Raw genomic sequence first — 55,287 nt, forward strand, 5'->3', positions numbered from 1 at the left:
ACCTGCCCGGCCGAGCTCGGGCTGGATGCGGACGGCGCGCCCACCACCACGTGGCTGGGGCTGACGGTGAAGCAGCACCGCGTCACCGGGCCGGATACCGCCGAAGTGGAATTCATCGCCCGCTACCGGGTCGGTGGCGGCAGCGCGGTGCGCCTGCACGAACGCAGCCGCTTCGTCCGCCTCGACGGACGCTGGCTGTATGTGGATGGCGAGCATCGTTGATCATCACCCGGGCCGTAGCCCGGGTAAGCACAGCGCACCCGGGGGCAGTGGAGACGTCGGTGCCGTGTTACCCGGATGTGTCCGTTGGCGTCATCCGTCCGGCGCGGTTTTCAGCCCTTGGGCTTGTCCAGGTAATCCAGCGTCACCTGCAGCAGGGCGCGCAGGCCCACGTCGAGCGAGGCTTCGTCGAGCATGAACTCTGGCGAGTGGTTGCTGGGCGCGGTGACCGGGTCGATGCCCTTGGACGTGCTGCCGACGAAGAAGAACATCGATGGCACTTCGCGCGCGTAGAACGAAAAGTCCTCCGCGCCCATCTGCAGGCCCGGGGTGATGACGTTGTCCGCGCCCACCGCGGCCTGCAGGCTGGGCAGCATGCGGGCGGTGAGTTCCGGGTTGTTGACGGTGACGGGGTTGCCGTCGTTGTCGGGCACGCTGGCTTCGACCTTCGCGCCGTGCGCGGCGCTGACGTGGGTGGCGACGTTCTTCAGGTCGGCGAAGATCTTCTGCCGCATGCCTTCGTCGAAGGTGCGGATGGTGCCGACCACTTCCACGTCGTCGGGAATGATGTTGTAGCGGATGCCGCCCTTGATGGCACCGAAGCTGACCACCGCCGGCAGCTTCGAGATGTCCGTCCGGCGGCTGACGATGGTCTGGGTGGTGCCGATCACGTCGGCCATCGCGACGATCGGGTCCACGCCGCCCCACGGCCGCGAGCCGTGCGTCTGCCGGCCGATGACCTTCAGCGTGAAGCTGTCCGAGGCCGCCATCAGCGGCCCCTGGCGCACGCCGATCTGGCCGACCGGGATCGACGAGAACACGTGCAGGCCGAACACCGCCTCGGGCTTGAAGTCCTTGAACACGCCTTCGGCCAGCATCTGCGAGGCACCGCCCTCTTCACCGGCCGGTGCGCCTTCCTCGGCGGGCTGGAACACCAGCAGTACTTCGCCCGGCAAGGTGTCCTGCATGCCGACCAGGGCCTTCGCCACGCCCAGCAGGATGCCGGTGTGCGCGTCGTGGCCGCAGGCGTGCATCACGCCGACGGTCTCGCCGCGGTAGGTGGAGGTGGCTTTCGATGCGAACGGCAGACTGTTGCGCTCGGTCACCGGCAGCGCGTCCATGTCGGCGCGCAGCGCGATGCGCGGGCCGGGCCTGCCGCCCTTGATCACCGCGGTGACGCCGTGCCGTGCGATGCCGGTGCGCGGCTGCAGGCCCAGCTTGCGCAGTTCCTCGGCGACGCGCCTGGCGGTCTGTTCCTCGCGGTTGGAGAGTTCCGGGTACTGGTGGAAGTGCCGGCGCCAGTCGATCACCTGCTGCTGCATGGCCTTGCCGGCGGCGACGACTTCCGGCCGTTGCGTGGGCGCAGCTTCCTGCGCGGCGGCGGGCAGTGCGCACGCGAGAGCGAGCAGGGAAACGGCAAGGGGGCGTGCGGTGCGCATCGGGTCGGACTCCAGGCGGGATGCACCGATGCTAACCGCAATGGCATGCGCGCGAATGTGCTGCGCGAGCGACAGTCCCTCCTACGGGAGCGCCGTGGCTTCTAGAATGTGCAGGCGTCGCACGTGCTGGTCTCCAGGCGGAAACGCATCCTCGCCGCCTGGAGTCCTCATGCCCGACCTCGCCCTGCAGGTACTCCTGCTGCTGTTCCTCGCCGCGATGCTGGCGGGCTTCATCGATGCCATCGCCGGTGGCGGCGGCATGGTCACCATCCCGGCGATGCTGCTGGCCGGCATCCCGCCGCTGCACGTGCTGGGCACCAACAAGCTGCAGTCGCTGTTCGGGTCGGCCTCCGCCAGCTGGGCCTACGCGCGCCATGGCCACGTGGATCTGAAAGGCCAGCTGCCGATGGCACTGACCGCCGCGCTCGGCGCGGTGGGCGGGGCGCTGCTGGCGACGATCATCCCGGTGGAGTGGCTGAAGCTGGCGTTGCCGTTCCTGCTGGTGGGCATTGCCATCTACTTCGGGCTGAAGCCGGACATCGGCCACGTGGACCGGCACCAGCGCATGCGCCCGCTGGTGTTCGGGCTGACCTTCGTGCCGGTGATCGGTTTCTACGACGGCGTGTTCGGTCCGGGCACGGGGTCGTTCCTGATGCTCGGCTTCGTGGCGCTGGCGGGCTTCGGCATCCTGAAGGCCACCGCGCACACCAAGTTCCTCAACTTCGGTTCCAACCTGGGCGCGTTCGCGGTGTTCGTGGCGTTCGGCGCGGTGCTGTGGAAGGTGGGACTGGTGATGGGCGCGGGGCAGTTCCTCGGCGCGCAGCTGGGCTCGCGCTTCGCGATGAAGCAGGGCGCCCGCATCATCAAGCCGCTGCTGGTCACCGTGTCGATCGCGCTGGCGATCCGCCTGCTGGCGGACCCGCAGCATCCGTTGCGGATGTGGGTGGCGTCTGTCTGAGCCCTTTGTAGGAGCGACGTAAGTCGCGACCGCACGGCTGGCGTCTACGGGGACGTGATGACAAGCGCCTCCATCGTCCAGGCGAATCATGGATTCCTGGATCGCGCGGTATTCATGCGGTCGCGACTTACGTCGCTCCTACAACGGCCCCGTCTGCATCACGGTATCGAACGTGCAGGTGGGCCGGGGCCCACCTCAATGCTACGGCGTACGCAGGTAATCCAGCGCCACCTGCAGCATCGCCTGGCTGCCGGTCTGCAGCGCCTGTTCGTCCAGCAGGAACTGCGGCGAGTGGTTGATCGGCGCGGTGGCCGGGTCGATGCCCTTCGAGGTCGCGCCGACGAAGAAATAGAAGCCCGGCACCGTGTTGGCGAACTGCGAAAAGTCCTCGGCCACCGTCACCAGTGGCATCTCCACCACGTTCGCCACGCCGACCGCCTTTTCCAGCGAAGGCCGCACGCGCTGGGTGAGCGCGGGCTGGTTGATGGTGGCCGGCGCGTTGTTGGCCACCTTCAGCTCGGCGCTGCCGCCGCTGGCATGGCTGTAGTCGTCGGCGATACGGCGGAAGCGTGCGATCACGTCCTCGCGCACGGCCGGGTCGAAGGTGCGCAGCGTGCCCACGAGTTTCGCTTCGTCCGGGATGATGTTGAAGCGCACGCCGGCCTGGAACTGGCCCGCCGTCAGCACCACCGGGCTGGTGGCGATGTTCACCTGCCGCGCGATCATGCTCTGCGTGCCCAGCAGGATCTGCGCGCCCAGGGTGATCGGGTCCACGCCGTCCCACGGACGCGAACCGTGCGTCTGCTTGCCTTTCACCACCAGCGACCACTCGTCTGCCGCCGCGAGCAGCGGTCCGCTGCGGTAGCCCACGCTGCCCACCGGCAGGCCGGCCCAGACGTGCAGGCCGAACACGGCATCGGGCGTGAAGTCCTTGAACACGCCCTCCTGCAGCATCAGCGCCGCGCCGAACACCTCTCCGGCCACCGGTGGACCTTCCTCGGCCGGCTGGAAGACGAACATCACTTCGCCCGCCAGTTCGTCCTTCGCGGCGACCAGCGCCTGCGCCACGCCCATCAGGATGGCGACGTGCGCATCGTGCCCGCAGGCATGCATCACGCCGACCGGCTGGCCGCGGTAGTCGGCCTTGACCTTCGAGGCGAACGGCAGGCCGGTCTGTTCGGTGACCGGCAGCGCGTCCATGTCGGCACGCAGCGCGATGCGCGGGCCGGGCTTCGCGCCCTTCAGCACGGCGACCACGCCGGTCTTGCCGACGCCGGTGCGGACCGTCAGGCCCAGCGAGCGCAGGTGGTCGGCGACGCGCTTGGCGGTGCGCACTTCCTGTTCGCCCAGTTCCGGATGCTGGTGCAGGTCGCGGCGCCAGGCGACCAGCTGCGGCTGCGCCTTCTGCAGCGCGGCCTGCGCGGTGGCGTGCTGGGCCTGCGCGGGCGCGACCAGTGCAAGCCCCAGCAGGGCGGCGGGCAGCAGCGGGGGCAGGATCCTGGGCATGGCGTGTTCCGGCAGGGGGGACCGCGATGCTAGCGCCTGTGCCGGCGCTGTCCAATGGCGAATCGGCATGATGCGATGCGCGCGCCGCGCTCGCTTTCGCGCCGGACGCATGGCAGGCTCGCCAATCCCTACGTACTGCCCTGCCCATGAGCCACGATCCCGCACGCCCGACCGCCACTCCCGCCCTGCAGGGCGATGCCGCGCTGCTGCGCGCGGTCGGCAGCCTGGCGCTGACCGCCGCGGTCATCAACATCATCGTGGGCGGTGGCATCTTCAAGATGCCGGCGGCGCTGTCGTCGCAGGTGGGTGCCGCGGCGCCGCTGGCGCTGGTGGCCGGCGCGCTGGTGATGGTGCCCATCGCGTTGTGCTTTGCCGCCATCGGCAGCCGTGCTTCCGCCACGGGGGGCCCGTACACCTACGTCAGCACGGTGTTCGGCACGCTGCCGGGTTTCCTGGCGGGCGCGCTGATGTGGATCTGCAACGTGGCGTCCAGTGCCGGCGTGGCGGCGGCGTTGTCGTTGCAGGTGGCCAGCCTGCTGCCGGTGTTCGCCGAACCGATGCCGCGTGCCGCCCTGCTGGTGGGCGTGTATGCGCTGATGTACGCGCTGAATGCGTTCGGCGTGAAGCTGGGTGCGCGCGCGATCACCGTGCTGGCCGCGCTGAAGCTGACGCCGCTGTTCCTGCTGGTGGCGGTGGGCGTGTTCTTCGTGGACTGGGGGCAGGTGAGCTTCCGCATCGGCGACGTGCCGTCGTGGACGGCGCTGGGGTCGGCGATGGTGATGGTGGTGTTCGCGTATTCGGGCATCGAGACCGCGCTGATTCCCGGGGGCGAACTGCGCGACCCGTCACGCAGCGTGCCGCGCGCCGCCACCGTGGCCATCCTGCTGGTGGTGCTGCTGTACCTGGGCCTGCAGATCGTCACGCAGGGCCTGCTGGGGCCGGCGCTGGCCACCAGCAGCGTGCCCATCGCCGACACCGCCGCGCGCCTGTGGTCGCCGGCACACGTACTGCTGCTGGCGACGGCGTGCATCTCGATGGCCGGCTTCCTGCTGGGCAACCTGCTGGGCTCGTCGCGGTTGCTGTTCGCGCTGGGTCGCGACGGTTACCTGCCGTCGGCCTGGGCGCGTGTCAGCGCCCGCCACCATGTCCCGCTGCTGGCCCTGGCCACGCACGCGGCGGTGGCGTTGACGCTGGCCATCGTGGGCAGCTTCGAGACGCTGGTGCTGATTTCCGGCGGCGCGGTGTGCCTGGTCTACGTGATGGTGTGCGTGGCGGCATGGCGGGCGCAGAAGATCGACCTGCGCGAACGCGGCGCGCCGTTCGTGCTGAAAGGTGGCCCGCTGGTTCCGCTGGTGGCAGTCGTCGGCATGCTGGCGATCCTGGCCACGCTGACGCAGCGCGAGTGGCTGGCCATCGGCGTGGCGGTCGCGGTGCTGGCGGTGGTGTATGCCGTGCTGGTGGGGCTGCGGCGGCGCGTCGGCGCCTGACTGGGGGCGTGGGAACCGCCTCTGTGGGAGCGACGCAAGTCGCGAGCTCTTCCTTGCGCCGAACCAGAAACATCGCGACTTACGTCGCTCCCACGGGAACCTGCAGGGCCGTCAGCGGAACACCACCGTCCGGTGCCCGTTGAGCAGGATGCGGTGTTCGACGTGGCGACGCACCGCGCGCGCCAGCACCAGCGATTCGACATCGCTGCCCATGCGCACCAGTTCCTTCGGCGTCATCGCGTGGTCCACGCGCGCGACGTCCTGTTCGATGATCGGACCTTCGTCCAGGTCGCGGGTCACGTAGTGCGCGGTGGCGCCGATGATCTTGACGCCGCGCTGGTGCGCCTGGTGGTACGGCTTGGCACCCTTGAAGCTGGGCAGGAAGCTGTGGTGGATGTTGATGGCGCGGCCGGCCAGGGCATCGCACAGGTCCGGTGACAGGATCTGCATGTAGCGCGCCAGCACCACCAGGTCGATCTCCTCGCGGTCCACCAGGTCGATGATCCGGCGTTCCTGCGCGATGCGGTTGCCCGACGACACCGGCAGGTGGTGGAACGGCACGCCGTAGGACTGCGCCAGCGGGGCGAAGTCCTCGTGGTTGGAGACGATGCAGGCGATCTGCACCGGCAGCTGCCGGCTGTGCACGCGGAACAGCAGGTCGTTGAGGCAGTGGCCCTGCCTGCTCACCAGCACCATCAGGCGGGCACGGTGGCGACCGTCGTGCAGCTGCCAGTCCATGCCGAACACTTCGGCCAGCGATTCGAAGCCCTCGTGCAGCACGTCGATTTCCGCCGGCCCCGGCACGTCGAAATGCACGCGCAGGAAGAAGCGCCCGGATTCCTCGTCGCCGAACTGCTGCGCGTCCAGGATGTTGCAGCCGGTCTCGTACAGCAGTTCGGTGACGCGATAGACGATGCCCGTGCGGTCCGGGCAGGACAGGGTGAGGATGTGGTCGTGACGCATGGGGGTCCTGGTCGGGGCGTGATGGCGACGCGCGGCCGCGAGGCGATCATCCACACGGGGAGTGATCGGACAAACGGCGCATCCGGGTCGCGGCGGACATGGCAGCATCCGGCGGCAACCCGGTACGCTGTTTAGCACACCCGGTCCCGCCCTGCGCCACCGGGCGACGCCGCACCATGCCACCTGCCCCGGAGGTCTCCATGCATCGTCGTATCTTCCGCAACGTCGCCACACTGCTCGCGCTGTTGCCGTCGCTGCTTGCTGTGCCGGCCGATGCCTGCACGCGGCTGGTCTACCTGGGTGCCAATGACGACGTCATCACCGCCCGCTCGATGGACTGGAAGAACGATGTGGCGACGAACCTGTGGATCTTCCCGCGCGGCATGCAGCGCAACGGCCAGGCCGGGCCGAACTCGATCACGTGGACATCGAAGTACGGCAGCGTCATCGCCACCGGCTACGAGGTCTCCACCACCGACGGCATGAACGAGGCCGGCCTGATGGCCAACGTGCTGTGGCTGGTGGAATCCGAATACCCCGCCTACGACGGGCGCGGCCCGGGCCTGAGCATCGCCGCGTGGGCGCAGTACGCGCTGGACAACTACGGCAGCGTGAAGGAAGCCGTCGACGCGCTGCGCAGGGAACCCTTCACCCTGGTGACCGACAAGGTGCCCGGCGAGGACCGGCTGGCCACGCTGCACCTGTCCCTGTCGGATGCCAGCGGCGACAGCGCCATCATCGAGTACATCGGCGGCAGGCAGGTGATCCACCACGGGCGCCAGTACCAGGTGATGACCAATTCGCCGGTGTTCGACCAGCAACTGGCGCTCAACGCGTACTGGAAGCAGATCGGTGGCACGGTGATGCTGCCGGGCACGAACCGCGCCTCGGACCGCTTCGCGCGCGCGTCGTTCTACGTCAACGCGATTCCCAAGAGCGAAGATCCGGTGAAAGCGCTGGCCAGTGTCTTCAGCGTGATCCGCAACGCGTCGGTGCCGTTCGGCATCAACACGCCGGAGGAGCCCAACATTTCCTCCACCCGCTGGCGCACGGTGGCCGACCACAAGCGCAAGCTGTACTTCTTCGAATCCGCATTGACGCCCAACACCTTCTGGGTGGACCTGAAGGGCGTGGACTTCTCGAAGGAGACCGGCAAGGTGCTGCGCCTGGACCTGGGCCCCGACCAGCGCAACGTGTTCGCCGGCAACGCGGTGAAGGACTTCAAACCGGCGGAGCCGTTCGTGTTCCTGGGCCTGTAGTCACAGGTCGAACGTCAGCAGGTCGTGGCCGGTGGCGGCGCGCACCACGCGCCGGTACAGCACGTTGCCACTGCCGGCGTTGGTCAGCACCACCAGCGCGCGCTGGCCGGCAAGATCGCCCAGCGCGAAGTTCTTGAAGATGCCGCCGTTGCTGCCGGAGTGGTAGAACACCGGGCCGCGCGGCGTGGCTTCCAGGTTCCAGCCCAGGCCCTTGTCCGTCCAACGGGCGGGCACGTCGATCTGCCTGGTCAGCATTGCGCGCCGCGTGGCGTCGGTGATCTGCCAGGATTCGCGTCGCGTGCGCACCATCAGCGCCATGAAGCGGGCGTAGTCCTGCGGCGTCGTGCGCAGGCTGGCCGCGGCATTGGCCAGGATGTCCCCGGGCCAGTTCACCAGGCCCTCCGGCGTGATGGCCTGCACGAGCGGCAGTGCGCGCGCGGCGTCTTCGTAGTGCCAGGCCGACAGCGGCTTGCCCCAGCGGTCGGCGATCACCTGCGCGGCGCTCCACTGTTCGCGCAGCATCTGCGGCGGCATGCCCGGTGCCTCGTCCTCGACGGCGCGATGGCCGTACACCGATCGCGCGGCGAGGTCGGCACTCCAGGTATAGCTGCTGTCGTGCATGCCCGCCGGACCGAACAGCAGGCGCTGCATCGACTGGTCGAGGCTCTCGCCGGTGAGGGTTTCCATCACCCGCTGCAGCCAGAAGATCGCCTCGCCGGAATAGTCGATCCGCGTGCCAGGCTTCACCGCCGGCACCAGCTTTTCGTTCGCCGGATCCTTGCGCCAGTTCGGCAGCCCGGTGGAATGCCGCAGCACGTCGCGTGCGGTGACCTGTTCGTTCCACGGATGCGCGGCCAGGTACTCCGGCCGGTGGTACTGCGCCAGCGGCTGGTCCAGGTCGATCACGCCCTGGTCGGCCAACTGCAGCACCGCGTACGCGAACACCGGCTTGCTGAGCGAGGCATCCTCGAACAGCGTCGTGTCGCTCACCGGCGCCCGCGTCCCAGCATTCGCGAGGCCGAGATTGCGCGACCACACCACCTCCCCGCGCTCGACCACCGCCATGCCGATCGCCGGCACGCGCAATGCCCGCATCAGGCGTGGCAGGTCGTCGAGGAAGTCGTCGGGGGGAATCCAGGTGTCCGCGTCGTCGCAGGCGGCGGCACGCGCCCGTTGCGGCCAGGCGACGCTTGCCAAGGTCGAGAGCGCGGCGGTCTTGAGCAAATACCGACGGGCTGGCGATTGCGGCGTGAGATTCATTCGGTCCTGCTCCGTCGATGGCCTCATAGAAGTGGACGGACGAAAAGCGAAAATCCCGCAGCCCCGGATCGATGTTCGCGGAATGCCGGTCGGAGAGACGCTTTGCGGTCTTCGTCCACACTGGTCCTGTCGCGCTGACAAGGTAAAGTGATTGCCTGACGGCTTATGAAGGCAGTTCGGCACTTCAACACAGCCAAATTGTCGTCGGCTGCGCATGTAATCCGCCGAGACCGGCAGTAAGTATGGATATACCACCAGCTTTGGAGGAGGATATTGATGAAGCCGAACGAAGTCGCGTTCTGGCGCGGCAACTTGCGAAGCTCCGCGCATGGCGTGCTGATCCTGTTTCTGGCGGCATGCGCGATGTTTTCCGATGTGGCGCAGGCAAGCTCGCCTCTCTATCGCAACTGGTCATATCTGAGCATAAGGTCGGATGCGATCTCGGTCGAAGTCATCACCGACAGCAAGATCAAGGAGATTCTTGAGCTTCGTGTCGAGCAAGATGGCAAGCCCGTATCCATCGGACGCGAGGTATACCAACGAGCCAATCATCCTCTGATCAATGAACTTCAGATCGAGGCATGTACAAGCACCCCCCAAGGCAGCTGCTCGATTCTCGTCATACCTTTCGTCGATCAGGAGGGTCCGGAGCGTGAAGCTCTCAAGGAATTGACGATCAGGCTCGTTGGCGGCCAAGTCATAGAGCACGCAATCAATCCGACAGTACGTGAGCCCTGATACGGGCTGTGCTCGCTCCTGCTAGAACCGTGGCGACACCGAAGAAGACGGGCCGGCGATGAGCGCCGCTTGACGCCCTGCCCTGCACCCGCGTACCTTTCGCACCGCCAAGGTTTCCATCGCTCTATCCCGATATAGCGATGGAATTAAAAGGGAAGCCGGTGCGGACAGTTCCATCGTCCCATTCCGGCGCTGCCCCGCAGCGGTATTTGGAAACGAACCTCGCCAACAGCACTGGCCCTCGCGGGCCGGGAAGCGGCGGGAAGTAGGCCCGCGCATTCCATGCGCCCGTCCATGAGCCCGAAGACCTGCCCTGGCCGGAAGACACGACCGTCTTCCGCCTGACCTGGAGCTTCCGAGGGGAGGTGGCCGGAGCCCGTGTCCGCGCGCGCCTGCCCGGATGCGTCCTCCTGCGCCCGACCACGGCACTCCGGCTCGCCCGAGGGGGCGAAGGTCGCTGGCGTGGCGGATCCGGTCCGGCGCGCGGTTCCTTCGTTCCTCATCCGCCACCGCATGAGGACACGCACCATGACCACCGTTACCACCCTTGGCTTCCCGCGCATCGGCGCGAAGCGCGAACTGAAATCCGCCCTGGAAAACTACTGGCGTGGCGACACCAGCGCCGCCGACCTGCAACAGACCGCACGCGACCTGCGCCACCGCCACTGGCAGCTGCAGCGCGATGCCGGCGCCGATGTGGTGCCGTGCAACGACTTCTCGCTGTACGACCAGGTGCTGGACACCGCGTTCCTGTTCGATGCCATTCCCGACGCCTACCGCACGCTGGCCGATGCCGATCCACTGGCGGGCTACTTCGCGCTGGCGCGTGGCGTGCAGAAGGACGGCACCGACCTGCGCGCGCTGGAGATGACCAAGTGGTTCGACACCAACTACCACTACCTGGTGCCGGAACTGCACGCCGGCCAGACCTTCCGCCTGCGCGGCGACAAGCCGCTGGCGGAGTATCGTGAAGCCGTCGCCGCAGGCCACGCCGCACGGCCGGTGCTGCTGGGCCCGGTGAGTTTCCTGTTGCTGTCCAAGGCCGTGGATGGCAGCGACCGCCTCGCGCTGCTGGATCGCCTGCTGCCGGTCTACGCCGAACTGCTGGCGAAGCTGCATCACGCGGGTGCGGACTGGGTGCAGGTCGACGAGCCGTGTCTGGTGCTGAACCTGGACGACGCCACGCGTGCCGCGTACCTGAAGGCCTACGCCACGTTGGCGAAGAACGTGCGGCCTTCATTGCTGCTGGCCACCTACTTCGGCCGCCTGGGCGACAACCTGCCGCTGGCCTGCGCACTGCCGGTGGATGGCCTGCATGTCGACCTGGTACGCGGCAAGGAGCAGCTCGACGACGTGCTGAAGCATCTTCCCAAAGGTCGCGTGCTGTCGGCCGGCCTGGTGGACGGTCGCAACATCTGGCGCACGAACCTGGACAACGCGCTGATCCTCGCCAAGTACGCATCGGGCCACGTGGGCGAGCGCGCGCTGTGGCTGTCGCCGTCGTGCTCGCTGCTGCATGTCCCGGTCGATCTGGCGGATGAAAAGGCACTGCCTTCCGACCTGAAGTCGTGGCTGGCCTTCGCGCGGCAGAAGGTGGAGGAGCTGCGCCTGCTGGCCGATGCGCTGCGCGATCCGCGCGCCGCCGAACCCGGCTTGGCGCTGGCCCGCGACCGCATCGCATCGCGCCGGCAATCCGCACGCGTGCATCGTCCGGAGGTGGCCGCGCGCCTGGCCTCCGCGGAGGCCGCCGACACCCACCGCGACTCGCCGTATCCGCAGCGTCGTGCGGCACAGGCAGCGCTGCTCGGCTTGCCCGGTTTCCCGACCACCACCATCGGCTCGTTCCCGCAGACCCACGAAGTGCGCGAGGCACGGGCACGCAACAAGAGCGGCAAGCTGCCGGACGCGGACTACGAGGCCTTCCTGCGCGAGGAGACCGAACGCTGCGTCCGCTTCCAGGAAGAGATCGGCATCGACGTGCTGGTGCATGGCGAGTTCGAGCGCAACGACATGGTGGAATACTTCGGCGAACAGCTGGACGGTTTCGCGTTCACGAAGAACGGCTGGGTGCAGAGCTACGGCTCGCGCTGCGTGAAGCCGCCGGTGATCTACGGCGATGTCTCGCGCCCGGCGCCGATGACGGTGCGCTGGTCGCAGTACGCGCAGTCGCTGACCGACCGGCCGATGAAGGGCATGCTGACCGGGCCGGTGACGGTGCTGCAGTGGTCGTTCGTCCGTGACGACCAGGCACGCGCGCAGACCTGCCGGCAGATCGCGCTGGCACTGCGGGACGAGGTATTGGACCTCGAAGCCGCCGGCATCCGTGTCATCCAGATCGACGAGCCCGCGCTGCGCGAAGGCCTGCCGCTGCGGCGCGCGGATTGGCAGGCGTACCTGGACTGGGCGGTGGAATGCTTCCGCATCACCGCGGCGGGCGTCGCCGACGATACCCAGGTGCACACGCACATGTGCTACTCCGAGTTCAACGACATCATGCAGGCCGTGGCCGCGATGGATGCCGACGTCATCTCCATCGAGACCTCGCGCTCGCGCATGGAACTGCTGGATGCGTTCGTGAAGTTCCGCTATCCCAACGAGATCGGCCCGGGCGTGTACGACATCCATTCACCGCGCATTCCCACCGGCGGCGAGATGGTCGACCTGCTGCAGAAGGCGCGTGCGGTGCTGGCACCCGAGCAGATATGGGTCAATCCCGACTGCGGCCTGAAGACGCGCGGCTGGCCGGAGGTGCGCACGGCGCTGGAGCGGATGGTGGAAGCAGCCCGCAGCCTGCGCGCGTACGCCTGAACTTTCCATTCACGGGAGCGGCGCGTCGCGATGAAACGGCTGCATGTGTCGTCGCGACTTGCGTCGCTCCCACCTTCAACTAGGTGGCTGGCAAGGGTGGTGCCTGCGTCGGCCGGCCCAGCGGATCCAGGGCGATCATCACGAAGTGGCCGCGCGTGCACAGCTTGCGTTCGCCGGTCAGCAGGTTTTCGGTGATGACTTCGACATCGACATTCATCGAGCTGCGGCCGACCTTCACCACGCGCGCGACCACTTCCACCAGGTCGCCCTTGTGGATGGGCTGGTTGAAGTCCACCTGTTCAGAGCGCGCGGTGACCACCGTGGTGCGGGCATAGCGCGAGGCGGCGATGAACGCCGACATGTCCATCCACGCCAGCGCCTGGCCGCCGAACAGCGTGCCCAGGTGGTTGGTGTGGTCGGGGAAGACCATGTGCAGCAGGCGCGCCTCGAGGGGGCGCGCTTCGGCGTTGGCCAGTTCGGTCATGGTGGTGCTCCGGTTCGCGTACTCCCGGTGGCAGCATAGCGCGCCGGGATGTTGTGCTGGTGTAGGAGCGACGTCAGTCGCGACCGCATGAACGAATGACCCGGATATCCGATGGGCTCCCCATGGCGGGGAAACTGTCGCCGACATGCCCAGGACGGTGTGGCGCCACCGGGCTTTCATTGGTGCGGTCGCGACTCACGTCGCTCCTACAAAGGGCACGGGCTAGAACGCGTGGTCAAAGCCCACTTCGCCCTGCACGCCCACCTGGTAGGCGGACACGCGGCGCTCGAAGAAGTTGGTCAGCTCCTGGACGTCCTGCAGGTCCATGAACGGGAACGGGTTGCTGGCACCGAAGTGCTTGGGCATGCCCAGCTGCGCCATGCGCTGGTCGGCGCAGTACTCCAGGTACTGGCGCATGTCCTTGATCGACAGTCCCGCCACGCCGCCACTCAGCGTGTCCTCGGCGAAGGCGACCTCGCAGTCCACCGCCTCCCCCATCATCTGCACGATCTGCGCCTTCAGCTCGTCGTCGAACAGGTCGGGCTCTTCCTCGCGCGCGGTCTTGATCACTTCGAAGGCGAAGGCCATGTGGCAGCTCTCGTCGCGGAACACCCAGTTGGTGCCGCTGGCCAGCCCGTGCAGCAGGCCGCGCGAGCGCAGGTAGTACACATAGGCAAACGCGCCGAAGAAGAACAGGCCTTCGATGCAGCCGGCGAAGCACACCATGTTCAGCAGGAACTGCCGGCGCTGCTCGCGCGTCTCGATGCGCTGGATGCCCTGCAGCGAGTCGATCCACTTGAAGCAGAACTCGGCCTTCTTGCGGATCGACGGGATGTTCTCCACCGCGGCGAAGGCCTTGGCGCGTTCGTTCGGGTCGGGCAGGTAGGTGTCCAGCAGCGTCAGGTAGAACTGCACGTGCAGCGCTTCCTCGTACAGCTGCCGCGACAGGTACATGCGCGCTTCCGGCGCGTTGATGTGCTGGTAAAGGTTCAGCACCAGGTTGTTCGACACGATCGAGTCGCCGGTGGCGAAGAACGCGATGAGGCGCTCGATCAGGTGGCGCTCGGCCGGGCCGAACTTGTTCTTCAGGTCGTTGGTGTCCAGCGAGAAATCCACCTCCTCCACCGTCCAGGTATTGCGGATGGCATCGCGGTACATCTCGTAGAACTGCGGGTAGCGCATCGGCCGCAGAGTCAGTTCGAAGCCGGGATCGAGGAGCAGCTGGCGGTTGTGGGTGGACATTCAGGGTCTCGCGGTTGCTGGTCCCTTCTCCCGGCGGGAGAAGGTGCCCGAAGGGCGGATGAGGGTATGGCGAAGGCACGGGCGATCGAACCATCACGATCTTGCCGTACCCCCACCCCAGCCCTCCCCCGTGAACGGGGGAGGGGGCAGATCAAATGGGTTGGCGCATCCCTGCGCCGGGAACGTCCTGTTCCGGTATCCGTCGGCAGCGCCGACGTAGGGGAGCGCGTGTTACTGGCAGGCCTCGCAGGCTTCCGGGTTCTCCAGCGAGCAGGCGATGGCCTCGGTCGGCGAGTACTCCGGCTTCGGCGCGACGGCCGCCGCGCTGCCGACCGTGGTCTTGGCGATCCGGGTGGCCGGGCGCGAACGCAGGTAGTACGTCGTCTTGATGCCCTTCTTCCATGCGTACATGTACATGGACGACATCGCGCCGATGTTGGGGCTCTCCATGAACAGGTTCAGCGACGCCGACTGGTCGATGAAGGCACCGCGGTCGGCGGCCATGTCGATCAGCGAGCGCATCGGGATTTCCCATGCCGTGCGGTAGACGCTGCGCAGCGTGTCGGGGATCTGCACCACGTTCTGGATGGAGCCTTCGGCCTGCTTGATGGCGTCGCGCACTTCCGGCGTCCACAGGCCCAGCTTCTTCAGCTCTTCCACCAGGTAACGGTTCACCTGCAGGAAGTCGCCCGACAGCGTCTCGCGCTTGAACAGGTTGCTGACCTGCGGTTCCACGCACTCGTAGCAGCCGGCGATGGACGCGATGGTCGCGGTCGGCGCGATGGCGATCAGCAGCGAGTTGCGCAGGCCGTGCTGCTTGATCCGCTCGCGCAGCGCGTCCCACCGCTCGCGGTCGGCGGGCACCACGCCCCAGGCATCGAACTGCAGTTCGCCGGTGGCCGCGCGCGTGTCGGCGAAGGACGGGTGGCGGCCGCGCTCCTGCGCCAGCTCCACCGACGTGTCCAGCGCATTGAAATAGATGGTCTCGGCGATCTTCGCCGACAGCGCGCGGGCTTCATCGCTGTCGAAGGCCATGCGCTGCCGGAAGAAGACGTCCTGCAGGCCCATCACGCCCAGCCCGACCGGGCGCCAGCGCAGGTTGCCGCGGCGGGCCGATTCGATGGGATAGAAGTTCAGGTCGATCACGCGGTCCAGCTGGCGCACGGCCAGGCGCACGGTCTCGGCTAGCTTGTCGAAATCGAACCCGCCGTCGTCGTCGAAGTGCCGGCTCAGGTTGATCGAACCCAGGTTGCACACCGCCGTCTCTTCGGCCGAGGTCACTTCCAGGATCTCGGTGCACAGGTTGGACAGGTGAATGACGTTGCCGCTGCGCAGTGTCTGGTTGCTGGCCTTGTTGCACTTGTCCTTGAACGTCATCCAGCCGTTGCCGGTCTGCGCCAGCGTGCGCATCATCCGCGCGTACAGTTCGCGCGCCTTGATGCTCTTCATCGCCTTGCCCTGCGCCTCGGCCTGCTCGTACGCACGTTCGAACGCGTCGCCGTACAGGTCGGTGAATTCCGGCACGATGCGCGGGTCGAACAGCGACCAGTCGGCATCGGCCTCCACGCGCTTCATGAACAGGTCCGGCACCCAGTTGGCCAGGTTGAGGTTGTGCGTGCGGCGCGCCTCGTCGCCGGTGTTCTCGCGCAGCTCCAGGAATTCCTCCACGTCCGCGTGCCACGGTTCCAGGTACACGCAGGCCGCGCCCTTGCGCTTGCCGCCCTGGTTGACCGCGGCCACCGAGGAATCCAGCGTCTTCAGCCACGGCACGATGCCGTTGCTGTGGCCGTTGGTGGACTTGATGAGCGAGCCGCGCGAACGCACGCGCGTGTAGCTGACGCCGATGCCGCCGCTGAACTTGCTCAGCTGCGCGATGTCGCCGTACTTCTGGTAGATCGACTCCAGCGAATCCTGCGGCGAATCCAACAGGAAGCACGACGACAGCTGTTCGTGCGTGGTGCCGCTGTTGAACAGCGTCGGCGAGCTGGGCAGGTAGTCCAGGTTGCCCATGCGGCGGTACAGCGCCAGCGCTTCGGGCACGTCCTCGCTCAACGCGCAGGCGATGCGCAGGAAGAACTGCTGCGGCGTCTCGATGACCTTGCGTGTGTGCGGGTGGCGCAGCAGGTAGCGGTCGTACAGGGTGCGCAGGCCGAAGTAGTCGAAGTGCAGGTCCAGCGACGCGTCCAGCGCATCGTTCAACTTGCGGGCGTTGGTCTGCACGAAGCCCAGCAGGCGTTCGTTGATCAGGCCGACCTCGTGGCCGCGCGTGACCGACTGCGAGAACGCGTGGATCTCCTGGCCGGTGACTTCCTTGGTGATGGTGCCGGCCAGCAGGCGCGCGGCCAGGCGGCTGTATTCGGGTTCCTCGGCCGTCAGCAGCGCGGCGGTGCGGATGGACAGTTCATCCAGCTCGCGCGTGGTGGCGCCGTCGTACAGGCCGGAGATGGTGCGGGTGGCCACGCGCATCGGGTCGATGGCATGCAGGCCTTCGCAGTTGCGCTGCACGGCACGGACGATCTTGTTCAGGTCGACGGGTTCGCGGCTGCCGTTTCGCTTGGTCACGCTCATCGCGGTGGCGGTAGGCGGCGGGGTCAAGAGGAATGAGGTCTCGCCGCTGGCGTCGGCAACGGCGGTGTCGGTCTGGTTCACGGTGTTTCTCCCTGCGTGGTGCACGCGGCGGCCCGTCCCTCGCAGGCTGCGTTGGCCGGGTATGGATCAGCAGGGTGGGGAATCGGCGTCGCAGGTGGCGAGACCACGCAGACGGACTGCGGGTGCCCTGCTTCGCCAGCCATCTCCCCCCGGAGAATCCGCGGCCGGCACCGCGCGGTGTGCATCGCGCGGCTGTCGGCAGGTCTTCGGACTCATGGGCGCGGAAGGCGTGGCCTTCCTCCTAACCCGCCGCTTCCCGAGGCCTGGCCTCAGTGCTGTGTGGCGGGGTCGTTCCCAATTACCGCTGCGGGGCAGTGCCGGAATGGGCCCGAAGGCCGCACCGGCTTCCCTTTTCATCCGGAGGCTAGCCACCCCCGGAACCGACAGCCACAAGATAGTGGGGGTGTATGGAAGCGTCAACACCAAATGTTGTGTGGAACAGCAGGTGTCGGTGTGGCGCGGGTTTCACGAGTTGACTCCTTCTCCCCGCTGGCGGGGAGAAGGTGACCGAAGGACGGATGAGGGGCAGGCGCGATGACAACTCGTGCGTGACGCCCTTGGGCATAGAGACCGCTATCCCGATCCGACGCATTGGGTGTCCGGAATCCGCTCGCCCCTCACCCGCGTTCGGAACCCTCTCCCCGCTGGCGCAGGGAGAAGGGTTGGAGCATCAGGCCCGCAGCGTCGCGATCGACGCGTCCTGCGCCTGCGCGTACAGGGCGAACGGGTCGTGGATCGCCTTGCCCAGTGCGGCCTCGAACGCATCCTGGTTGGCATGCGCGTCATACGCGCGTTGTTCGCCGCCGCCCAGGTTGGACTGGAAGATGCCCGCCGCACTGACCGGCAGGAAGTCTTCGTAGACGATCGGGTCGGCCACCGCATGGCCGGCATCGACCAGGGCGCCAGGCGTCATCGCCGCACGTTCGCTGGCGGGCAGTGCCGCACCGGCATCGGTCAGGCGGTAACGGAAGTAGCCCAGGCCGTCGCGGCGCAGCGTGTCTTCGTCATCCGGAAACGCGGCGAACGCATCGGCCAGCCGCTGCGGATAGTCCGCCGACGTGTTGCCGGCGCCGTCGGCCTGCCGCACCTGTGCCAGCAGGCGGTCGTAGAGCGCGCGCCCCGCGGGCGTCAGCGCCAGGCCGCGCTGTTCGATCTCGCCGAAGCGCGCGCTGTGGCTGCCGGGTACCAGCGTGCCGCTGGCATCGGGGAAGGCGACTTCCTCTTCCAGCGCCTTGAAGCTGGTCTGCCGCAGCAGGATGGGCACCGTGCGGCGCGGCGGGCCTTCGATCAGCGCCTTGGCCGGGATGCCACGCTCCAGCATCGCGGCCTGCGCCGCATCGATGTCCAGCGTGCGCGGGGTCAGGTGGTTGATGTGCGGGCCGCGGAAGCTGACCACGTCGGCGACCAGCCGGTGCAGGCCGTGCAGCGCACGGTAGGTTTCCAGCGGCACGGTCGCATCGCCGTGCCAGCGGAAGGTTTCCAGCACTTCGGCGACGAAACGCTGCGCATCCGCGTCGCCCAGTCCGCCGTCGCGTTCGGCCTGGTCCACCAGCACGCGCGCGCCGGCGGTGAAGATGTCGCGTCGCGCCAGGATCGCTTCGGCTTCCGCACGCAGCGTCGCGTCGGCGATCAGCTCCAGCCGCAGCAGCGAGGTGAAGATGCGGAACGGGTTGGCGGCCAGCGCGTCTTCGGTCAGCGGCCGGAAGGCGGTGGCGTGCACCGGCACGCCGGCCACGGTCAGGTCGTAGTAGCCCACCGCGTGCATGCCCATCAGCGCGAACACGCGGCCCAGCATCGCCAGTTCCGCCGGCGTGCCCACGCGGATCGCACCATGGCGCTCCAGGTCCAGGCGCCCGGTTTCGCCGGTGCGCTGCAGGCGGTCCGCCAGCGCGGTGTCGCGGGCCAGCGTGTCGGCATTGATGTCGCCGACCAGCGCGATCAGGTCGCCGTACAGCGGCACCTCGGTGCGGTACATGTCGGACATGGCCTGGGCGAACAGGCCGCGGATGCGGTCGGGCGGAACGAAAGCGGTCATGGGGCTCGGCGTGCGGGCGGCGTAAGGCCGCCGGGGGGGCGTATTGTCGCCGGCCGCGCCGGCCCGGGCCACTCTCAACGGCGCGGGCGGACCGCTTCCGCACCGTCGGGGACGTATCCGGGCGGTCCGAACAGTGTCATCACGACCTGCCGCAGGCCACGCGCCCGGCGAAGGTCGCGGCCCAGCTTCACCCAGGCATGGAACGCGATGATCACGGGGTTGTAGCTGCGCACCGGCTCGACCAGCCCGTAGCGGAGCGGTACGCCGGGGATTTCCTGGCGGCAGGTGCCGAACAGGCGGTCGAACACGATCAGCACGCCGCCGTAGTTGCAGTCCAGGTACTGCGGGTTGCTGGCGTGGTGCACGCGGTGGTGCGCGGGCGTGTTGAAGACGAACTCGATGGGCCGCGCAAGCTGCGGCACCAGTTCGGTATGCAGCCCGTACTGGTACAGCAGGTTCACCGCCAGCGCGCCGACCACATACGGCACCGGGAAACCCAGCCACACCAGTGGCCCGAAGAACACCGCGGCGCCGGTCAGCTTGCCGGTCCAGCCCAGCCGGTACGCGGTCGACAGGGCGTACTGCTCGGAGGAGTGGTGCACCGAATGGTTCAGCCAGAACCAGCGCACGCGGTGATCGGCGCGATGCATCCAGTAGTAGCAGAACTCCTGGCCGACGAAGAGCGCCACCCAGTGCCACCCGCGATCCATCGCGATCGTCGTCAGCCGGAAGTCCCAGATCGCCAGCAGCAGCACGCCCACCACGCCGCCCTGGACCAGCAGGCCCAGCAATGCACGCCCCGCCGCATCGCCCAGCGATGCCCAGTAGCTCTTCCAGTCATAGCCGCCGCGCCGCATCAGCCATGCGCCTTCCAGCGCGGCGATGCCCGCGAACACCAGCAGGGGCACACCCAACAGCGGGGGCAGCGAGGCCATCGTCGCGGCCTCAGCGCTGGCGACGGCGTTCGGCCAGCTGCGCGGCCATCGCCCGCATCTCGTCAGGCGACAGCCTGCCGTCGCCATTGGCGTCCAGCGTGTCGAAGTTCTTCGCCACGCGCGGCAGCCTGGCCTCGGCTTCCGCCTTGTCGATCAGGCCATCGCCGTTGGCATCGGCGGCTTGCAGCCGTTCCTGCAGCTTGGCTTTCTGTTCTTCGGTCAGCGTGCGTTGCTGCGCGCCGGCGGGGGCGGCGACCAGCACGAAGATGGACAGCGTGGTGGCGAGGGGGAGCAGGATGGAACGGGACATCGGGAATCTCCAGGTGAGCAAAAAAAGGTGCAGGCGCGGCGGTGCGGGAATGCATCCGTGCGACAGGGGGGAGTGCCATGCCGCCGCGCCTGCGGGAAAGCGGGAGCAGCCGGCCGATCAGTTGCCGCGCGGACAGGCGATGGCGTCACCGGCGGCATTGGTGCAGCTGCGTGTGTGCACCAGCGTGCCGTCCGACACCGTCGTGCTGCCGGTGTAGCGGTTGCCGTTGGCGCCGGTAGCGGTGGTGTTGCGTGCACCGCTGACATGGCCGTCCGCGTCGCGGCTGACGCCGCCGCTGGTGCTGGCTGTGCCGCCGTTCGGACCGTTGGCATACGCGCTGCGCTGGCGGCCGGCGCTGCCATCGGCATGGCGGTAGGCGCTGCGGTCGTAACCGGCGCTGCCGCCGTTGGCGCCGCTGAGGCTGCCGCTGCGCGCGGCGCTCGCATTGCCCTGGCCGTCGGCCTGCCAGTTGCGCTGGCGCTGGCTGTCGAAGCGCGCATTGCGGCGTTCGACGGCGACACTGCCGCCCTGGGCGGTGCGCTGCACAGCGCGGCTGCGCTCGCGTGCGTCGGCATGGTCGGCGAACAGGGTGGTGGCGCACAGGGTGAAGGCGGTGGCGATCAGGAACGGGGTCTTGCTCATGGCGGAATCCTCGTCGGGTGTGGGATGGCCGCACAGGGGAAGCGGCGGCAGGACCACGGTAGGGCGGGCAACGCCGGCAGGTGTGTCGCCGTTGACAGCAGATGTGTCTGCGGGCGGCGCGGGAAACATCTGCTTACAAACGGGCCGCCGGCGGGGTTTGCCGGCCGTCGCGGCGGCGGGCGATAGTGGCCGCATGGAAGATGCCCTCCCCCGTGTGCTGCTGGTCGACGACGACATGCGCCTGCGCGAGCTGCTTCAGCGTTACCTGCAGTCGCAGGGCTTCGACGTGCGCGGCGCGGGCGATGCCGCGCAGATGCGGCAGGCGCTGGACCGCGGCCACTTCGACCTGATCGTGCTGGACCTGATGCTGCCCGGCGAGAACGGCCTGGAGATCTGCCGCCGCCTGCGCGGGCAGGGCGACGCCACGCCCATCGTCATGCTGACCGCGAAAGGCGACGAGATCGACCGCATCGTCGGCCTGGAGATCGGCGCCGACGATTACGTGCCCAAGCCGGTGAATCCGCGTGAGCTGCTGGCGCGCATCCGGTCGGTGCTGCGGCGCACGCGCCCGGCGCCCGGCGCGCCGCAGGCCGACGGGGGCGAGGTGGTGTTCGGACCTTTCACCCTCGACCTTGGGCGGCGCGAACTCACCCGCAACGGCGCCTTGCTGCGGCTGACCAGCGGCGAATTCGCCGTGCTCTCGGTGCTGCTGCGGCATCCGCGCCAGCCGCTCAGTCGCGACCGCCTGATGAGCCTGGCGCGTGGCCGCGGGCACGAGGCCTTCGAGCGCAGCATGGACGTGACCATCGCGCGCCTGCGCCGCCTGCTGGAAGACGATCCGCGCCAGCCGCGCCTGATCCAGACGGTGTGGGGCGTGGGCTACGTGTTCGTGCCACCGGAGGCCACGCCATGAGGTCGCCGTTGCCGCGCAGCGTGTTCGGCCAGCTGGCGCTGGTGATCGCGCTGGTGCTGGTCGGCGCGGGGGTGCTGGCCGTCCTGCTCGGCCGCGAACTCGCCACGCGGCCGGCCGCCGACCAGCTGCTGCGCGCGATGCAGGGCTTCGCCGAAGTGGTGGAAGCGCTCGACCAGCACCAGCCGCATGCGCGCACCGTGCAGCAGCTGCGTGATGCCGGGCTGGAAGTGCGCAGCACGCCGCCCGCCGACGCACGACCGCGCTTCGCCCCGTTGCTGCGCGAACTGCGCGAGCAGGCGGCGGGCACGCTGGGCCCCGGTCGCGAACTGCGGATGGATGCCGGCCGCGGCTTGCGGGTGATCTGGCTGAAACCGGCCACGCGCGCACCGCTGTGGGTGTCGTTCGCCTACGAGCGCCCGGGCACCGGCATGCGCCGGTTCTCGGTGTTCATGCTGGTGGGCTGCGTGGCCCTGGTCTGGCTGGCGGCCGCCTATTTCGCGCGCCGGCTGGTGCAGCCGTTGCGCCAGCTCGCGGCCGCGGCGCCGGCCATCGTGCGCGGCGATGCGCCGCCGCCGGTGCATGCACGCGGCCCGCGCGAAGTGGCGGAACTGGCGCAGGCGCTGGGCGACGCCAGCCGCGACGTCCGCGCGGCGGCGGAAGAACGCGCGCTGCTGCTCGCCGGCATCTCGCACGACCTGCGCACGCCGCTCACGCGCCTGCAGTTCGCACTGGAGATGGTCCCCGACACCGATCCCGGACTGACCCGCAGCATGCAGCGCGACATCATGGAGATGGACGCGATCCTGGGCCAGTTCATCGCCTTCGCCCGCGATGGCCGCGACGAAGGCAGCGAGACCGTCGACCTGGCCGCGATCTGCCGCCATGCGGTCGCCGCGGCGTCGAAAGGATGGCGCGTGGACCTGCCGGAACACGCCCTGCTGCCCGGCAAGCCGATGGCCCTGCTGCGCGCGGTGGAGAACCTGCTGGTCAACGCCGAGCGGCATGGCGCGTTGCCGTTGTCGTTGCAGCTGTGGTCCGAAGGCGCGGCATGGGTGGTCGAGGTCGCCGACGGCGGCCCCGGTCTTTCCGCCGAAGCCGCCGAGCGCGCACGCCAGCCCTTCGTCCACGACCAGGCGGGTGGCGGCAGCGGGCTGGGGTTGCCGATCGTCGACCGCGTGGCCCGCCAGCACGGCGGCGAACTGCGCCTGCTGCCGAACACGCCCCAGGGCCTGCGTGCGCAACTGGTGCTGCGCGCGGGTTGAACCGGATGTCACGACGAGGTGATGCGATGAAGATGCTGTTCCGCGCCGGCCTGCTGGCCTGCGCTCTGCTCGCCGTAGTGCCGCTGGCGGCGCAGACCTTCCGCGAGCGGCTGCAGGAGATGCGCGAGGCGTCGCGCCAGCCGGCCGCCCGTCCACCCACGTTGCCCGCCGGCGCGCGCGCGGCGCGCGACGTGTCGTACGGCAACGACCCGCGCCAGCGTTACGACGTCTACCTGCCCGCGCAGGCGCGCAACGCGCCGGTGATCCTGTTCGTGCACGGCGGTGGCTGGGCCAACGGCAACAAGGACAATCCCGGCGTGGTCGAGAACAAGGCCGCGTACTGGCTGCCGAAGGGCTACGTGCTGGTCTCGATCAACTACCGCATGCGCCCGGACACCGCGCCGATCGACCAGGCCCGCGACGTGGCACGCGCGCTGGCCGATGTGCAGAAGCGCGCACCGTCGTGGAACGCCGATCCGGCGAACGTATTGCTGATGGGCCATTCCGCGGGCGCGCACCTCGCCGCGCTGGTCGGCGCCTCGTCCACGCTGTGGCGCGACGCGGGTGCCACGCGGCCGCGCGGCGTGGTGTCGCTGGACAGTGGCGCGCTGGACGTGCCGCTGACGATGAAGAAGCCCCCGCTGCCGCGCATCTACGACACGGCGTTCGGCAGGAATCCCGCCGACTGGATCGCCGCCTCGCCCTACCACCAGCTCGCCCGCGATGCGGTGCCGATGCTCTTCGTCTGCTCGTCGCGACGGCAGGATGCCTGCCCGCAGGGGCGTGCGATGGTGGAAAAGGCGAAGGCGCTGGGCGTGCCGATGGAGGTGCTGCCGGAAGACCTCTCGCACGGCGAGGTGAATCGCGAGCTGGGGCTGCCGTCCGACTACACCCAAGCAGTGGATGCGTTCGTGCGGCGCCACATAAGGTAGGCCACCTCTTCGTGGGAGCGACGTAAGTCGCGAACGGCTACCGGTAAAGCCTCATCGCGACTTGCGCCGCCCCCACCGCCGCGTCAATTCCGTGCATCTTCGCGCTTCGGTTTCTTCCCTGTGGACACAGGAAAAAGGAAAGAGGCCGGTCAGCGCGTTATCCGCACCGCGCCCAGCGCTTCCTGCAGACGCGCGCGCGCCGTCGCTTCATCGAACGGCGGCGTCGCCGGCGAGTCGTAGACCTCCGGGCGGGTGCCGGCGACCAGCAGGTCGATGGCGATGCAGCGCTCGTTGCGCACCGACCGGTAGGCGTCGACCGACTGGTAGTGGCTCATCGCCGCATCGGCGGCACGGAAGTGGCGGAACGGTTGCCCGTCGATGCGCACCTCATCGGACGGCTCGGCGGTCGCGCCTTCCGGTGGGTCCAGGCAGGTCACGACGGCATGGCTGTCGGTGCTGGTGCCGATGCGCAGTTCGGCCGCGGTGATCTTGTCCGAACCCTCCAGCACCAGCGCGGCCAGCGGTTCGCCGCGCGCCTCCGGTGCGGCGAACGCTTTCCACATGCCCGCAGACAGGTAATCGCGGGTGAAGTCGCGATGGAGCGCGAAGCCTGGCGTCGGCGCCAGCGCGATGCCCACATCGTCGTCCGAGAACTGGAACTGCGGCGCCTCCCGTCCCGTCACCGGTGGCGCGGGATCGGCGATCTCGGCGGCGGCCTGCACAGCACCGTCGACATCCTGGGCGTCGGGCGCGCGCTGGCAGCCGGCCAGCATCGCCACGGCGAGCATGGCGCAAAGCGGAATGCAGGTGATCGGCTTCATGGGGGTCTCCTCGACGGAGTCCCGAGTCTGGCAAGCACTGCGTGAAGCCGGTGCCTGCGGATCAGCCCAGCAGCGGCGGCAACGCCTGCGCCGCGGTCGCACGCCAGACGTGATCGACCTCCGCGGACAGCGCGGTGGGCTCAGGATTGATCTCCACGACCGTGGCGCCATGACGTCGCGCCAGTGCGGGCAGCCCAGCGGCCGGGTACACCAGGCCCGACGTGCCCACGACCAGCATCAGCGCACAACGTGTCGCCGCATCGACCGCCGTCGCCCAGGCGTCATCCGGCAACGCTTCCCCGAACCACACCACGCCCGGACGGATGCGGTCACCACAAGCCGTGCAGCGCATCGGTTCGATGCGTTGCCGGTCCGGCACGTACGCGTCCAGCGCGCCGTCGTGCGCGCGTCCGCAGGCGAAGCAGCGCAGGGCGGACAGGCTGCCATGCACATGCGCGTCCACCGTGCTGCCGGCGCGTTCGTGCAGGTCGTCCACGTTCTGGGTGACCAGCGACAGCGGTACGCGCTGCGCGGGTCCGGCCAGCGCCGCATGGCCGGCATTCGGCCGCGCGTTGCAGACCAGCTGCATGCGCCACCGGTACCAGCCCCAGACCAGCGCGGGGTCGTCACGCCAGGCCCCGGCCGTCGCCAGCCGCATCGGGTCGAAGCGCGACCACAGGCTGTCGTGGGTGCCGCGGAACGTGGGAATGCCGCTCTCGGCGGACATGCCGGCGCCGGTCACGACGCACACATGCCCGCCCCCGGCGATCGTCCGGTGCAGGGCCTCGGCGATGGCGGGTGGCACGGGCGTCATGCGCTCACGCCTTGTGCTGCGTGGCCAGGTACTCGGTGCTCTGCATTTCGATCAGGCGCGAGGCGGTACGCTCGAACGCGCCCTGCAGCCGCGTGCCCACGTACAGCGCGGGCGGCGCATCGGCGGCGGTGCAGACCAGGTTGACGTGGCGGTCGTACAGCTCGTCGATCAGGTTGACGAAGCGGCGCGCCGCGTCTTCGTTGAGCGCATCGAAGCGCGGGATGCCGCCCAGCAGCAGCGTGTTGAACTCGCGCGCGATCTCGATGTAATCGGACGTCCCGCGCGGGCCTTCGCACAGCGCGGCGAAGTCGAACCACACGATGCTCTTGCCGCGGGCCCGCACCGGAATCTTGCGGCCTTCGATCTCGATGTTGCCGGCCGGCGCATCGCTGCCGCCACTCAGCTCGCGCCAGCGCGAGGCCAGCCAGGCGTCGGATTCGCCATCCAGCGGCGCGCGGTAGACCGGCGACCGCGTCAGCGCACGCAGGCGGTAATCCTCGTCGCCGTCGGACCGCACCACCACGCAGTGCTGCTGCAGCAGCGCGATGGCGGGCAGGAACCCCGCACGCTGCAGGCCGTCGCGGTAGAGATTTTCCGGTGCGGTGTTGGACGTCGTCACCAGCGTCACGCCCTCGGCGAACATGCGGTCCAGCAGCCGGGCCAGCAGCATCGCATCGCCGATGTCGGTGACGAAGAACTCATCCAGCACCAGCACGCGCAGCTTGCCGCGCACCTCGCGCACGATCTTCGCCAGCGGATCGCTTTCCCCCGCATGCTGGCGCAGGCGGTCGTGCACGCCGCGCATGAAACGGTGGAAATGCGTGCGGTATTTGCCGCCTTCGCCCGATTGCCCGGCCTGCGCGTGCGGCACGCCGGTGCGCCCCGACACCGACCACGTCGGCAGCGGCAGGTTGTCGTAGAACAGGTCCACCAGGAAGGTCTTGCCGCGGCCCACGTCGCCCCAGTAGTACAGGCCCGGCACCGGCTCCAGCTTCCTGCCCAGCAGGCGACCGAAGAAGCCGTTGTCCGCCGGCGTGGCGAGCAGCGCGGCATGGATGCGGTCCAGCTGCGCGAGCGCTGGGTGCTGCGCGGGATCGTCCTCCCACTGCCCCTGCGCCGCGCCGCGCGCGTACACCTGCGAGGGCGTCGGTGCGCCGTCCGTAACGTCGGCCACCGTCATGCCGCCGGCACGTAGTCTTTCATCGCGTGCTTGATGGCGCCGCGCAGGTCCATCAGCTTGCGGTGGAAGAAGTGGCTGGTTTCCGGCATGCGGATCAGTTCCGGCGGGTCCTTGAGGCCATCGATCCAGTCGTACACCGCCTGGGGTTCGACGATCTCGTCCTCTTCACCCTGCACCACCAGCCACGGGCAGGCCGGCGGCACGATGGATTCGAAGTCCCAGCGCCCGGCCGGCGGTGCGATCGAGAGCAGTGCATCGGGCTTCAGTTCGTCCGTCATGCGCAGCGACACATAGGCGCCGAAGCTGAAACCCCCCAGCCACAGTGCCGTGCCCGGGCGCTGTCCGCGCACCCATTGCACCACCGCGCGCAGGTCGTCGCCCTCGCCCTGGCCCTGGTCGAAGCTGCCCGCCGACGCGCCGGTGCCGCGGAAATTGAAACGCACCGTCACCGCACCCAGCTCGCGCAGGCTGCGGGCCGCCATCACCACCACCTTGTTGTGCATGGTGCCGCCCTCGGTCGGCAGCGGATGGCAGACCACCGCGGTGACCGCCTTCACCGGCTCGCCGTCTTCCGGCCAGTCGATGTGGGCTTCCAGAGGTCCGGCAGGACCGGTCAGCGTGATCGGGCCGGACGTGGCGGGGAAGGCGGGTGTGTTCATGCCGCCATGATAAAGCCTGCCTGCGCCCGGCCGGGGTGATCCGGCCCTCACGCGCGGGAATGCCGGCGCTTCCTTCGCCGCAATGAACCAGTGGCGCGCGTACGCCGAAGGTCTTGCAGCCGCGGCGTGGCCGGGTATGCGATCCTGCCCGCCCCACGTTGCCCCCGCTGCACGATGGCGTTCGACGCATTCGCCCTGATCCTGACCATGCTTGCGCTCGGCATGGTGTTCGCACGCCTGCGCGTGTTCCCCGACAACGCCGCCGACGTGCTCAACCGCGTGGTGCTGTACGTCTGCCTGCCCGCCGCCGTGCTGACCTACGTGCCACGCCTGCACGTGGATGCCTCGCTGCTGGGCGTGATCGCCACGCCGTGGGTGCTGACCGCCGCCACCGTGGCGCTGGTCGCCCTGGCTACGCGCGCCTTCAAGTTCCGCCGCGACGAGCATGCCGTGCTGCTGCTGTGCGTGGCGCTGTGCAACAGCAGCTTCATCGGCTATCCCATGGTGCGCGCGCTGCTGGGCGAACACGCGCTGCCGTATGCCGTGGTCTACGACCAGTTCGGTACCTTCGTGCTGCTGTCCACCTTCGGCCTGTACGTGCTGGCGCGCTACGGCGGCGACACCCCGCCGACCGCGCGCGAGATCGGCCGTCGCATCGCCAGGTTTCCCCCGGTGTGGGCGCTGCTGTTCGGCCTGACGCTGATGCCGGAACAGCCCCCCGCCTGGATCGCTGCCGCCCTGCAGAAGCTCGCCGACGCCATGCTGCCGCTGGTGATGCTGGCGGTGGGCCTGACCATCCAGCTGAAACTGCCGCGCGACGAGGTGAAGCCACTCGCCGTCGGCCTGCTGCTGCGGCTGATCGTCATGCCCGCCCTTGCGCTGCCGCTGTCGCTGGCGTTCGGCATGTCCGGCGAGATGCTGCAGGCCAACGTCCTGGAGTCGGCCATGCCCACCATGATCACCGCCGCCGCCCTCGCCATCTCGCACCAGCTGGCCCCGCGCCTGGCCGCCGCCCTGGTCGGCTACGGCATCCTGCTGTCGCTGGTGACCCTGCCGCTGTGGGCGTGGGTGGTGGGGCGGTTCGCCTGACGGGCGTTGGCACTCGAAACCGTAGCGGTACACCCCAGGGTTCACCGTCATCCCACGCTGGGGTGGGGATTCGACGTGTATCCGGAGCGGTTTGCCGCTTGGCGGGATAGGCCAACGCCTGACCCGCATCCGCACCGCGTGCGCAGAATAGAAAAGGCGGGCAGTCGCCTGCCCGCCTCACGTCATCGCGGTGGTCGCGATTTACTTCGCGGCGCGCGCTGCTGCGGCGATCACGTCAGCGACGGCCTGCGGGTCGGAGGACATCGGCACGTGGCTGGTCTGCAGCACCGTGGTGGTGGCCCCCATGCGTGCGGCCAGGGCGCGCTGGGCCTGCGGGTCGATCATGCGGTCCTGCGCGGCCACGATGTACCACGACGGCTTGCTGCTCCAGGCGGCGACGGTGACTTTCTGCGCGAAGTTGGCGGCGCGCACCGGGCCCTGCGTGGCGGCGATCAGGTTGGCTTCCTCGGCGCTGACGTCCTGGGCGAAATCACGCGCGATGGCGTCGGCCGGCAGCGTCAGGTAACCGTGCGCATCCTGGATGAAGTGCGCCACGCCCGGCGGCGTCGCGTGGTCCTTCACGCCGTCCACCGAGGCTTCGCCCAGGGCCGGTGCGAACGAGGCCACGTACACCAGCGACTTCACCTTGGCATGGCCGCCGGCCTGGGTGATGACGGTGCCAGCCCACGAATGGCCCACCAGCACCACCGGACCGGTCTGCGCGTCGATGACGCGGTTGGCCGCGGCCACGTCGTCTTCCAGCGAGGTCAGCGGGTTCTGCACCGCCACGGCCTTCAGGCCCTTGGCCTGCAGCAGCGGGATGACCTTGTTCCACGACGAGCCGTCGGCGAAGGCGCCATGCACCAGCACGACGGTGGGGGTGGCGGCATCGGTGGCCGGGGCGTCGGCGGCGAAGGCGGGCGCAATGGCCGCCAGGGTCAGGGCGGAAGCCAGCAGGGAGCGGGTCAGCAGGTTCATGGCGTAGTCCTCAGGGAGTGTCGTTGGGTGGGCGTCCCGGCGCAGGTGGCGCCCGGTGGAGATACTTTCCTCCAAAGCGCAGGACGATAGGTCACGTGGAGTCCTGAAAACTTGATCAATCGTGCTCAAGAGGCGATGCGAACGCCGACAGGTCGCCGCCTGCCACCGCTCAGGCCCGGCGGGCGTGCCGCGCCCCTCGGCGGACCGGCGGGCGTCTGTAGCGCGTCGGGCTACGGAGCCCCACCCGTCAGGCAGGGGAACACGGCGCTCCGTGCTGCGGCACCCGGAACGCCACGCGGAAAGCCTGGCGCGCCAGGTTGTCGGGCACGAAGCGCGATGCCGCCCTCGCGGCGCGGCGGGTACGGGAGCACGGCGCTTCGTGTGGCAGACCCCGGAGCGCGAGGCACCCCGCCTGACGTGTCAGGTGCAGCAACATCGCGCGTGGGGTGCATGAGCATGAAGCGTCGGGTTCACCCGCACGAAGCGCGACGTGCAATGCCCGGCGCATGGGGCACAAAGCCTCGCGCTCCGGGTCGCGGTGCCCGGCACATGGCGAGTGGCCAACTCGGCACCCAACGCGAAGGGCCATCCGCCTCCCTTCCCGCCGCTGCACCCGGTCATGCGCAGGGCGTCTTCTCACATTGCCAGTGCGCATGCGCCGGCTGCCCGCCGACGCGTTAGCCTGCGGCTGCCGCAGGTACGCGGCACGCACTGACAAGGACTCAAGGAGAGACGATGCGTCAGAACCTGGTGGACATCACTTTCACGCCGGACGCCGCGGACGAGATCGAGCACGCGCTGGCCACCCTCGAAACCCACTTCGCCGCGCTGGTGGCGTTGACACCGGCACAGCGGCGCGGGTTGTTGAAGATGGGCGACAACTCCGAAGCGTTCTGCCGCCAATCCATGCACGTGGTGCAACAACACCCCGGCGTGCTGCCGCGTGCCTTCGACCTGGACGCCTGCCTGCGCGACCTGCACGCCCTGGACCAGCTGCGCCCCTGGCTGATGCGCGTGATCCGCCTGCACGAGCGCCTGGCCGACACCGAGACCGCGCTGGGCAGCGACCTGATGGTCGCCGCGCTGGACGCCTACGCCTTCCTCAAGGTGGCCGGCCAGGGCGAAGGCCTGGACAACATCCGCCGCGAACTGGGCACCCGCTTCGCGCGCCCGCGGCGACGCACTGCCGCCGCGACCGTTTCCGTCGAAGACCCATCCGAGGACCCCAGTGAATCTTGACGGGGTGGCTGTGCGTGGAGAGGATGCGGGCGGGGCCCGGAGGGGGTTAACAGGGTTAGGCAGCGATGGTTACGGATACCCAAGACATCGCGGATCGATGGGCACGGCGCGGGCTGTACTTCCTCATCATGGGTCTAGGTGCCATTTTTGCCTACTTCAACGAGCTTCATGGATGGGTCCAGGCACCTGACTATCCTCGTTCCACCGACTTCTTGTTCGACCCGCTCGCGCCTTACATCGACCAATACTTGCCGTGGACTGCAGTTGCACTCGGCGGGCTGTTCCTTCTGGCGTCCGGGTACAGCTTCTATCGTTTCGTCCAAGCGGACTCTGCGGGCGGGTCAGCCGCCTAACCATTCATTCAAGCCAAACCCGCTTCGCGGGCCGACTTAGTTCAGGCGTTAGGCCTAGCTGGAGAGTTCATGGCATCCAAAGTCCTTCTTACCGTACTAGCCGTCGCCTGCATATTCCTCGGTTACCGCGTGCTTCGTCTTGAGGCTGAGGTACATCAGCTCCAACGCAATGCCGCGATTGCGGTGCTTTCTGCCGAGATCGCAAACAAGAAGATCGGCGCTATTGCACCGTACTTCCAAGAGGACAAGGATGCATTCGCCAACGCTTGGATTGATGATTCAAACATGCCGGGCGCTGCCTTTCCCGATGATGTCCTGGTCCCACTCAAGAACGAGCTTTCTCGCAAACGAGCGGAACCGTCGTCGCAACAACTCAAGGCCCAGACCTTCCGGTAGGCTAGGCCTAACAATTCATTCAAGCCGAACCCGCTCCGCGGGCCGGCTTAGTTCGGCGTTAGGCGCAACTGACGGTAGGAGCCGAGTCATGACCTCAGGTACGTATCTATGGACTGCAGTCGGATTTCTCGTGGTCGGAGTAATTTGCTACTTGGCTGGCGCTGGCTTGGTCTTCTTCAACAGCTTATTCGCGCTTCTGTTCTTCGTCCTCTGGCTGAAAGAGAAGGCCGCCAAGAGATCCAAACTGAAGGTAACCACTAAGCGTCCCGAACGTTGACGCCTGCGCCCAATAATTCATTCAAGCCGAGCCGCATCGCTACGGCATTGATCGGACAGTTGGCCGGGCAAGAGCGGTTCGGCTTAATTCAGGCGTTAGGCCACTCATGACACAACTGCGTCTCGTGATTTTTTCGGCCTTCCTCGTAGCCGTCAATTTTGTGTCTGCGCCTTCCTCATCGGCTTGCTCGCCGGGAAAGGTGGGTATGCCCCAAGAGTTGGTGCGGGGCGCTGATGGGATCTATCACGTGCGCGCCAGCAACGAAACTCCCGGCCAATAGGCGGGTGCCAATTCACTCAAGCCGCCGCCGCTTCGCGGGCCGGTCCTAATTCAGGCGTTGGTCCACATGGAAGAGTCCCGAAAGCCCAATCACATCCCAAAGGGCGAGAGAATTGGCTACGTCATCTTCTCGGTGTTCCTGCTTGGTTACGGCACATATGGCGTCTGGGTGAACGACTTGTTCGTTCCCGGCCGCAGGTCTCGCGGGGTCCACCTCCACGACGGCACGGCTTGGATGATGTACGGCGCAATTGTCTGCGCCTGCTTGGTGATGCTCAGTGTTGTCGTTGATCACTACGACCGCCGGGACAACGAAACCAACTATCGCCTCTTCGCCGATGTCTTCAAGGGCATTGGTTGGGTCATGTTTGGGGTGTCCCTGCTGTTTGGCTTCATCAATCAGCCCCATGGTTCATGACGTTCGTCGTCCGCGGCCTGACAGTTCGTGCACGCCAAACCCGCTTCGCGGGTCGGTTCAATTCCGGCAATAGGGGTTCCTCATGGGAGTGCGCAGCATCCTGATGATTGCATTGGCGCTCGCCGCGCCAGCTTGCTCGCAGCAGGCGGAGCCTGAGCAAGCGCATGCGGCGTTCGAAAAAGCCATCAAGAATCGGTCCACCTCGCCCTACTTCGTAAAAGTCAAATTGATTGACGCAAGTGCCAATCAAAGACTTACATCCTGCGTTACGGCCAACCTGCTCCGGGGTGCGCTCCACCTTGAGCATGGGTTGCCATACAACGAGGCCGGAACCACCGCCATGGAAGATCTCGCCACGTCCAACAATGGGCAGGAGTTTTCCTTCAGGTCGCCATCCGCGCTACAGAACATGCCCTGGCATCCATCGGCCTCCGAGCTGGCAGAGGCCGCATCCATGGCAGCAAGCATGAGTGACGAAACCCTGAGGCAATCTCTGGAGAAGGGAGCGCTGCGTGACTTCTATACGGAGCATCCCCGCCACAGAGAGCGCATGGGGGCAGTCGCATGCGCACTCATCGACCGGGGCTTCGTTCCGCGCGTGGCGGACATGACGGGTTCCTTGTATGTTGAAGATTCAGGCGCCTAGCCATTCGGGTTCAACAGTTGTCAGCAGTTTGGTGGATCCCGACGCCTTGGCAGGCACGTGTCCGGATGGATTCGATCAAAGGAGCATTGAATGCGCATCGTGCTGACGTTCTTCATCATGACCCTGGCGCTCTTGGCGTCGGATGCATCCCAGGCCGTCCAGCCGGCTGCCTATCAGGTGTCGGCCACGCTGTCGCATGCGGGAAAGCCGTTCGCGGCGCCGATGGTCAGTGTGCAGGAGGGCAAGCCTGCCCGGATCGAGGTCTCGGGTGCGGAGGGCTACACGTTCACCGTCACCGTTACGGATCTGGCCCCCGACAGGATCAAGGTGGCGGCCACGCTGGATTCCTCGCATGGCGCGATGGCGCCTACCGTGGTGGTTCGTCCGGGAGAACCGGCCAGCGTGGTGACAGGGGGGATTGAACTCACGCTGACGGTCCTGCGGCATGGCGGCTGATCGCTCGTTCCCGTCGATCGCGCCATGGCCCGGAAAGGCGCGGACATGGGGCGCCGTCAAGCCTTCCGTCATCTCGACGGTCCTGTCGATCCTGCTGGCGGGATGCGTCAACGACGTATTGGACGCGTCATATCCCTCCATGGCCGATGCGGTCTCCCAGGGTGCCGTTGTCAGGGGTTGGATACCGCCGTGGCTGCCACCGCAAGCGAGCGATCTCCGGGAGGTCCACAGTGTGGACAGCAGCGCGAGCGCGCTTGCGTTCGTCAGGCCTGAAGGGCAGGCGTGGTTGCTTCCCGATCAGTGTCGCCCCGTTGCGTTTGCGGATACGGCGCCGTCCAGGTTCAGACGATCATGGTGGCCTTCTTCCAAGGAGATGGCGTCTGCCTTCATCTTCTTCCAATGCGACGCGGACGCATCACCCAATTCCACCTTCGTCGCCATTGAGCGATCGGGCTGGCGCGGACTCCACTGGCGTACCCATGCCCGCTGACATCCCCGCACGGCTCGACCCATCCCGCGGATTGATGCCACGTGGGCGTCGGGCGCCCGAATGAGCATGTCCGCAGCCATCCAACATCCCTGGGCTCTCGCGGTTGCAGGACTGGCGTGCGTTCCCGTCTATGGCGCATGGGGCCGGCTGCTTTTCGGTTCGTGGCGCAGTGGCATCGCGGCCCTGGGCTGGGTGTTCACGCGCGACAAGGCGTCGTTCTTTCGCGGCGACTATGTTGACGACAAATTTGCCGAGATCCGGCTGATGGCCTGGCTGGTGCTCTGCGGGATAACGACGGCCGCGGCATACAAGGGGTTGTCTCTCGTCATCGAGGGGCTCGGCTTCTGATCCTTTCACCCCATCCTGCGAGACTCCTTGACGTCATTGCCGCTCGTCGTGACGATGCCGTCGTTGCCCTGGGAAACGGCTGACTGGCGTCAAGGCTTATGGACACGATAGCGACGGTGATGGCTGTAGCGCTCTCGGAGCTGGTTGCTCTGTGGATCATCTATCGCGTCTGGCGAGGTCCCAGCCACGTGATCGAGAAGATCGGGATCTCGGCGCTGGCGCTGATCCCCGTCGTGGGCCCCGTGCTTGCACTCTTTGTCTCGAATGATCCGGGGCCCGCCCATCCCTCCCTTCGCGACAACTCAAGGTATCAAACCGATGTATACGATCGTTGGCGCGACGTCATTGACGAGAAGAATCCGACTGCACGGCGGCGCAAGTGGAGGGATCTCAGGCGAACCCCGCGCAACGGCAAGGCATGAGCGCAATGGCCGTGCAATGGTTCTTTGTACGAAAACCTTCGACAGACGCGATAACTGCCGCGAAACCCGTGCCGCCACACCGCCGGTATTCAAACCTCAGCGCGCCTTGCGCTTGTTGCTCAAGCGTCGGTCATTGGCCATCGCCATGCGGCGATAGGGGGCGACGCCGGCGGTGGCCAGGGTCAGCAGCGCATCCTGCGGGGAGGGCAGGGCTTTCGGGGCGAAGGCCCACGGCATCCAGAAGGCCCAGGCCGCCTGCGTGGCGGCCGTGTTCAATGTCATGGCGTAGCGGGTCATGCCCATCCAGGACTCCCACGCGGCCGAAACCTTTTCGTTGGACATCAGCGCGAACTCGCGGCGATCGCGCGCCGAGGGCCGGCTGCCCGCCGCCGCCATCTGCGCCATGCGATGGGCCACGACGACGGGTGCGGCGGTTCCCAGTTCCATCAGGTGCGTGCCCAGGGTGCTTGCGGCGCTGCGATTGCGGTTCATGGTGATCTCCTGGGGCCTTCACCATGCGCGCAGGCGCGTATGCGGTGGGTGAATGCGGCGATGCAGGCCGATGCGCGGTTCAGGCCGATGGCGTCGCCGCCGCAACGGGCAGGACGCGGACCGGGATCAGTCCGCCGGCACCGTGCGTTCCCGCGCCCATTCGCGCAGCGCCTGCACCTGTTCGGCCATCAGCACCGACAGCGGGCGGGTGTTGCGGATCTCGTGCATCACCAGCTCGGTGTCCAGCGGCTTCTGTTCGGCATGCGCGGCGTACATCGCCGAGACGATGGCCTGTTCCAGCTCCGCGCCGGAGAAACCGTCGGCGGCCGCCGCCAGCGCGGGCAGGTTGAAGGTGTCGGGGTCCAGCTGGCGACGGCCCAGGTGCACGCGCAGCACGTCTACGCGGGCATCGGGCGAGGGCAGGTCGACGAAGAAGATCTCGTCAAAGCGGCCCTTGCGCAGCAGTTCCGGCGGCAGGTCCTGTACCTGGTTGGCGGTCGCCACTAGGAAGACTTGCCCGCTGTTCGCGCCGGCCTTGCGTTCGGCCATCCACGTGAGCAGGTAGCCGAGCACGCGGCGCGACACGCCACCGTCCTCGTCGCCGCCGCTGGCCAGGCCTTTCTCGATCTCGTCGATCCACAGCACGCAGGGCGCCAGCTGTTCGGCCGAGGCCAGCGCGGCGCGCAGGTTCTTCTCGGTTTCACCGTGGTACTTGTCGTACAGGGTGCCGAAATCCAGCCGCAGCAGCGGCACGCCGAAACCGGCGGCGGTGGCCTTGGCCAGCATCGACTTGCCGCAGCCCTGCACGCCCAGCAGCAGCACGCCCTTGGGCAGGTCCAGCCCGGGCGGCGGGTTGCCGGAGACGAACACTGCGCGGCGCTGTTCGATCCAGCGCTTCAGGCGGCTGGCACCGGCGACGTCGGCGAACTTCGCCGTGTCGTATTCGTAGTGCAGGTGGCCGCTGCGGTTGAGCAGTTCGAACTTGAGCTTGTTCAGCGCGGGCAGGTCGCTGCTGGTCAGCGCGCCGTCGGCGAAGATCAGCTGCCGCGCGATGCGGCGCGCATCCACCAGACTCAGACCCTGCAGGTTGCGCACGATCTGCTTGACCGCCTCGCCGTCGGCTTCCACGCGGCGGCCGCCGTGCTCGCGGGCGTAGTGGTCGGCTTCCTCGCGCACCATCTTCAGCAGGGCGTTGCCGTCGGGCAGGCGCGGGTTGAAGCGCACGGCCAGGGCTTCCAGTTCGGACGGCAGCTCGATCTTCGCGCCCACCAGCACCACCACGTGCGGCAGGCTGTGGCGGCGCTGCATGATGTCGCGCAGCTGGCGCTGGCTGCTGGCGTAGCCCAGGTAGGGGTGGAAATCGAGCAGCAGGTAGATGCCGCGCTGGTCGGCCTGCTTGATCGCCTGCAGGGCGGCGCTGGCGTCCGGCGGGCCGACGGCGTCGTCTTCGCGGTCCATGTCCAGCCGGCGCAGGCCTTCGGTGATCGTCCAGCGATGCAGTGCCCGCCATACCTGGCCCAGGGCCTGCCGGAACAGTTCGACCACGCGGGTTTCGTCCTGGGTCTCGATGACGATCAGCGGCGTATTGGCGCGGATCAGCGCGGTCAGGTCCTGCAGTTCGTTCATGGGCACACCGGTCCTTGGGGAAAGGGAAGATAGCAGGGGAATGCGCGGGGACAGCGCGCTGCGGCGGCAGGCCGGGGGATGGCGCCGCGTCGGTGGGTCATTCCCGGTTGTTCCCGCGTCACCCCCCCCGGTGTACCCTGCGGCTTCCCCGGGCAACGAGGTGCGCGCATGAAGACGATTCTGGTCGCCAGCTCCAAGGGCGGCGCGGGCAAGACCACCCTGGCGACCAATCTGGCCGCGTATTTCGCACTCGATGGCAAACGTACGGTGCTGGTGGATGCCGATCCCCAGCATTCCTCCACCCGCTGGGCCGAGCGCCGGGCGGAGCTGGAAACCGCGGTGCTGCCGATCGACGCCAGCGGCAAGCGCGCCTGGCGCGCCTGGCTGCCGGAGGACGCGGAGCGGGTGGTGATCGATGCCCCGGCCGGCTCGATGGCCGACGACCTGGAGACCTTCATCGAGCACGCCGATGCGGTGGTGGTGCCGGTGCTGCCGTCGGCGCTGGACATCGAGGCGACGGTGGGTTTCCTGAACACCATGGCCAAGGTGCCGCGCGTGCACAAGCGCAAGCTGCCGGTGGGCCTGGTGGTCAACCGCAGCAAGCCGTGGACCAACGCCTCGCAGCAGGCGGTGGAGATGCTGAAGACCTGGCCCTATCCGGTGGTGGCGCAATTGCGCGACACTCAGGCGTACGTCGTGCTGGCGGGCCTGGGCCGCAGCCTGTTCGATTACCGGTCCGCGCAGGTGCGCGATCACCAGGCCGACTGGGACCCGTTGCTGAAATGGATCAAGAAGGCCTGACTTTGAAGGAGCAAGCGTCCCATGCGTGAACTGATCCTGCTGCGCCACGCCCATGCCGAACCGGCCACGCCCGGGCAGTCCGACCTCGACCGCCCGCTGTCGCCGCAGGGCCTGGCCGAAGCCGAGGCCGCCGCCCGCTGGTTGGCCGAGCAGGGCCTGGTGCCGGACCGGGTGCTGTGTTCGCCGGCCCGCCGTTCACGCGAGACGCTGGAAGCGGTGCTGGGCGCCATCGGCTATGTCGAGCAGCGCCTGGAAGACCGCATCTACGAAGCCACCGCCGGCACGCTGGCGGACCTGGCCGACCAGCACCGCGAAGCCGAGCGCCTGCTGATGGTGGGGCACAACCCGGGGTTCGAACGGCTGGCGGCGCTGATGCACAGCGGGCAGTCCGGCGACTACCGCGGCATGCCCACCGCCTCGGTGGTGGTGCTGACGCTGCCGGTCGACGCGACCATCGAGCCGGGCGTGGCCAGCCTGTCCGCCTTCTGGTGGCCATGACACCCGGCAGTCCGCTGGTCCGGCTGGGTGCGCTCGGCCTGGGCCTGCTGGCGGCGTGGCCGCTGCAGGCCAGCGAGAAAAGCGATTTCGACCCGGCCCACACGCGGCTTGGGTTCGAGCTGCGCACGCGCTGGGGCCAGGTGCTGGACGGCGTGTTCAAGCGCTACGAAGGCGACGTGACCCGGCTTCCCGATGGCCGCCACCAGGTGCGGCTGCGCATGTACACCCGCGACGTCGAGATCCTGGGTCACCCGCGCTACAGCGAATGGGCACGCAGCGAGAAATTCTTCGACGCCGACCGCTACCCGGTGGTGGTGTTCACCTCCAAGCCGTACGACGAGCGCCTGCTGCGCGAGGGCGGCAAGCTGGAAGGCGACCTGAGCATCAAGGGGATCAACCGCGCGCGCAGCCTGGATGTCGCACCGTCCACCTGCGACCGCCCCGCCAGGGACTGCGACGTGCTGGCCACCGGTGCGGTGCGCCGCAGCGACTACGACATGGATGACTGGATGGTGGCGGTGAGCGACCGCGTGGTGTTCGTACTGCGCGCACGCGTAAGGGATGGGGCGCAGCCGTGAACCGCCGTGCCGTTTCCCTGGCCGTGCGTTGCGCGGCGATCTGGCTTGCGTTGCTGTGCAGCGCGTGCGCCAGCCTGAGCGATGCGCAGCGCGACCGTGCCGCCGGCATCGCGGCGGCGGCGCGCTCGGACGTGGTCGAATGCACGCAGCCCGATGCCTGCGCGCTATCCTCGCCGTTGTATGACCTTGGGGCGCGTGCACGGGCCGAATCCACGCCGCAGGCACCGCGCCACTACGCGGTGATCCTGGACGAAGGCCAGGGCGCGCTGCTGGCGCGGCTCAACCTGATCCGCAGCGCGCGCCAGCGCATCGACCTGCAGACCTACATCTTCGACAAGGACGACAGCGCCCGCCTGGTGCTGGACGAATTGCTGGCCGCGGCGCGACGAGGCGTGAAGGTGCGCCTGCTGATCGACCAGCTGTCGGCCATCGCCGACCTGGAGATCCTGGCGGCGCTGTCGGGCGCGCACGACAACTTCAGCATCCGCATCTACAACCCCAGCTTCGGCAAGGCCAAGCTCAACTACCTGGACTATGCGGGCAGCGTGCTGTGCTGCTTCCGCCGCTTCAACCAGCGCATGCACACCAAGCTGCTGCTGGTGGACGAGCGCATCGGCATCAGTGGCGGCCGCAACTACCAGGACGACTATTACGACTGGGACGCCGAATACAACTTCCGCGACCGCGACGTGCTGGTGGCCGGGCCCGAAGCCGCGGCCATGGCGGGCAACTTCCAGGCCTTCTGGGATGCCCGCCGCAGCGTGCCGGCGGAGCGCCTGAATGACGTCGGCCGCACCCTGCTGGACGGTGGGGTGCCCGCCATGCCGGTGCCGTCCTACCTGCGGCCGGAGCGGGTGCAGGCGCTGTCGCTGGAAGCCAACGACGCCGGCGTGATCGAGCAGCGCTTCGTGCAGGCCGCGTATCCGGTCGGCGCCGTGCAGTACGTGGCCGACCTGCCGCAGAAGCACCGCCGCGAGCGCGCGGACAACGCGGCGCCGGCCGCCCCCGAACTGGAGGCGCTGATCGCCGGCGCGCAGACCGAAGTGCTGCTGCAGACGCCGTACCTGGTGCTGTCCAAGCAGGCACAGAACCTGTTCCGCGCCCTGCGCCAGCGGCAACCGCCGCCGCGGGTCATCGTGTCCACCAACAGCCTGGCGGCCACCGACAATCCCATCGTTTACTCGATGTCGTTCAAGTACAAGCGCCGCTACCTGCGCGAGTTCGGCTTCCAGATCCACGAGTACAAGCCGTTCCCGGAAGACGCGCCGGTGGACTACGCCGCGTTGATGCCGGATGGTCCGCCGCTGGCGACGGAAGGCGAGGTTTCTTCCCGCACGGCATCGGGCAGCGGGGGAATCCGCGGGCCATCGGGTTCGCTCGGGCCCTCGGGGAACGCCAGCGCGGGCGAGACCACGCGCCGCCTGCAGCGCACCGAGTCGCGTCCGTCGTTCTTCAGCAGTGGCGCGGCCACCGAACCCCTGCCGCTGAAGCGCGCGGGCGTGCGCATGGGCCTGCATGCCAAGTCGATGGTGATCGACGGCGCCACCGCGGTGATCGGCACGCACAACTTCGATCCGCGTTCGGAGAACTACAACACCGAGGCGGCGGTGGTGATCCGCGACGCGGCCTTCGCGCAGGCGCTGGCGGAGAGCATCCGCCGCGACATGTCGCCCCGCAATGCCTGGGTGATCGCCCCGCGCGCGAAGCCGCCGGTGTTCTCGGGCCTGGACTACAGCCTGGGCAAGGTGTCCGAATCGCTGCCGATCTTCGATGTCTGGCCGTGGCGCTACGCCAGCAGCTACGAATTCCAGCCCGGGCCGGAATGCCCGCTGCCGCTGGCGCCGAAGGACCCCGGCTTCCATCGCTGCTATGTGGCCGTGGGGGATTTTCCCGAGGTCAACGTGGGCCCGAAGTGGCTGTACACGCGCGTGCTGACCGCCTTCGGCGCGGGCCTGGTGCCGATCCTCTGAGCGCCGGGTGCGCATGTCCGGCCCTCCGCCCGACCGGCGTATTCTGTAGCGGCATGCCAATCGCCCTTCAACCATCACGGATTCCCCGATGACGTTCCGCGCCCCCGTCGACCTTGCCGCCCTGAATGCCTTCGCACGCGACAGCCTGGTGTCGCACCTGGGCATCGTGATGACCGAGGCGGGCGAGGACTGGCTGCGCGCGACGATGCCGGTGGACCGTCGCACGGTGCAGCCGTTCGGCATCCTGCATGGCGGCGCGTCGGTGGTGCTGGCCGAAACGCTGGGCAGCATGGCCGGCAACCTGTGCGTGGACACGACGAAGGAAATGGTGGTGGGGCTGGAGATCAATGCCAACCACCTGCGCGCGATGCGCGATGGCGTGGTCACCGGCACCGCGCGTGCGCTGCACATCGGGCGCAGCACGCAGGTGTGGGAGATCCGCATCGAGAACGACGACGGCAAGCCCGTCTGCATCTCGCGACTGACCCTGGCGGTGGTGCCGGTGCCGAAAGCGTGACCGGCGCTGTCCCTGCGACGGGCACGGACGCATTCCGCCGGACCCCGCCATCCGGTATCGTGACGGGATGAGCAACCCCCCCGTCCCTGCCGCCGGTGGCGGCAGTGTGGCGCGTGCGTTTCGTTACCTGTACCGCGTGCCGCTGCTGCTGATCCACCTGTTGGTGTTCCTGCCCCTCATCCTGGTGTGCATGCTGCCTCCGCAGGGCGGCATCGCCGTGGGCGGGGAGCGGCTAGAGGAATGGGTGGTCCGCAAGTGGTCTGCCGGCCTGATGCGCATCTTCGGCTTCCGCCTGCGCCGCGTGGGAACCCCGTTGCCGGGCGCGACGATGTTCGTCGCCAACCACGTCAGCTGGATCGACATCGAGGCGCTGCACAGCCAGCGCATGATGGGGTTCGTGGCCAAGCACGAGATCCGCAGTTGGCCGGTGGTGGGCTGGCTGGCGTCGCGCGGGCAGACCATCTTCCACCAGCGCGGCAGCCAGGAATCCCTGGGTGGCGTGCTGCACGAGATGATGCTCCGCCTGCGCAGCGGCAAGTCGGTGGGCGTCTTCCCGGAAGGCCGCACCCGCGACGGCCATGCGGTGGGACCGTTCCATGCGCGCATCTTCCTGGCGGCGGTGGAGGCCGGTGTGCCGGTGCAGCCGGTGGCGCTGCGCTATGGCGCGCGCGGCAGCGCGCAGCCGGTGGTGGCGTTCGGGCCGAAGGAGAGCTTCTTCGCCAATTTCGTGCGCTTGCTGGGCGAGCCGGCACGCAGCGCCGACATCTGCTTCCTGGAGCCGATCCGCGTCGCCGACGTGGAAGGACGCCGGCGCATCGCCGAGCTGTCGCGCGAGCGCATCGTGCAGGCGATGGCCGCCGGTTAACCGGTCGCGGCGCGGTTTTGCGTTGTCAGGGGAAAACCGAGGGCATACTCCACTGACCGGTGTCACCCTCACACCACCCGGCTCGCGACTCCCACGATGATCACTGCTGCCGACTACCGTCCTCCACGCTGGCTGCGCAACGCGCACGTGCAATCCGTGCTGGGTTCCAGCCCGCTCCGCAGTCGGCGGGGCATGCGCGCCTTGAGCGGCACCGGTGCGGTGACCACGGCGCATATCGTGGATGGCGGCGACGGCGTGCGGCTGCAGGGCCTGCACAGCCACCTGCCGGGCCAGGCATCGCGCGGGTTGGCGCTGCTGCTGCACGGCTGGGAAGGCAGTGCCGAATCCAGCTACATGCGGACGACCGCCGCGCAGCTGCTGGCACGCGGATTCGAGGTGTTCCGCCTGAACTTCCGCGACCACGGCGACACCCACCACCTCAACGAAGACCTCTTCCACTCCAACCGGCTGGACGAGGTGATGCACGCGGCGCTGGACGTGTCGCGGCGGTTCGCGTCGGGCCCGATGCGGCTCGCCGGCTACTCGCTGGGTGGCAATTTCGCGTTGCGGCTGGCGTTGCGCGCACCCGAGGCGGGCCTGGCGCTGGCGCACGTGGCGGCGGTGTGCCCGCTGCTGGACCCGGCCACGACGATGGACCGCATCCAGAACGGCATGCCGTTCTACGACTGGTACTTCACCCGCAAGTGGCGCAGCTCGCTGGTCCGCAAGCGCGACCTGTTCCCGCAGCGGCATGACTTCGACGACGCCACGCTGGCGCTGGACATCCGCGCGCTGACCGACTGGCTGGTGCAGCGGCATACCGGGTTCGGCACGCTGGAGGCGTACTTCGACGGCTACTCCATCGCCGGCGACCGGCTGGCGGGTCTTCAGGTGCCGGCGCACATCCTGATGGCCGAGGACGACCCGGTCATTCCGTTCGACACGTTCCGCGACTGGGTGCTGCCCCCGCAGGCCACGCTGGAGATCGCCCCGTGGGGCGGGCATTGCGCGTTCATCGAAAACGCCGCCTGCGACGGCTATGCCGAGCGCTGGGTGGCCGACCGGCTGACCGCCGGCGCGGCCTGAGCCCGCGCCGCGACCGCTACAATAGGCGTTTGCCCGAACGCCGGTAGCCCCATGTACGACTCGATCATTGATGCCCTGCGCCGTGGCGCCGCGGGCGACGCCCTGGCCGCCGCGGAAGCGCTGGTGGCCGACCGCCCCGACGATGCGCAGGCGCACCGCTGGCTGTCCGCCGCCCAGCAGCAGGTCGGCCAGGCCGAGGCCGCGCTGGCCAGCATCGACCGCGCGATCGCGCTGGCCCCGGAGAACGCCGAGCTGCACCTGGCCCGCGCCGGCGTGCTGATCGGCAGCCGCCGCCCCGACGAGGCGCAGGCCGCGCTGTCCAGCGCCAGCGGGCTGGACCCCAACCAGTTCGGCGCTTACCTGATCCAGGCGCAGCTGGCACTGGGTCGCGGCGACCTGGACGAAGCCGAGCGCTACAACCGCCTGGCCGCGCGTGTCTCGCCCGATCACCCGCAGCTGGCCGCCGTCGACGGCATGGTCACCCTGCGCCGCGGCGATGCGGACCGCGCGCTGAAGATCGTCTCCGCCGCCATGCAGGCGGCGCCTGACGACGCCCAGCTGCGTTACGCGCTGGGCTTCATCCACATGGCGCTGGGGCACTGGGCGTTCGCCGAGCAGGCCTTCCGCGGCATCGTCGACAAGACCCCGGGCACGCACAGTCTGCGCAGCCTGATCGCCGACCTGGTCCGCCGTCAGGGGCGTCCCGCTGACGCCGCCGATGAGCTGCAGGTGATGGTTGCCCAGACCGGTACCGACAACCCGGCCCTGCATCGCCACATCGGCCAGCTGCGGCTGGCCGCCGGCCAGAACGATGAAGCGTTGAAGGCACTGCGCGTGGCGCTGGCCGCACAGCCGCGCGAACGCGCCACGCTGCTGGCGATCATCGAGGCCTGGCGTCGCCTCGGCGCGCAGGACGATGCGCGTGCCAGCCTGGATGCCGCGTTGGCCACCACGCCCGATTCGCATGAGCTGTGGCTGTCTCGCCTGGTGTTCGAAGCGGTCGGCAGCGCCGAGGCGCGCGCCGTGGTCGAACGCTGGGTCGCGGCCATGCCGACCCACCTGCCGGCGCTGGAAGCGCAGATGACCGTGCTGGACGCCGCCGGCGAGGCTGACGGCGCCGAAGCCGTCGCGCTGCGCATCGTCGAACTCGATCCGGGCCGCACCAGCGGCGAGCAGCGCGTGGTCGAAGCCCTGCTGGCCCGCGACCCCGACGCCGCCATCGCGCGCGTCACCGGCATCATCGCGGGCGTGCAGGACGTGGCGCAGCAGCAGAGCCTGCGCGGCTGGCTGGGGTTCGTGCAGGACCGTGCCGGCCGCCACGCCGATGCGGTGGCCACCTGGTCCGCCCTGGCGCACGAGCTGGCGCCGTCGCGCCTGCCGCTGTGGACGCCCACCGCTCCGCCCGCGGAATGGCCTGCGCGCGCGCAGCAGCCCGACGGCCCGGCGGCACGCCCCATGCTGTTGTGGGGCGCGCCGGGAACGGTGGTGGAATCGCTGGCGGGCGTGATCGGTTACATCACCGACGAGTTCCGCGGCGACCGCTTCCTGCCGCAACCGCCGAAGGACGGTTTCCAGAACTACACCACGCCGGCCGCACTGGCGTCCGGCGCGCTGTCGGGCCAGGCGCTGATCGCCGAATGGCAGGCCACGCTGCCCGCGCGCGGCATCCACGACGGCAAGGTGGTGGACTGGCTGCTGTGGTGGGACAACGCGCTGCTGCATGCGCTGCGTCCGCACCTGCCGCAGGGCCTGCTGCTCATCGCCGTACGCGATCCGCGCGATGCCTTCCTCGACTGGATGGCGTTCGGCTCGCCGGCGCCGTTGGCGCTGGACGACCTGCAGGAAGGCGCGCAGTGGATGGCCACGCTGTTCGGCCAGATCGCCGACCTGCACGAGCAGGACCTGTACGAACACCGGCTGATCCGCATGGACGCCATCAAGGACGACGCCGGTGGCGTGTCCGCGGCGCTGGGCGAAGCGCTGGGCGCGCAGCTGCCGGTGCCGCCGTCCTCGGGCGCGCGCCGTTTCCCGGAAGGCCACTGGCGCCACTACGCCGCCGCACTGTCCGGTCCGTTCGCCGCGCTCACGCCGGTGGCGGTGCGCCTGGGTTATCCGGAAGCCTGATTCCCGCACGCCGCGGAAGAACGACATAGGGAGCACGCCATGCGTCTGTGGAGCGACAGTTTCAGCAACACCCAGCCCATCCCGGCCGAATTCGCGATGGGCCAGCCGGACGGATTCGCACCCAACCGCAATCCGCACCTGGCCTGGGACGATGTGCCGGCCGGGACGAAGTCATTCGCGCTGTTGTGCATCGATCCGGATGCGCCGACCGTGCCGGAAACCGTCGGTCGCGACGACCTGCAGATCCCGGTGGACCAGGTGCGCGGCGATTTCGTCCACTGGGCGATGGTCGACATCGCGCCGGATGTGCGCGTGATTGCCGCGGGCAGCTGCAGTGATGGCGTCACCGCGAAAGGGAAGCAGCAACCTGCCGGCCCGAAAGGCGCGCGGCAGGGCCTGAACGGCTACACCGGCTGGTTTGCCGGCGATGCGCAGATGGGCGGCGACTACTTCGGTTACGACGGTCCGTATCCGCCGTTCAACGACCTGCGCACGCATCGCTACTTCTTCCGCCTGTTCGCGCTGGACGTGGCCACGCTGGACCTGCCGGCGCGCTTCACCGCCGCGGACGTGCTGCGTGCCATGCAGTCGCACGTGCTGACGGAAGCGACGCTGCATGGCACGTATTCGTTGAACACGAAGGCCTGAGAGCGGGCGCCTGACGACGGGGCTTTTCCCGTCGCCACCTGCGTCGCTCCTGCAACGAGCGGGGGCTCAGCGCTTCACGCTTTCCGATTCCACCACCATGTCCAGCACGTACGCGCGGGCTGAGCCGTCGGCAGGCGGGTTCTTCACGGTGTAGCGATCCACGCGCAGCACGTTGCGGACGCCGGGCTCGTGCGTGTAGCCCTCGATGCTGTCGTGGAAATGCTGGAACTCGCCGGGCGTGCCGGTCTTGATGCCTTTGTCGTCGTACTCGATCTCGCGCACCTGCAGGCACTGCTTGTCGGGGATCAGCGGGTGGCTGCACGGCCTGGTGTCCGCGGCGACTTCAAGGAACACGCGCTCGCCGGGGCCGCCGTAGCGGGTTTGCGCCGTGGGGTCGCCTCCGAACATCAACTTGTCGCCCTGGGTCGTGGTCAAGGTCAGTTGGGTGACGCCATCCTGCGTAGCAGCCAGTGTCAGTGGGCCCTCCAGGCGCTTGCCGGCTTCCTGGTCCAGCGCCATCAGCGTGCTGTCGGTGCAGGCCATCATCGTGGATACCATGCGGCCGACCGTCAGCGTGTCGCCCGCCAGCGTGTAGCTGCCGCCCATGCGGTTGCAGGTGTTGCCGACCGACAGGCGACCGTCGCGGAAATCCAGTTGCAGCGGTTTGTCCGCGCGTGCGAACAAGGCGTCGATGCGCTGGCCGTTGGCGTCCGTCGCCTGCATGAGGCGCCAGTGATACTGCGGCAGCAGCGTGGAAGCATCGATCGGCGCCGCAGGGGGAGCGGGGGTCGATGACGTGGCGACCGGTGTTTCGGCGGGAACCGGCGCGGCCGTCTCGTCGGCGGGCTTCGGGCACCCAGCCAGCAGCAGGGGCAGGGCCAACAGCAGCAGTCGTTTCATGGCGGTTTCCTCGGACAGGGGTCCATGCAAACGCATGAACGCTTAGAACGGGGTGAAGGCTGGCAGCGCAATGTCTGCCGTGCCGCCGCGCGACGGGCTTGCCTTCAACGGCCCCGATCGCGACTCACGTCGCTCCCGCGGGCGAAGGTCAGCTGCCGACCGGCATCAGCAACAGCAGCAGCCCGCCCAGCACGATGCGGTAGATGGCGAAGCCGGTGAAGCGGTGCGCCTTGATGAAACCCAGCAGCCACTTCACCACGACGAAGCCGGTGGCCGTGGCCGCTGCGAAGGCCAGGGCGACGGCGGCCCAGTTCTCGCTGCCGAGGGCGTCGTCCTTGACCAGTTCCAGGAACGCGTAGCCGCTGGCCGCGAACATGGTGGGGATGCCCAGCAGAAACACGAACTCCGCCGCCGACGAGCGCCGGCTGGTGCCGGCCAGCATCGCCATGAAGATCGCCGCCGCCGAGCGCGACGTGCCGGGGAAAACACCGGCCACCACCTGCGCCAGCCCGACCAGCACCGCCACTTTCCAGGTGATCGTCGCCACGTCGCCGCGCTTTTCGGCGAAATGCTCGGCCACCAGCATCCACACGCCGCCGAGGATCAAGGCCCAGGCCACCGGGGTGACGGTTTCCGGCAGTTCCCAGCCGGCCAGGCGCACGGGCAGGCCGACCAGCGCGGTGACCAGAAAGGCGGTGGCCAGCTTCAGAGCGTAGTCGCGGGTTTCCGCATCACGCCAGCAGCCTGTCGCCAGTTCCCATATGCGGCGGCGGAACACCAGCGTCGTGGCCAGGATCGCACCGGCCTGGATGACGATGTTGAAGAAGTCCGATTGCTCGCCCAGCCAGTGCTGGGCGATCAGCAGGTGCCCCGTGCTGGAAATGGGCAGGAATTCGGTCAGGCCTTCGAGGATGCCGAGCAGCAGCGCGGCGAGCAGGTCGGTCATGGAGGGGTGCGGGACGCCGGGAAGCGGCCAAGGATAGTGGAAAGCCTCGCGCACCGTTATGGTGAGGGCGCGGGGATATATGCACCAAAATAGGGATTGCGCGTGAAAGGGACGTCAAGGCATGCCAACAGAATCAATGGCTTGGGGAATCTGCGAGGTTGGCACGAGGATTGCTCTATCGGGCTACATCCTTATCCAACCCGAGGTCCCGAGATGTCTGTGGAGAATGTTGAAAAGCTGATCAAGGACAACAAGGTCGAGTTCGTCGACCTGCGCTTCGTCGACATGCGCGGTGTTGAACAGCACGTCACCTTCCCGGTCAGCATCGTGGACGCGTCCCTGTTCGAGGACGGCAAGATGTTCGACGGCTCGTCCATCTCGGGCTGGAAGGGCATCAACGAGTCCGACATGGTCCTGCTGCCCGACCCGAGCAGCGCCTACCTGGACCCGTTCTACGCCGATCCGACCCTGGTGCTGGTCTGCGACATCCTGGACCCGGCCACCATGCAGGGCTACTCGCGCGATCCGCGCGGCATCGCCAAGCGCGCCGAAGCGCACCTGAAGGCCAGCGGCATCGCCGACGTCGCCTTCTTCGGCCCGGAACCCGAATTCTTCATCTTCGATTCGGTGCAGTTCGCCAACGACATGGGCCATGCGTTCTTCAAGATCAATTCCGAGGAAGGCGCCTGGAACAGCGGCAAGAGCTACGACGGCGCCAACAGCGGTTACCGTCCGGGCATCAAGGGCGGCTACTTCCCGGTGCCGCCGACCGATTCGCTGCACGACCTGCGCGCCGAGATGTGCAAGACGCTGGAACAGGTCGGCATCGAAGTCGAAGTGCACCACCATGAAGTCGCCACCGCCGGCCAGTGCGAGATCGGCGCCAAGTTCAACACGCTGGTGCAGAAGGCCGACGAACTGCAGCGCATGAAGTACGTGGTCCGCAACGTCGCCCACCGCAACGGCAAGACCGCCACCTTCATGCCCAAGCCCATCGTCGGCGACAACGGCAGCGGCATGCACGTGCACCAGTCCCTCGCCAAGGGCGGCACCAACCTGTTCACCGGTGACGGCTACGGCGGCCTGTCGCAGCTGGCGCTGTGGTACATCGGCGGCATCTTCAAGCACGCCAAGGCGATCAACGCGTTCGCCAACTCGGGCACCAACAGCTACAAGCGCCTGGTGCCGGGCTTCGAAGCGCCGGTGATGCTGGCCTACTCGGCGCGCAACCGTTCGGCCTCGTGCCGCATTCCGTGGGTCGCCAACCCGAAGGCCCGCCGCATCGAGATCCGCTTCCCCGATCCGCTGCAGTCCGGCTACTTGACCTTCACCGCGCTGATGATGGCCGGCCTGGACGGCATCAAGAACCAGATCGACCCGGGCGCGCCGAGCGACAAGGATCTGTACGACCTGCCGCCGGAAGAAGAGAAGAACATCCCGCAGGTCTGCTCCAGCCTGGACCAGGCGCTGGAAGCGCTGGACAAGGACCGCGACTTCCTGAAGGCCGGCGGCGTGATGTCCGACGACTTCATCGATGCGTACATCGCGCTGAAGATGCAGGAAGTGACCAAGTTCCGCGCGGCGACGCACCCGCTGGAATACCAGCTGTATTACGCCAACTGAGTTCTCGCGGCGATGGCGACGGCCTACCCCTCCCACCCGTCGCCATCGCCGCACCTCATTGAACACGCCGTCGGGCGCCCGTCGTCAGGCGGCGTGTTCACCCGGTTGGGGAACCGGGGCAATACCTGTCATCGCTTCTGGAGATCGCACCAACGTTCCAACCGGGGAAACCTCAGGAGAGATCCATGAACCGCACCTCCCTCCCACGTCATCCGTTTCCGTCGCAAGCCATCGCGATGGGCACGGCTGCGGTTCATGCATCGCTTCGCACCGACAACGTGTCCGCCGCCAGGGGGCTGCGCGCACGGGTGACCTGAAACCGCCGGCCGGCGCATGGCCGGCCGGTTCCATCCACCATCGGGGTATGCGCATGAAACTGATCACCGCCATCATCCGGCCGTTCAAGCTCGACGAGGTACGAGAGTCCTTGTCGCAGGCGGGCGTGTCCGGCATCACCGTCACCGAAGTCAAAGGCTTCGGCCGGCAGAAGGGCCACACCGAGCTGTACCGCGGCGCCGAGTACGTCGTCGATTTCCTGCCCAAGATCAAGATCGAAACCGTCGTCACCGACGAACGACTGGATGCCGTCATCGAGGCCATCCAGCAGGCGGCCGGCACCGGCAAGATCGGCGACGGCAAGATCTTCGTCACCACCATCGACCAGGTCATCCGCATCCGTACCGGCGAAGTCGGCGCGGACGCGCTCTAACACTCGGAGCCCCACATGAAGACTCGACTGTTCTCCGGGTGGAAGACCCGTGCCCAGATGTTGTGCCTGGCCGCGCTGTGCGGCCTGATGGCGACCGGTATGGCCGCCAGTGCGTTCGCCGCGCAGGATGCGGCGGTCCCCGCCGCGACCGAGGCGCCCGTGACGGATGCGCCCCCGGCGGTGGATCCGGCCGCCGTCCCCGCGACGGACGTGGCCGCTGCGCCGGTGGAAGCCGCCGCCGCGCCTGCCGAGGCTGAAGCGGCTCCCGCCGAAGAAGCCGCGCCCGCCCCGTCCATCAGCAAACCCGACACCGTGTGGGTGCTGGTGTCGGCGGTGCTGGTGATCTTCATGACGCTGCCGGGCCTGGCGCTGTTCTACGGCGGCCTGGTGCGTTCGAAGAACGTGCTGTCGATCCTGATCCAGAACCTGGCGGTGTTCTCGCTGGTCGCGGTGCTGTGGGCCGTCTACGGCTACAGCCTGGCGTTCACCGAAGGCAATGCGTTCATCGGTGGCTTCGACCGCCTGTTCGCCAAGGGCCTGGACGCCGCATCGATCGGCGCCACGTTCACCAAGGGCGTTTACATCCCGGAGCTCGCGTTCTTCGTGTTCCAGGGCGCCTTCGCCTGCATCACCTGCGCGCTGATCGTCGGTGCGTTCGCCGAACGCGTGAAGTTCGCCGGCGTGATGCTGTTCACCGTGCTGTGGTTCACCTTCGCCTACCTGCCGATGGCGCACATGGTGTGGTTCTTCCCGGGGCCGGATGCGTTCACCAGCACCGACGTGGTGCCGGAAGTGCTGGCCAAGTCGGGCTACCTGTGGGCCAAGGGCGCGCTGGACTTCGCCGGCGGCACCGTCGTGCACATCAATGCCGCGATCGCCGGCCTGGTGGGTGCGTACGTCATCGGCAAGCGCACCGGCTACGGGCGTGAGGCCATCAAGCCGCACAACCTGACCCTGACCATGGTCGGCGCGTCCATCCTGTGGGTGGGCTGGTTCGGCTTCAACGCCGGTTCGGCGCTGGAAGCCGGCGGCGTGGCCGCGATCGCCTTCGTCAACACCTTCCTGGCCACGGCCGCGGCGGTGGTGGCGTGGCTGCTGGTGGAGTGGATCACCAAGGGCAAGCCGTCGCTGCTGGGTGCGGCATCGGGTGCGGTGGCCGGTCTGGTCGCCATCACCCCGGCCGCGGGCCTGGTCGGCCTGAACGGTGCACTGGCCATCGGTGCCATCGCCGGCGTGCTGTGCCTGTGGGGCGTCAGCGGGCTGAAGAAGCTGCTGGGCGCGGACGACAGCCTGGACGTGTTCGGCGTGCACGGCGTGGGCGGCATCACCGGTGCGCTGCTGACCGGCGTGTTCGCGGCGCCCTCGCTGGGCGGCGCGGGCATCTGGGACTACGTCACCGAGACCGCCGTGGCCGAGTACTCCATCGGCTCGCAGGTGTGGATCCAGGCGCAGGGCGTGCTGATCACGGTGGTGCTGTCCAGCGTGGTGGCCTTGGTCTCGTTCCTGATCGTGAAGTACACCGTCGGCCTGCGCGTCTCCGAAGACGCCGAGCGCGAAGGCCTGGACATCACCTCCCACGGCGAATCGGCCTACGAGGCCTGACCGCTGGCCCGGGGACGGCTTTGCACTAAACTGGTGCAATGTCGTCCCCGGACTTCTTCCCGATGCCTTTCGAACCCACCACCGACGCGCTGAGCACGCCGGTGGCCTGGGCCGACGCCCACGGCCTGATCCGTGGCGTCAATCCTGCGTTCGCCCGCTGGCTGGGCGTCAGTACCCGCCGCCTGCTGGGACAACCACTGGCGGCCCTGGAGATCGAGAGCGACGCCATGGCGCGCTTCCTTGAAAACACCGACCGCGACGTCCTGCGCCTGCATCGCATGGCGCTGGGCATGCCTGGCGAGTCGCCGTGCTTCGCCGAGGGCTGGCTGTCGCGGCTGGACGCCGGCGGTTGGCTGCTGGAGGCCCACCCGGTGGACGAGTTCCCCGCGCTGGACCCCACCCAAGCCCTGCCCAACGCCCTGAGCGCGGCACTGAAGGGACTCGCCCACGAACTGCGCAACCCGCTGGCGGGGCTGAAGGGCGCCGCGCAGCTGCTGGCGCGGCGGGCGGCCCACCGCAACGACAACGACGACGAACGCGAGCTGATCGACCTGATCGAATCCGAGATCGGCCGCCTCAACAACCTGCTGGAACAACTGCTTTCGCCTTCCCCGCAACGGCCGCACGCACCGCTCAACATCCATGCCGTGCTGGAGCGCGTGCTGCGCCTGGCCGAGAACGAGGGCGGCTGGTCGGTGCGCCTGCAGCGCGACTACGACCCCAGCCTGCCGGAGCTCGACGGCGACGCGGACCGCCTGACCCAAGCGGTCTGGAACCTGGTGCGCAACGCCATCCAGGCCGGCGCGGCCAGCATCATCCTGCGCACCCGTGTCGAACACGGGTCGCGCATCCACGATCACCTGCATGCGATGGCATTGCGGGTGGAGATCATCGATGACGGACGCGGCGTGCCGGAAGAACTGGCCGAGCACCTGTTCCTGCCGCTGGTCAGCGGACGCGCCGACGGCAGCGGCCTGGGCCTGGCGCTGGCGCAGCAGGTCGCGCGCGAGCACCGCGGCACGCTGACCTACCGCTCGCGTCCCGGCCACACGGTCTTCACCCTGATGCTGCCGCAATCGCTGCACGACCACGACGAGGAGCGTCATGCCCAGCACTGAACGGAATGAAAGCGCGGCGGGCCATGATGCCCAGCGCATCTGGGTGGTCGATGACGACCGCTCCGTGCGCTTCGTGCTGGCCACCGCCCTGCGCGATGCCGGCTATGCCGTGGACGGCTTCGACAGCGCGGCGTCGGCATTGCAGGCACTGGGCGCGCGTGGCGCACCGGACCTGCTGTTCACCGATGTACGCATGCCGGGCGATGACGGCCTGGTGCTGCTGGACAAGCTGAAGGCCACGCATCCGCAGTTGCCGGTCATCGTGATGTCGGCCTATACCGACGTGGCCAGCACCGCCGGTGCGTTCCGCGGCGGCGCGCACGAATTCCTGTCCAAGCCGTTCGATCTGGACGACGCGGTCGCGCTGGCGGCCCGCACGTTGCCCGGTGCGGAAGAGGCGCCGGAAGGCGCCATCGCCGATGTCGACGTCGCGTCGCCGCCCGAAACCCCGCAGCTGATCGGTGACACGCCGGCGATGCGCGCGCTGTTCCGTGCGATCGGGCGACTGGCGCAGGCACCGTTGTCGGTGCTGATCAATGGCGAGACAGGCACCGGCAAGGAACTGGTCGCGCATGCCCTGCACCACGAGTCACCGCGCGCGCGAAAACCTTTCGTGGCATTGAACACCGCGGCGATTCCGTCCGAACTATTGGAAAGCGAGTTGTTCGGCCATGAGGCCGGCGCCTTCACCGGTGCGCAGAAGCGCCACATCGGCCGCTTCGAGCAGGCCGATGGCGGCACGCTGTTCCTCGACGAGATCGGCGACATGCCGCTGCCGCTGCAGACGCGCCTGCTGCGCGTGCTGGCCGAAGGCGAGTTCTTCCGCGTCGGCGGGCGCGAACTGATCCGCGTGGATGTCCGCGTGATCGCCGCCACCCACCAGGATCTCGAGGCACTGGTGGCGGAAGGCCGCTTCCGCGCCGACCTGCTGCACCGCCTCAACGTGGTCCGCCTGCAGCTGCCGCCGCTGCGTGAACGGCGTGCCGACGTGCCGCAGCTGGCCGAGAATTTCCTCGCCGTGGCCACCCGCAAGCTGGATATCGCCGGCAAGCGCTTCAGCGCCGCCGCCCTCGAAGCGTTGCAGGCCCACGACTGGCCCGGCAACGTGCGCGAACTGGAAAACGTGTGCTGGCGCCTCGCAGCGCTGGCACCGGCCGACCTGATCACGGTCGCCGACCTGCAGGACGCCCTGCAGAACGGGCCGGCGACAGGCAAGCGCACGGACGACTGGGACACCGCCTTGGCCGAGTGGGCACGCAAGCGGCTGGCCGACGGCGCCGCATCGCTGCACGCCGAAGCCCGCGAACGCCTCGACCGCACGCTGCTGGAGGTCGCGCTGGAAATCACCCATGGCCGCCGCGCGGAAGCCGCGGTAAAGCTCGGCGTCGGCCGCAACACCGTGACGCGCAAGCTGGGGCCCGGTCGCAAGCGCGGCGTGTAGCACGCTGGCGTACGTGCAAGGAAACACGGGAAGCCCGCGGCTTCATTGAACGTGAAGGTCGTCGCCGTTACGGTGGCAGGCCCTCTTCACGTACCGGAGTTTCCCCCATGCGTACCGCCATGCTGGCTGCTTCCTCCGCCGTCTTCCTGGCCGCTTGCGGCACCTCGCCGAAACAACCGCCGGCGCCCGCCGTTCCCACCGTCAGCACCGCCAAGCAGGCGGTCGCCGTCCTGGCGTCGGCCTCGGGCAGTCTGGTCAGCGGCAAGGTCACGGTGACGCCGATGGGCAAGGGCCTGCACCTGACCGGCGAGGTCGGTGGGCTGCCGGCCAACAGCACGCATGCCTTCCATGTGCACGAGAAGGGAGACTGCAGCGCCGTCGATGCCAGCAGCGCCGGCCCGCACTTCAACCCGTTCAATGCCGTGCATGGCAAGACGGGCAGCGGCGCGCACCACGCGGGCGACATGAACAACCTGGTGGCCAACGCCGAAGGCGTGGCGACGGTGAACGTGCATCTGGAAGGCGTCACGCTGGGCGGCGGCGCCGTGAACGATGTCGCCACGCGCGCGCTGATCGTCCACGCCGCACCGGATGACTACGCCAGCCAGCCAGCCGGCAACGCCGGTGCCCGCGTGGCGTGCGGCATCATCAAGGTCACGCAGTAACACCGCGGCCGGCGGCGTAGCGTGCGCCATGCGCACGACCGCACGATGTCCAGTGCCTCGTGATCGTGCGCGCAGCGCGCGCTACGACTGCAGGGTTTGCCTGGCATCGGCCTTGCCCGGGCAATGCGCGAACGTCACCGGGATGCCGTGCACTTCCAGCACGGCGGCGATC

54 protein-coding genes and 2 riboswitches (2 of these 56 only partly in view) are annotated in these 55,287 nt (G+C 68.3%); of the genes, 33 read left to right on the forward strand and 21 right to left on the reverse strand.

Going from position 1 to position 55,287, the window contains the following annotated elements; all coding sequences use genetic code 11:
• Nucleotides 1-222, forward strand: the 3' portion of a protein-coding gene (locus tag OVA13_RS14045; RefSeq protein ID WP_267791087.1) for a YchJ family protein. Its footprint begins 162 nt before the window's first position; only the last 222 of its 384 coding nucleotides appear in the window; its start codon lies beyond the left edge, outside the window; its stop codon occupies nt 220-222.
• 110 nt (nt 223-332) lie between these two features.
• On the opposite strand, the gene OVA13_RS14050 is transcribed toward OVA13_RS14045, so the two are convergent.
• Entirely contained in the window at nt 333-1,658 is a 1,326-nt protein-coding gene (locus tag OVA13_RS14050) for a M20 family metallopeptidase (protein WP_267791088.1), read from the reverse strand.
• A 169-nt stretch (nt 1,659-1,827) separates the two neighbouring features.
• Here OVA13_RS14050 and OVA13_RS14055 point away from each other — a divergent pair, with 169 nt between their 5' ends.
• Nucleotides 1,828-2,616 carry a TSUP family transporter gene (locus OVA13_RS14055; protein WP_267791089.1) on the forward strand — a complete coding sequence of 263 codons (789 nt, stop codon included), beginning with the start codon at nt 1,828-1,830 and terminating at the stop codon, nt 2,614-2,616.
• Between the two features lie 201 nt (nt 2,617-2,817).
• Here OVA13_RS14055 and OVA13_RS14060 read toward each other — a convergent pair whose 3' ends face one another.
• Complete coding sequence (locus tag OVA13_RS14060) at nt 2,818-4,122, reverse strand: amidohydrolase (RefSeq protein ID WP_267791090.1); 1,305 nt, start codon at nt 4,120-4,122, stop codon at nt 2,818-2,820.
• 146 nt (nt 4,123-4,268) lie between these two features.
• On the opposite strand from OVA13_RS14060, the gene OVA13_RS14065 reads away from it, so the two are divergent.
• On the forward strand, nt 4,269-5,609 hold the full coding sequence (locus OVA13_RS14065; RefSeq protein WP_267791091.1) for an APC family permease: 1,341 nt from the start codon (nt 4,269-4,271) through the stop codon (nt 5,607-5,609).
• Between the two features lie 111 nt (nt 5,610-5,720).
• Here OVA13_RS14065 and purU read toward each other — a convergent pair whose 3' ends face one another.
• Nucleotides 5,721-6,572, reverse strand: a complete 852-nt coding sequence (gene purU / locus OVA13_RS14070; RefSeq protein WP_267791092.1) for a formyltetrahydrofolate deformylase — start codon at nt 6,570-6,572, stop codon at nt 5,721-5,723.
• Between the two features lie 200 nt (nt 6,573-6,772).
• Between purU and OVA13_RS14075 the strand changes: the two genes are divergently transcribed.
• Nucleotides 6,773-7,831, forward strand: a complete 1,059-nt coding sequence (locus OVA13_RS14075) for a linear amide C-N hydrolase (RefSeq protein WP_267791093.1) — start codon at nt 6,773-6,775, stop codon at nt 7,829-7,831.
• Here the strand turns inward: OVA13_RS14075 and OVA13_RS14080 are convergent, their stop codons facing one another.
• Nucleotides 7,832-9,091, reverse strand: coding sequence for a serine hydrolase domain-containing protein (locus tag OVA13_RS14080; protein ID WP_267791094.1), 1,260 nt, complete (start codon nt 9,089-9,091; stop codon nt 7,832-7,834).
• Nucleotides 9,092-9,367: 276 nt separating this feature from the next.
• Between OVA13_RS14080 and OVA13_RS14085 the strand changes: the two genes are divergently transcribed.
• Together OVA13_RS14085 and metE are read left to right on the forward strand one after the other, a co-directional pair.
• Nucleotides 9,368-9,829 (forward strand): hypothetical protein, encoded by a 462-nt coding sequence (locus OVA13_RS14085; RefSeq protein WP_267791095.1) that lies wholly within the window; start codon nt 9,368-9,370, stop codon nt 9,827-9,829.
• Between the two features lie 93 nt (nt 9,830-9,922).
• A riboswitch (cobalamin riboswitch) is annotated at nt 9,923-10,160 on the forward strand.
• 197 nt (nt 10,161-10,357) lie between these two features.
• Complete coding sequence (gene metE / locus OVA13_RS14090) at nt 10,358-12,637, forward strand: 5-methyltetrahydropteroyltriglutamate--homocysteine S-methyltransferase (RefSeq protein WP_267791096.1); 2,280 nt, start codon at nt 10,358-10,360, stop codon at nt 12,635-12,637.
• Nucleotides 12,638-12,716: 79 nt separating this feature from the next.
• On the opposite strand, the gene OVA13_RS14095 is transcribed toward metE, so the two are convergent.
• The 7 genes from OVA13_RS14095 to OVA13_RS14125 form a co-directional block, all read right to left on the reverse strand.
• Nucleotides 12,717-13,121, reverse strand: coding sequence for an acyl-CoA thioesterase (locus tag OVA13_RS14095; RefSeq protein WP_267791097.1), 405 nt, complete (start codon nt 13,119-13,121; stop codon nt 12,717-12,719).
• A gap of 222 nt (nt 13,122-13,343) precedes the next feature.
• Nucleotides 13,344-14,363, reverse strand: coding sequence for a ribonucleotide-diphosphate reductase subunit beta (locus tag OVA13_RS14100; RefSeq protein ID WP_267791098.1), 1,020 nt, complete (start codon nt 14,361-14,363; stop codon nt 13,344-13,346).
• Nucleotides 14,364-14,594: 231 nt separating this feature from the next.
• Entirely contained in the window at nt 14,595-16,931 is a 2,337-nt protein-coding gene (locus OVA13_RS14105) for a ribonucleoside-diphosphate reductase subunit alpha (RefSeq protein ID WP_267793540.1), read from the reverse strand.
• A gap of 260 nt (nt 16,932-17,191) precedes the next feature.
• A riboswitch (cobalamin riboswitch) is annotated at nt 17,192-17,412 on the reverse strand.
• A 270-nt stretch (nt 17,413-17,682) separates the two neighbouring features.
• Nucleotides 17,683-19,047 carry a 2-oxoadipate dioxygenase/decarboxylase HglS gene (locus tag OVA13_RS14110; protein ID WP_267791099.1) on the reverse strand — a complete coding sequence of 455 codons (1,365 nt, stop codon included), beginning with the start codon at nt 19,045-19,047 and terminating at the stop codon, nt 17,683-17,685.
• Between the two features lie 74 nt (nt 19,048-19,121).
• Nucleotides 19,122-19,982 (reverse strand): sterol desaturase family protein, encoded by an 861-nt coding sequence (locus OVA13_RS14115; RefSeq protein WP_267791100.1) that lies wholly within the window; start codon nt 19,980-19,982, stop codon nt 19,122-19,124.
• A 10-nt stretch (nt 19,983-19,992) separates the two neighbouring features.
• Complete coding sequence (locus OVA13_RS18025) at nt 19,993-20,292, reverse strand: EF-hand domain-containing protein (protein WP_324288216.1); 300 nt, start codon at nt 20,290-20,292, stop codon at nt 19,993-19,995.
• 117 nt (nt 20,293-20,409) lie between these two features.
• Nucleotides 20,410-20,934: a hypothetical protein gene (locus OVA13_RS14125; protein ID WP_267791101.1), complete on the reverse strand. Its 525-nt coding sequence runs from the start codon at nt 20,932-20,934 to the stop codon at nt 20,410-20,412.
• 193 nt (nt 20,935-21,127) lie between these two features.
• On the opposite strand from OVA13_RS14125, the gene ompR reads away from it, so the two are divergent.
• From ompR to OVA13_RS14140, 3 genes are read left to right on the forward strand one after another with little or no spacing between them, the layout of a single operon-like run.
• Nucleotides 21,128-21,847, forward strand: coding sequence for an osmolarity response regulator transcription factor OmpR (ompR, locus tag OVA13_RS14130; RefSeq protein ID WP_267791102.1), 720 nt, complete (start codon nt 21,128-21,130; stop codon nt 21,845-21,847).
• A complete protein-coding gene (locus OVA13_RS14135) occupies nt 21,844-23,109 on the forward strand; it encodes an ATP-binding protein (RefSeq protein WP_267791103.1) in 1,266 nt (421 codons plus the stop codon). Before ompR ends, OVA13_RS14135 begins: the two co-directional genes overlap by 4 nt.
• Nucleotides 23,110-23,135: 26 nt before the next feature.
• A complete protein-coding gene (locus OVA13_RS14140) occupies nt 23,136-24,041 on the forward strand; it encodes an alpha/beta hydrolase (protein ID WP_267791104.1) in 906 nt (301 codons plus the stop codon).
• A 149-nt stretch (nt 24,042-24,190) separates the two neighbouring features.
• Here OVA13_RS14140 and OVA13_RS14145 read toward each other — a convergent pair whose 3' ends face one another.
• The 4 genes from OVA13_RS14145 to OVA13_RS14160 all read right to left on the reverse strand — a co-directional run bounded on the left by OVA13_RS14145 (nt 24,191) and on the right by OVA13_RS14160 (nt 27,515).
• The gene (locus OVA13_RS14145; protein WP_267791105.1) at nt 24,191-24,862 is read right to left on the reverse strand and encodes a hypothetical protein; all 672 of its coding nucleotides are present in this window, start codon (nt 24,860-24,862) and stop codon (nt 24,191-24,193) included.
• 61 nt (nt 24,863-24,923) lie between these two features.
• The gene (locus tag OVA13_RS14150; RefSeq protein ID WP_267791106.1) at nt 24,924-25,676 is read right to left on the reverse strand and encodes an SIR2 family NAD-dependent protein deacylase; all 753 of its coding nucleotides are present in this window, start codon (nt 25,674-25,676) and stop codon (nt 24,924-24,926) included.
• A 4-nt stretch (nt 25,677-25,680) separates the two neighbouring features.
• Nucleotides 25,681-26,856, reverse strand: coding sequence for a cell division protein ZapE (zapE, locus tag OVA13_RS14155; protein WP_267791107.1), 1,176 nt, complete (start codon nt 26,854-26,856; stop codon nt 25,681-25,683).
• The gene (locus tag OVA13_RS14160; RefSeq protein WP_267791108.1) at nt 26,853-27,515 is read right to left on the reverse strand and encodes an alpha/beta hydrolase; all 663 of its coding nucleotides are present in this window, start codon (nt 27,513-27,515) and stop codon (nt 26,853-26,855) included. Before OVA13_RS14160 ends, zapE begins: the two co-directional genes overlap by 4 nt.
• Before the next feature lie 174 nt (nt 27,516-27,689).
• On the opposite strand from OVA13_RS14160, the gene OVA13_RS14165 reads away from it, so the two are divergent.
• On the forward strand, nt 27,690-28,604 hold the full coding sequence (locus tag OVA13_RS14165) for an AEC family transporter (RefSeq protein WP_267791109.1): 915 nt from the start codon (nt 27,690-27,692) through the stop codon (nt 28,602-28,604).
• A gap of 201 nt (nt 28,605-28,805) precedes the next feature.
• Here the strand turns inward: OVA13_RS14165 and OVA13_RS14170 are convergent, their stop codons facing one another.
• Nucleotides 28,806-29,582, reverse strand: a complete 777-nt coding sequence (locus tag OVA13_RS14170) for an alpha/beta fold hydrolase (RefSeq protein ID WP_267791110.1) — start codon at nt 29,580-29,582, stop codon at nt 28,806-28,808.
• A 735-nt stretch (nt 29,583-30,317) separates the two neighbouring features.
• On the opposite strand from OVA13_RS14170, the gene OVA13_RS14175 reads away from it, so the two are divergent.
• The 7 genes from OVA13_RS14175 to OVA13_RS14205 all read left to right on the forward strand — a co-directional run bounded on the left by OVA13_RS14175 (nt 30,318) and on the right by OVA13_RS14205 (nt 34,906).
• Nucleotides 30,318-30,821, forward strand: coding sequence for a hypothetical protein (locus OVA13_RS14175; RefSeq protein WP_267791111.1), 504 nt, complete (start codon nt 30,318-30,320; stop codon nt 30,819-30,821).
• A gap of 422 nt (nt 30,822-31,243) precedes the next feature.
• Nucleotides 31,244-31,570, forward strand: coding sequence for a hypothetical protein (locus OVA13_RS14180; protein WP_267791112.1), 327 nt, complete (start codon nt 31,244-31,246; stop codon nt 31,568-31,570).
• 623 nt (nt 31,571-32,193) lie between these two features.
• On the forward strand, nt 32,194-32,544 hold the full coding sequence (locus OVA13_RS14185; protein WP_267791113.1) for a hypothetical protein: 351 nt from the start codon (nt 32,194-32,196) through the stop codon (nt 32,542-32,544).
• A gap of 82 nt (nt 32,545-32,626) precedes the next feature.
• Complete coding sequence (locus OVA13_RS14190; RefSeq protein ID WP_267791114.1) at nt 32,627-33,190, forward strand: hypothetical protein; 564 nt, start codon at nt 32,627-32,629, stop codon at nt 33,188-33,190.
• 90 nt (nt 33,191-33,280) lie between these two features.
• Entirely contained in the window at nt 33,281-33,646 is a 366-nt protein-coding gene (locus OVA13_RS14195) for a hypothetical protein (protein ID WP_267791115.1), read from the forward strand.
• A 556-nt stretch (nt 33,647-34,202) separates the two neighbouring features.
• Nucleotides 34,203-34,484 carry a hypothetical protein gene (locus OVA13_RS14200; protein ID WP_267791116.1) on the forward strand — a complete coding sequence of 94 codons (282 nt, stop codon included), beginning with the start codon at nt 34,203-34,205 and terminating at the stop codon, nt 34,482-34,484.
• Between the two features lie 119 nt (nt 34,485-34,603).
• Nucleotides 34,604-34,906: a hypothetical protein gene (locus OVA13_RS14205; RefSeq protein WP_267791117.1), complete on the forward strand. Its 303-nt coding sequence runs from the start codon at nt 34,604-34,606 to the stop codon at nt 34,904-34,906.
• A gap of 96 nt (nt 34,907-35,002) precedes the next feature.
• Here the strand turns inward: OVA13_RS14205 and OVA13_RS14210 are convergent, their stop codons facing one another.
• Nucleotides 35,003-35,398, reverse strand: a complete 396-nt coding sequence (locus tag OVA13_RS14210) for a hypothetical protein (protein WP_267791118.1) — start codon at nt 35,396-35,398, stop codon at nt 35,003-35,005.
• Between the two features lie 126 nt (nt 35,399-35,524).
• The gene (locus OVA13_RS14215; RefSeq protein WP_267791119.1) at nt 35,525-37,024 is read right to left on the reverse strand and encodes an AAA family ATPase; all 1,500 of its coding nucleotides are present in this window, start codon (nt 37,022-37,024) and stop codon (nt 35,525-35,527) included.
• A 168-nt stretch (nt 37,025-37,192) separates the two neighbouring features.
• Between OVA13_RS14215 and OVA13_RS14220 the strand changes: the two genes are divergently transcribed.
• From OVA13_RS14220 to OVA13_RS14260, 9 genes are all read left to right on the forward strand, one after another.
• Entirely contained in the window at nt 37,193-37,825 is a 633-nt protein-coding gene (locus tag OVA13_RS14220) for a ParA family protein (protein ID WP_267791120.1), read from the forward strand.
• A 21-nt stretch (nt 37,826-37,846) separates the two neighbouring features.
• Nucleotides 37,847-38,323, forward strand: coding sequence for a SixA phosphatase family protein (locus OVA13_RS14225; RefSeq protein WP_267791121.1), 477 nt, complete (start codon nt 37,847-37,849; stop codon nt 38,321-38,323).
• Nucleotides 38,320-38,901, forward strand: a complete 582-nt coding sequence (locus OVA13_RS14230) for a YceI family protein (RefSeq protein WP_267791122.1) — start codon at nt 38,320-38,322, stop codon at nt 38,899-38,901. Before OVA13_RS14225 ends, OVA13_RS14230 begins: the two co-directional genes overlap by 4 nt.
• Entirely contained in the window at nt 38,898-40,871 is a 1,974-nt protein-coding gene (locus OVA13_RS14235; RefSeq protein WP_267791123.1) for a phospholipase D family protein, read from the forward strand. The genes OVA13_RS14230 and OVA13_RS14235 overlap by 4 nt, the downstream gene beginning before the upstream one ends.
• Before the next feature lie 88 nt (nt 40,872-40,959).
• On the forward strand, nt 40,960-41,388 hold the full coding sequence (locus OVA13_RS14240) for a hotdog fold thioesterase (protein ID WP_267791124.1): 429 nt from the start codon (nt 40,960-40,962) through the stop codon (nt 41,386-41,388).
• A 67-nt stretch (nt 41,389-41,455) separates the two neighbouring features.
• Nucleotides 41,456-42,253: a lysophospholipid acyltransferase family protein gene (locus tag OVA13_RS14245; protein ID WP_267791125.1), complete on the forward strand. Its 798-nt coding sequence runs from the start codon at nt 41,456-41,458 to the stop codon at nt 42,251-42,253.
• 99 nt (nt 42,254-42,352) lie between these two features.
• Entirely contained in the window at nt 42,353-43,339 is a 987-nt protein-coding gene (locus OVA13_RS14250; RefSeq protein ID WP_267793541.1) for a YheT family hydrolase, read from the forward strand.
• Nucleotides 43,340-43,390: 51 nt separating this feature from the next.
• Nucleotides 43,391-45,463 carry a tetratricopeptide repeat protein gene (locus tag OVA13_RS14255; RefSeq protein ID WP_267791126.1) on the forward strand — a complete coding sequence of 691 codons (2,073 nt, stop codon included), beginning with the start codon at nt 43,391-43,393 and terminating at the stop codon, nt 45,461-45,463.
• Between the two features lie 39 nt (nt 45,464-45,502).
• Nucleotides 45,503-46,111, forward strand: a complete 609-nt coding sequence (locus tag OVA13_RS14260; protein WP_267791127.1) for a YbhB/YbcL family Raf kinase inhibitor-like protein — start codon at nt 45,503-45,505, stop codon at nt 46,109-46,111.
• 66 nt (nt 46,112-46,177) lie between these two features.
• Here OVA13_RS14260 and OVA13_RS14265 read toward each other — a convergent pair whose 3' ends face one another.
• Nucleotides 46,178-47,011 (reverse strand): META and DUF4377 domain-containing protein, encoded by an 834-nt coding sequence (locus OVA13_RS14265; RefSeq protein WP_267791128.1) that lies wholly within the window; start codon nt 47,009-47,011, stop codon nt 46,178-46,180.
• A 148-nt stretch (nt 47,012-47,159) separates the two neighbouring features.
• Entirely contained in the window at nt 47,160-47,957 is a 798-nt protein-coding gene (locus tag OVA13_RS14270) for an undecaprenyl-diphosphate phosphatase (protein ID WP_267791129.1), read from the reverse strand.
• Nucleotides 47,958-48,170: 213 nt separating this feature from the next.
• On the opposite strand from OVA13_RS14270, the gene glnA reads away from it, so the two are divergent.
• The 7 genes from glnA to OVA13_RS14305 all read left to right on the forward strand — a co-directional run bounded on the left by glnA (nt 48,171) and on the right by OVA13_RS14305 (nt 55,115).
• Entirely contained in the window at nt 48,171-49,580 is a 1,410-nt protein-coding gene (gene glnA / locus OVA13_RS14275) for a type I glutamate--ammonia ligase (protein ID WP_267791130.1), read from the forward strand.
• 185 nt (nt 49,581-49,765) lie between these two features.
• On the forward strand, nt 49,766-49,897 hold the full coding sequence (locus OVA13_RS14280) for a hypothetical protein (RefSeq protein ID WP_267791131.1): 132 nt from the start codon (nt 49,766-49,768) through the stop codon (nt 49,895-49,897).
• A 53-nt stretch (nt 49,898-49,950) separates the two neighbouring features.
• Entirely contained in the window at nt 49,951-50,289 is a 339-nt protein-coding gene (locus OVA13_RS14285) for a P-II family nitrogen regulator (RefSeq protein WP_056880236.1), read from the forward strand.
• A gap of 15 nt (nt 50,290-50,304) precedes the next feature.
• Entirely contained in the window at nt 50,305-51,891 is a 1,587-nt protein-coding gene (locus tag OVA13_RS14290; RefSeq protein WP_267791132.1) for an ammonium transporter, read from the forward strand.
• A gap of 62 nt (nt 51,892-51,953) precedes the next feature.
• On the forward strand, nt 51,954-53,009 hold the full coding sequence (locus OVA13_RS14295; RefSeq protein WP_267791133.1) for a two-component system sensor histidine kinase NtrB: 1,056 nt from the start codon (nt 51,954-51,956) through the stop codon (nt 53,007-53,009).
• Nucleotides 52,996-54,450 carry a nitrogen regulation protein NR(I) gene (ntrC, locus tag OVA13_RS14300; RefSeq protein WP_267791134.1) on the forward strand — a complete coding sequence of 485 codons (1,455 nt, stop codon included), beginning with the start codon at nt 52,996-52,998 and terminating at the stop codon, nt 54,448-54,450. The genes OVA13_RS14295 and ntrC overlap by 14 nt, the downstream gene beginning before the upstream one ends.
• A 107-nt stretch (nt 54,451-54,557) precedes the next feature.
• On the forward strand, nt 54,558-55,115 hold the full coding sequence (locus tag OVA13_RS14305; RefSeq protein WP_267791135.1) for a superoxide dismutase family protein: 558 nt from the start codon (nt 54,558-54,560) through the stop codon (nt 55,113-55,115).
• A gap of 81 nt (nt 55,116-55,196) precedes the next feature.
• On the opposite strand, the gene OVA13_RS14310 is transcribed toward OVA13_RS14305, so the two are convergent.
• Nucleotides 55,197-55,287, reverse strand: partial view of a hypothetical protein gene (locus OVA13_RS14310; RefSeq protein WP_267791136.1) — the final stretch only. Its footprint extends 797 nt past the window's final position; the window shows 91 of its 888 coding nt (coding positions 798-888); the start codon falls outside the window, past its right edge; it ends in the stop codon at nt 55,197-55,199.

The organism is Pseudoxanthomonas sp. SL93 (assembly GCF_026625825.1).
GTDB lineage: Bacteria > Pseudomonadota > Gammaproteobacteria > Xanthomonadales > Xanthomonadaceae > Pseudoxanthomonas_A.

Excerpts from the sequence above, each read along its gene's own strand:
- OVA13_RS14050 (WP_267791088.1), bottom strand. The coding sequence starts at position 1,658 with ATGCGCACCGCACGCCCCCTTGCCGTTTCCCTGCTCGCTCTCGCGTGC.
- OVA13_RS14055 (WP_267791089.1), top strand. The coding sequence starts at position 1,828 with ATGCCCGACCTCGCCCTGCAGGTACTCCTGCTGCTGTTCCTCGCCGCG.
- OVA13_RS14060 (WP_267791090.1), bottom strand. The coding sequence starts at position 4,122 with ATGCCCAGGATCCTGCCCCCGCTGCTGCCCGCCGCCCTGCTGGGGCTT.
- OVA13_RS14065 (WP_267791091.1), top strand. The coding sequence starts at position 4,269 with ATGAGCCACGATCCCGCACGCCCGACCGCCACTCCCGCCCTGCAGGGC.
- purU (WP_267791092.1), bottom strand. The coding sequence starts at position 6,572 with ATGCGTCACGACCACATCCTCACCCTGTCCTGCCCGGACCGCACGGGC.
- OVA13_RS14075 (WP_267791093.1), top strand. The coding sequence starts at position 6,773 with ATGCATCGTCGTATCTTCCGCAACGTCGCCACACTGCTCGCGCTGTTG.
- OVA13_RS14080 (WP_267791094.1), bottom strand. The coding sequence starts at position 9,091 with ATGAATCTCACGCCGCAATCGCCAGCCCGTCGGTATTTGCTCAAGACC.
- OVA13_RS14085 (WP_267791095.1), top strand. The coding sequence starts at position 9,368 with ATGAAGCCGAACGAAGTCGCGTTCTGGCGCGGCAACTTGCGAAGCTCC.
- metE (WP_267791096.1), top strand. The coding sequence starts at position 10,358 with ATGACCACCGTTACCACCCTTGGCTTCCCGCGCATCGGCGCGAAGCGC.
- OVA13_RS14095 (WP_267791097.1), bottom strand. The coding sequence starts at position 13,121 with ATGACCGAACTGGCCAACGCCGAAGCGCGCCCCCTCGAGGCGCGCCTG.
- OVA13_RS14100 (WP_267791098.1), bottom strand. The coding sequence starts at position 14,363 with ATGTCCACCCACAACCGCCAGCTGCTCCTCGATCCCGGCTTCGAACTG.
- OVA13_RS14105 (WP_267793540.1), bottom strand. The coding sequence starts at position 16,931 with ATGAGCGTGACCAAGCGAAACGGCAGCCGCGAACCCGTCGACCTGAAC.
- OVA13_RS14110 (WP_267791099.1), bottom strand. The coding sequence starts at position 19,047 with ATGACCGCTTTCGTTCCGCCCGACCGCATCCGCGGCCTGTTCGCCCAG.
- OVA13_RS14115 (WP_267791100.1), bottom strand. The coding sequence starts at position 19,982 with ATGGCCTCGCTGCCCCCGCTGTTGGGTGTGCCCCTGCTGGTGTTCGCG.
- OVA13_RS18025 (WP_324288216.1), bottom strand. The coding sequence starts at position 20,292 with ATGTCCCGTTCCATCCTGCTCCCCCTCGCCACCACGCTGTCCATCTTC.
- OVA13_RS14125 (WP_267791101.1), bottom strand. The coding sequence starts at position 20,934 with ATGAGCAAGACCCCGTTCCTGATCGCCACCGCCTTCACCCTGTGCGCC.
- ompR (WP_267791102.1), top strand. The coding sequence starts at position 21,128 with ATGGAAGATGCCCTCCCCCGTGTGCTGCTGGTCGACGACGACATGCGC.
- OVA13_RS14135 (WP_267791103.1), top strand. The coding sequence starts at position 21,844 with ATGAGGTCGCCGTTGCCGCGCAGCGTGTTCGGCCAGCTGGCGCTGGTG.
- OVA13_RS14140 (WP_267791104.1), top strand. The coding sequence starts at position 23,136 with ATGAAGATGCTGTTCCGCGCCGGCCTGCTGGCCTGCGCTCTGCTCGCC.
- OVA13_RS14145 (WP_267791105.1), bottom strand. The coding sequence starts at position 24,862 with ATGAAGCCGATCACCTGCATTCCGCTTTGCGCCATGCTCGCCGTGGCG.
- OVA13_RS14150 (WP_267791106.1), bottom strand. The coding sequence starts at position 25,676 with ATGACGCCCGTGCCACCCGCCATCGCCGAGGCCCTGCACCGGACGATC.
- zapE (WP_267791107.1), bottom strand. The coding sequence starts at position 26,856 with ATGACGGTGGCCGACGTTACGGACGGCGCACCGACGCCCTCGCAGGTG.
- OVA13_RS14160 (WP_267791108.1), bottom strand. The coding sequence starts at position 27,515 with ATGAACACACCCGCCTTCCCCGCCACGTCCGGCCCGATCACGCTGACC.
- OVA13_RS14165 (WP_267791109.1), top strand. The coding sequence starts at position 27,690 with ATGGCGTTCGACGCATTCGCCCTGATCCTGACCATGCTTGCGCTCGGC.
- OVA13_RS14170 (WP_267791110.1), bottom strand. The coding sequence starts at position 29,582 with ATGAACCTGCTGACCCGCTCCCTGCTGGCTTCCGCCCTGACCCTGGCG.
- OVA13_RS14175 (WP_267791111.1), top strand. The coding sequence starts at position 30,318 with ATGCGTCAGAACCTGGTGGACATCACTTTCACGCCGGACGCCGCGGAC.
- OVA13_RS14180 (WP_267791112.1), top strand. The coding sequence starts at position 31,244 with ATGGCATCCAAAGTCCTTCTTACCGTACTAGCCGTCGCCTGCATATTC.
- OVA13_RS14185 (WP_267791113.1), top strand. The coding sequence starts at position 32,194 with ATGGAAGAGTCCCGAAAGCCCAATCACATCCCAAAGGGCGAGAGAATT.
- OVA13_RS14190 (WP_267791114.1), top strand. The coding sequence starts at position 32,627 with ATGGGAGTGCGCAGCATCCTGATGATTGCATTGGCGCTCGCCGCGCCA.
- OVA13_RS14195 (WP_267791115.1), top strand. The coding sequence starts at position 33,281 with ATGCGCATCGTGCTGACGTTCTTCATCATGACCCTGGCGCTCTTGGCG.
- OVA13_RS14200 (WP_267791116.1), top strand. The coding sequence starts at position 34,203 with ATGTCCGCAGCCATCCAACATCCCTGGGCTCTCGCGGTTGCAGGACTG.
- OVA13_RS14205 (WP_267791117.1), top strand. The coding sequence starts at position 34,604 with ATGGCTGTAGCGCTCTCGGAGCTGGTTGCTCTGTGGATCATCTATCGC.
- OVA13_RS14210 (WP_267791118.1), bottom strand. The coding sequence starts at position 35,398 with ATGAACCGCAATCGCAGCGCCGCAAGCACCCTGGGCACGCACCTGATG.
- OVA13_RS14215 (WP_267791119.1), bottom strand. The coding sequence starts at position 37,024 with ATGAACGAACTGCAGGACCTGACCGCGCTGATCCGCGCCAATACGCCG.
- OVA13_RS14220 (WP_267791120.1), top strand. The coding sequence starts at position 37,193 with ATGAAGACGATTCTGGTCGCCAGCTCCAAGGGCGGCGCGGGCAAGACC.
- OVA13_RS14225 (WP_267791121.1), top strand. The coding sequence starts at position 37,847 with ATGCGTGAACTGATCCTGCTGCGCCACGCCCATGCCGAACCGGCCACG.
- OVA13_RS14230 (WP_267791122.1), top strand. The coding sequence starts at position 38,320 with ATGACACCCGGCAGTCCGCTGGTCCGGCTGGGTGCGCTCGGCCTGGGC.
- OVA13_RS14240 (WP_267791124.1), top strand. The coding sequence starts at position 40,960 with ATGACGTTCCGCGCCCCCGTCGACCTTGCCGCCCTGAATGCCTTCGCA.
- OVA13_RS14245 (WP_267791125.1), top strand. The coding sequence starts at position 41,456 with ATGAGCAACCCCCCCGTCCCTGCCGCCGGTGGCGGCAGTGTGGCGCGT.
- OVA13_RS14255 (WP_267791126.1), top strand. The coding sequence starts at position 43,391 with ATGTACGACTCGATCATTGATGCCCTGCGCCGTGGCGCCGCGGGCGAC.
- OVA13_RS14260 (WP_267791127.1), top strand. The coding sequence starts at position 45,503 with ATGCGTCTGTGGAGCGACAGTTTCAGCAACACCCAGCCCATCCCGGCC.
- OVA13_RS14265 (WP_267791128.1), bottom strand. The coding sequence starts at position 47,011 with ATGAAACGACTGCTGCTGTTGGCCCTGCCCCTGCTGCTGGCTGGGTGC.
- OVA13_RS14270 (WP_267791129.1), bottom strand. The coding sequence starts at position 47,957 with ATGACCGACCTGCTCGCCGCGCTGCTGCTCGGCATCCTCGAAGGCCTG.
- glnA (WP_267791130.1), top strand. The coding sequence starts at position 48,171 with ATGTCTGTGGAGAATGTTGAAAAGCTGATCAAGGACAACAAGGTCGAG.
- OVA13_RS14280 (WP_267791131.1), top strand. The coding sequence starts at position 49,766 with ATGAACCGCACCTCCCTCCCACGTCATCCGTTTCCGTCGCAAGCCATC.
- OVA13_RS14285 (WP_056880236.1), top strand. The coding sequence starts at position 49,951 with ATGAAACTGATCACCGCCATCATCCGGCCGTTCAAGCTCGACGAGGTA.
- OVA13_RS14290 (WP_267791132.1), top strand. The coding sequence starts at position 50,305 with ATGAAGACTCGACTGTTCTCCGGGTGGAAGACCCGTGCCCAGATGTTG.
- OVA13_RS14295 (WP_267791133.1), top strand. The coding sequence starts at position 51,954 with ATGCCTTTCGAACCCACCACCGACGCGCTGAGCACGCCGGTGGCCTGG.
- ntrC (WP_267791134.1), top strand. The coding sequence starts at position 52,996 with ATGCCCAGCACTGAACGGAATGAAAGCGCGGCGGGCCATGATGCCCAG.
- OVA13_RS14305 (WP_267791135.1), top strand. The coding sequence starts at position 54,558 with ATGCGTACCGCCATGCTGGCTGCTTCCTCCGCCGTCTTCCTGGCCGCT.